The organism is Actinomyces oris, from assembly GCF_001937665.1.
GTDB classification, from domain to species: domain Bacteria; phylum Actinomycetota; class Actinomycetes; order Actinomycetales; family Actinomycetaceae; genus Actinomyces; species Actinomyces stomatis.
The window spans coordinates 57,672-100,074 of record NZ_MSKL01000009.1 but is presented as its reverse complement, the minus strand read 5'-3'; the positions used below and the strand labels follow the sequence as shown (position 1 = coordinate 100,074).

Below are 42,403 nucleotides of genomic sequence, written 5' to 3'. Positions count from 1 at the left end.
TTCCCAGACCACCTTTTTGCTGTAGGTGCAGTATCCGCCGAGACTCAGGCGATGGGGGAGACGGGGGAAAGGTGCTCCACGCTCTCCCCGCCGGAGATGGCGAGGTTGTTGTGGTTCTGCGCCACGTCGGTGCCGGCCTTGGCGAGCGCGTCCTCCAAAGCCTTCAGTGCCGGCTTGAACTTCGTCGTCCACTGCTCGCGGAACTCGGTGGCGTTCGTGCTCTCCCACACCGCGCTGTTCACCGATCCGTCAACCTGTGTCTGAATGGTGTTGGTGGTCTCCACGTTGGTCTTCAGGGTCCTGTACAGCTCTGAGAGCGTGTCGAGGTCTGCCTTAATTGCGGCCACGGTGATCTCCTTCTTCTGAATGGGTTTTGTCTCCGCATGGGTTGTGCGGATTCAGGTCGCCCGTGGTGGTGCGCCTGCCCACTACTTTCTGCGACGAGGGAGGGTGAGTCAAGAGGAAAACCCTCCTTTTTGTTGATGTGGGGATGGATCCCCATGGGCCTTTATTCAGGCATGGGGATGGATCCCCATCTTTATAGCATGTGGGGGTAGATCCCCATGGGCGGGGTGTTTGGGATTGCCTACGATGTGTCTATCCAATTCCGCAGATGTGCTCATGGCATGTTCTATTGAATTCCCTATGCACATTCTTGATTCGCGTGAGGTTTTCCCTGATGGCATCCCGTTTATCTGGACGCGCGTCCGAGCGTCACGATCGTCATTCCGGCAAGGAGAAGCATGTCCGCCCTCGTGAGGGTGTGGACAGTGCTCGCTTGCCATCGGCTCCGCGTGAGAGGCGTCCCCTGCTGGCCGCGCTTGCCGTGCTCCTGATCGTCGGGGGCGCCCTGCTTGCGGGCCTGCTGGCGATGCAGATGGACAAGCGGGTCCAGATGCTCGCTGCGGCGGACACGATCCAGGCCGGAGAGACCATCGCGAAGGAGGACCTGGTCTCCGCCTCGGTCTCCTCGGACCTGAGGACGTTGATCCCCGCGGACCAGATCGATCAGGTGATCGGGCGCACGGCACGGGTCGAGGTCGCCAAGGGTCAGCTCCTGGACGCCTCCCAGATCGCCACGGCCCCCGTGCCCGGAGGGGATCAGCAGGTTGTTGGCGTCTCAGTCGCCTCCGGCCGCTTCCCCGCGGGGGGCCTGGGTGCCGGGGACATGGTCGACGTCGTGGACGTCGGTAACCAGTCGGTCTCCATCGAAGGCGCACAGGTTCTCAAGGCCACTCCTTCCTCCGGCACGGACAACGACTGGACCTCCGGTGCCGTCATCTCCCTCGTTGTGAACCGGAATGACGCCGCCAAGCTGGCCAGCGCCTCAGCCAACGGAACCATCGCCGTCGTCCAGACCGCGACCAACCAGCCGATCAAGGACAGCTGATGCTCATCTCCATCGCCTCCGCCAAAGGTGCCCCTGGGGCCTCGACGAGCGCACACGTGCTCGCCGCCGTCTGGCCACGACCCGTTGTCCTGGCCGAGCTCGACCCGGTCGGCTCCGACCTGGTCTACCGCACTCGCAGTCGTGAGGGGACGCCCCTGGACAGCGACCGGGGCGTTGTCTCCCTGGCCGCCGCGACCCGCCGCGACCCGGCCGCACCGCTGCAGGACCATCTCACCGTCATCGAGGGGGACCTGTCGGTCCTCGTGGGCCTGTCCCGCCCCGACCAGGCCACGGCCATCGGATCGGGCTGGGCGGGACTGGCCGCCAGTCTCCGTCAGCGCAGGGACGTCGTCGCCGACGTCGGCCGTCTGTCTCCCGGCGCCCCGAGCCTGGGCGTGGCTCTGGCCTCCGATATCACGCTGGTCGCCGTGCGCCCCGGCGTCGAGAACTACGGCCACCTGCGTGAGCGCCTGTCCTGGATCACCGCGGAGATCTCCCGCCGTTCCGAGCAGGTCCGCCTCGGTGTTCTGCTCATCGCTCCCTGGAAGGCCCGCCACGAGGCCGGTGACCTCACCCGCCTGCTGCGCGGCAGCGGCCTGGAGATCCCCGTCGTCGGCGTCCTGGCCTTCGACCAGAGCGCCGCCGACTCCCTCGCGGGCCGCCGTGCCCGCCCACTGGGGCAGACCCTCCTCGTACGCTCCGCCCGAAGCGTGGCCACCGCCCTCGCCGGCGTCGGCGTCACCGGAGGTGTCGCATGAGCGTCGACCAGGGACTCGTCCGCGACATGCGCGAGGAGGTCGCCGACCTCCTGGCCCAGCAGCGCCGTGACGACGCCACCTCCGGCATCCCGCCGATGTCCGCCGAGGACGAGCGTCAGTTCGCCCGCGCCCTCATCGGGCGTGTGCTCGAGCGGCACGCCCGCGCTGAGATCGCCGCCGGCCGCAACCCGCTCAACGCCCAGGAGGAGGAAGAGATCTCCCAGGGCATCCATGCGGCGCTCTTCGGCGTCGGACGCCTCCAGCCCCTGCTGGACAACAAGGATGTCGAGAACGTCGACATCAACGGCTGCGACAACGTCTTCATCCAGTACGCCGACGGACGCGAGGAGCGCGGCGAACCCGTGGCCGAGACCGACGAGGAGCTCATCGAGCTCGTTCAGGTCCTCGGCTCATACTCCGGCCTGGCCTCGCGCCCCTTCGACTCGGCCAACCCCCAGCTGGACCTGCGCCTGCCGGACGGCTCGCGCCTGTCCGCCGTCATGGAGGTCTGCTCGCGTCCCTCGATCTCGGTGCGTCGCGCCCGCCTGGACCGGGTGGGCCTGGATGACCTGGTCAGGCTCGGATCCCTCACCCCGCGGCTGGCCGCCTTCTGCTCGGCGGCCGTGCGCGCCCGCAAGAACATCATGATCGCCGGCGCCACGAACGCAGGGAAGACCACCTTCCTGCGCGCCCTGGCCAACGAGATCCCGTCCGACGAGCGCCTCATCACGGTGGAGCGCGCCCTGGAGCTGGGGCTGGGCGAGTTCGCCGATCTGCACCCCAACGTCGTCGCCTTCGAGGAGCGCCTGCCCAACTCCGAGGGCTCCGGCGCGATCTCCATGGCGGACCTGGTGCGGCGCTCGCTGCGCATGAACCCCTCGCGCGTCATCGTCGGCGAGGTCCTGGGCGACGAGATCGTCACCATGCTCAACGCCATGAGCCAGGGCAACGACGGCTCGCTGTCCACCATCCACGCGAACTCCTCCTCCGAGGTGTTCAACCGCATCGCCACCTACGCCATCCAGTCCGCCGAGCACCTGCCCCAGGACGCCACCAACCTCCTCATCGCCGGAGCCGTCGACTTCGTCATCTTTCTGACCCGCGAGAACCGCTTCTCCCAGGGCGGGGGGCTGCGCCGCTACGTCGCCTCCGTTCGCGAGGTCAACGGCGTCGACGGACGAGTCCTGTCCAGTGAGGTCTTCGCCGACGACGGGACCGGGACCGCCCAGCCGGCCGCGCCGATCGCCTGCGTCAACGACCTCATGGCGGCCGGTTACGACCCCGCCGCCTCCTACAGGGGAGGCGTCGCATGAACCAGGGCACCGCCACTGTTGCCATCCTCGCCGGCGCGTTCGTCGGGGGAGGAGTCTTCCTCCTGGTCGGCTTCTTCATGGGGGTCGACATGATCCCCAAGCGCTCCGGCTCCTCGAGGGCCCTGCGCGACAGCCTCAAGGGGTTCTCCGGCCGGCTCGTCGCCGGCCTCGCCGTCGGGCTGGCCCTGCTGATCCTCACACGGTGGGTCGTGATGGCCGCCGCCGGCGGCGTGCTCGTCATCGTCTGGCCGATGCTGTTCGGTGGGGCCAAGGAGGAGAAGCACTCGTCGGCCAAGGTCGAGGCCCTGGCCACCTGGGCCGAGTCCCTGCGGGACACGATCGCCGGCGCGGTGGGTCTGGAGCAGGCGATCCCCGCCACCGTCCACGCCTCCGCCCCGGTGATCCGCGAGGATCTGGCCCTCCTGGCCGACCGCATGCGCGTACGCGTCCCCCTGTCGACGGCGCTGCGCCAGTTCGCCGACAGCCTGGGCGACCCCACGGCGGACCTCATCGTCTCCGCCCTCATCATGAATGCCCGCCTGCGCGGCCCCGGCCTGCGCCAGCTGCTCGGCGCCCTGGCGGACACCGCGCGCTCCGAGCTCGACATGCGCCAACGCGTCTCCGCCTCCCGCGCCGGCACCCGGCGCTCGGCCCAGATCGTCGTCGTCTTCTCGATCGTCATCATGTTGGGCCTGGCGGTCTTCAACCGCAGCTTCGTGGCCCCTTACTCCAGTGTGCAGGGCCAGCTGGTGCTGGTTGTCGTGGTCGCCCTCTTCGCGATGGGCATGCTCTGGATGCGGCGGCTGGCCGGCGTGCGCCTGCCCCGACGCTTCCTGACCGTTACCGCGCAGGTCGGGGGTGAGGAGGCATGATGGCCTTGATCCTGATCGGCGGGATGATCAGTGGCGTGGGCGTTCTGCTCCTCGGACTCATCCTCGCCCCGCCCGTCACCCAGCCCGCCGCGGCGCTGGCCGAGCTGGACACCCGCCGCAACGAGGGGCGCATGCGTGAGGACGTGCGGCGCCTCAACCCCTCAGAGGCCGTGATGCCCCCGTGGATGGACCTCTTCAGCCTCCGGATCACCTCCCTGGCCCGACGCACGGGGGCCGACCTCACCTTCCTGACCACTGACCTGTCCGTGGTGGGGCGCTCCCTCGAACGGCACCTGGTCACCTCCCTGTTCGCCGGACTGGGGGCCTTCATGGTCCCGATAGCCGTCGTCGGGCTGATGCAGGTCATGGGAGCGCCCTTGGGATGGTCGGTGCCCCTCCTGCTGAGCCTCGTTCTGGGGATGGTCGGCCTGCTGCTGCCCACGGCCCGTCTGCGCCGGGAGGCCGAGGAGGCCCGCCGGGACTTCCGCCACGTCGTCGGCTCCTACCTGGACCTTGTGGCCATGTCGCTGTCGGCCGGCCGGGGTGTTCCCGAGGCCCTCGACGCCGCCTCCAGCCTCTCCGACGACCCCGCCATGGTGCGTATCCGTAACGCCCTCGACGTCGCCCGGTTGCGCGGGGACACGCCCTGGGAGGCCCTGGGCCGGCTGGGCACCCAGCTGCGTATCGACGAGCTGCGCGACCTGTCCGCCGCCCTGGCCCTCGTCGCTGAGGACGGCGCCAAGATCCGCGAGTCCCTCGGCGCCCGGGCCTCCAGCATGCGCCGCCGCGACCTGTCCGACGCCGAGGGCAAGGCCGGGGAGAACTCCGAGTCCATGCTCGTGGCCCAGCTCGTCGTCGCCATGGGATTCATCGTCTTCCTCGTCTACCCGGCCCTGACCGGAATCATGGGCTCCTTTTAGGCCCTGCAGTCATCCGTATCCCGTTCAGATTTCACTCTCCCGAACAGAAAGAAGGAACACCATGCTGTCTTTCCTCATCACCCTTCAGACCATCGCCGGCGACGTGCGCGACAAGGTGGAGCGGCGCCTCCTCGCCGAGGAGAAGGGGGCCTCCACCGTTGAGTGGGTCATCATCACCGGCTTCCTCATCGTCCTGGCCGCGCTTGTCGGCCGCGCCATCTACAGCCTGGTGTCCAACGCCTCCAACGGTCTTCAGGTTCCCTCGATCGGCGGCAACTGATCAAGCAGGGTCGATGCCCCTATGAGGAATTGGAGAGAACGCGTGATGAGCCGCTTGAGTCAGGAGACGGGCGCCTCCAGCGTCGAGCTGATCATTTTCTTCCCGCTGCTTCTGCTGGTCGTTCTGATTACGGTGCAGGTGGCCCTGGTCTGGTACGGCAACGAGGTCGCCATCGCCACTGCCCGCGAGGTGGCTCGAGAGGCGCGCGTGAGCTCCGAGGCGGGCGACCGCACCTCGGTGGCCAAGGCCAACGGTGTCGCCTACGCCCGCAAGGTCGGCGGCCGTGCGCTCTCCGACATCACGATCGATGTGTCCACCACGTCAGACCAGGTCACGGTACGTGTCTCCGGGAAGGCCATGGACGTCGTCGCCGGAATGTCACCGCGGGTGAAGACCTCGGTGACCTCAGAGCGGGAGACCTTCCGGAGCGACCGATGAAACACGTCAGAAAGAAGCAGATCCGGCGTCGCACTATCGAGGCCGCCGGCTCGGAGAGGGGAACCATGTCCATCGAGGTGGTGGTCCTCGTCCCGGTGCTGCTGCTCATCACCATGGTGGCCGTCGCCGGGGGGCGCATCGTCTCCGCGCAGGGGATGGTCGAGGCCGCGTCCCGCGACGCCGCCCGAGCAGCCTCCATGGAGCGCTCCGTGGGCGCCGCCAGCGCGGCCGCCAACCGGAGCCTGGCCCAGGCGGACACGGCCCGTGCCAACTGCTCGGCCGGTGTCGACGTCGGAGGCTTCCGTCGGGGCGGGGCCGTCAGGGTCGCAGTCAGCTGCCGCGTCAAGCTCTCCGACCTGGGACTCGTCTTCCTGCCCGGGGCCACCGTGGTCAGGGCCGAGTCGAGCGCGCCGGTGGACCAGTGGAGGGGGACACGATGAGCAGGATCCTGATTGCCAGGGATCTCCGTCAGCACTCGGAGCGGGGATCGGTGTCCGTCTATGTCGTCATCATCGCCTCAGCCCTCATGCTGATGGCCGGACTGTGCGTCGAGGGGGGACGTGTTCTCAACACACGCGCCACGATGGCGGACCAGGCCGAGCAGGCGGCCCGTGTCGGAGTCCAGCAGCTGAGCATGGACAAGCTGCGCAGCTCCGGTGTGGCCTCGACTGACCCGTCAGCGGCCACGTCGGCGGCGCGCAGCTACCTGGCCCGCACTGGCGACGCCCAGACCTCGACGGTCAAGGCCTCCACCGACCGGGTCTCGGTCACGGTCGAACGCGACGTCCCCACCACGATGCTGCGACTGGTCGGCATCCCCTCCATCCACGTCTCCGTGACCGGAGAGGCCCGCAACGACTTCGGCCCCAAGGAACAGCCCAAGCCCGGCCTGCCGAAGACCGGCGACGACGGCGGCCCCAAGGAGCGGCCCAAGCCACAACGTCCCAAGCCGCAACAGCCCAAGCCGCAACGGCCCAAGCCCGCCCCGCCCAAGGTCGACGACGGCGGGCCCAAGGAGCAGCCCAAGCCCGAACCGCCCCAGGGGGGCGACGAGGAAAGCCCCAAGGAAAGACAGAAACCCGGACTGCCGAAGGCGGGCAACGCCATCGGCCTGGAGTGGAGGCAGAAGCCATGACCACCGCATCGAGACGGCGCCGTGCCCAGGCCGCCGGCCCCCAGCGGTTCCGGGCGCCCGCGCGCAGCACCCGGCCGCCGGTGTGGCGCTCCGTGGTCGCCGGCCTCACGCTCGCCGCCATCATCATCGGCCTGCCCGCGGTTCTGCTGACCACCGTCGGGCCCCCGCCGCTGCCAACCAGTCTGGACATGAGCGCCCTGCTCGTTCAGACCGTGTCCCTCGACGTCGTCGTGGGCGTCCTCATCTGGGTACTCGCTCTGGCCTGGCTGCAGTTCACGGTGTGCACTCTGGTGGAGCTCGTCTCCGCTCTCAAGGGCCACGGCGTGCCCGGGCACGTTCCGCTCTCGGGCGGAGTGCAGTCGCTGGTGCGCCGACTCGTCGCCTCCGTCCTGCTCCTGGGAGCCGTCAGCGGCCCGGTTGCCGCGGCCGCCGCCCCCCTCACCGAGGAACCGGCCCCGGCGGTCTCGGTGAGCCAGGGGGTCGTCTCGCAGGAGCCCGCCGGCGACGCCTCGTCGGCCGGCGGCACCGCTGCGGCGTCGCAGAGCGACGAGCACGGCCAGCAGTACACGCGCTACGTGGTGGACGGAGTCGAGCTCGATCCGCAGATCGGTTCCCAGCTCGTGGGAAAGCGCGTCTACATCGTCCAGCCGCCCGAGGGTCGCTACCACGACAACCTGTGGGACATCGCCGAGCGCAACCTGGGCGACGGGCGCGCCTACGCCCAGATCTACGACCTCAACGCGGGCCGTGTTCAGCCCGACGGCGGCTGCCTGGAACTGGCCCGGCTCATCCAGCCCGGCTGGCTCATGGTCATGCCGGAGGAGGCCGTCTCCGTGGCCCGGGTCGAGGCCATCCCCACCGATCCGGCTCCTCCCGCCCCGGCTCCGCAGACCCCGACGCCGCAGCAGGGCGGCACCCGGCTTCCGGTCGGGCTCGGGCACGAGCTGCGGGACGTCACCCCGGTCCAGCTGCCGGCGATCGGCTCCCTGCTGGCCGCCTCCCTCGTCTCGGTACTCGTCACCAGGCGTCGGCAGCTGATGGGCGCCTTCAACGAGGACTCCGCCGAGCTCGAGCGTCTCCTGCGAGTCGGGGCCGACGAGAGCCGTTCGCGGCGGCTGAACGCGGTCCTGCGTTCCCTTGATGACCTGCCCGGGAGTCCCCGCCCCTACGCCGTCGCCATCGACGACGATGCCTGCTACCTGCGCATGGCGCGTCCCCTGACCGATGCCCCCTCCCCATGGCGGTCCCAGGACGAGGGGATGATCTGGGCGCTGCCCGCGGGCCACGAGCCGCCGCTGAGCGACCGGCCCTGCCCCCTGCCCGGACTGGTCTCGGTGGGCCGCACGCCCACAGGCGCGGACATCCTCATCGACCTGGCCTTCGCCGATGGGGATGTGACCGTCACCGGGGACCCGGCCATGGCCGCCGAGGTTGTCTCCGCCTTCGCCCTGGAGCTGTGCACCAACCCCTGGTCGCGCGACGCCGTGGTCGTCGGGAGCGGCCTGTCCGCCACCCTGCACCGGGTCGCGGGCGAGCGCATGCATCCCCTGGACAGTCTCCGGGGACAGACTGCCCTGCCCGGCGTCGGCGGGGTCCTGACCGGCCGCCGCCCTGAGACGCAGACGACCTTCATGTTCGTCGGCGACGGGGCGACGCCCCCGTCCCTGCCGCCGGGACGCAGCTACGCCCTGGTGCGCACCGGAAGCGACCGGCCGGGGCGCTGGACGATCGAGATCGACGCCTCCGGCACCGCCCGGATCGCCCCTTTGGGCATCGTGGTCACGGCCTCGCGTGCCACCGAGGCGGAAATCGCCGCGTTGGAGGGCCTGTTCGCCCCGTCCGAGGAGACCGGCGTCGACGACGGCCGCCCGCCGGTGCCCGACCCGCCCACGCCGCCTCTGGCCACCGCCGCCCTGCGCGCCGCCTCCGTACGGATCCAGGTCCTGGGGACGACGCAGGTGGAGACGGCCGGTGCGGTGGACGAGGCGCGCCGTTCCATCCTCACCGAGGCCGCGATCTGCGTGGCCCTCCACCCCGAGGGGATCCGCCCCTCCGTCCTGGGCGCCATGCTCTGGCCCCTGGGGGCCACCGCGGACGTGGTGGGGGCGACCGTGGAGCGGCTGCGCAGCTGGCTCGGCGAGGACTCCCAGGGGGTTCCCTACCTGCGGGAGGACACCGAGGGACGGCTGCTGCTGGGGCTGGGGGTCGTCATGGACTGGGACGTGCTGCGCTCCCTGCTGGCCGCTTCCCGCCGCTGTTCGCCCCAGCAGGAGGTCGAGCTGTTGACCGAGGCCCTGCGCCTGGTGCGAGGGCCGATGGCGCTCGACGCCCCCGAGGGCCACTACTCCTGGCTGGCCCGGGTCCGCGCCGCACGGCAGTTCGAGGCCCTCGTCGTGGACGCCGCGCACCGCATGGTCGAGCTCATCGGAGACACCGATCCCGACGGCGCCGCCGCAGCGATCACCACGGGCCTGCAGGTGGTCGACCTCGACCAGGGGTTGTGGCGCGATCGCCTGCGCCTGGCCTCGCGCCGCGGCGTGGGTGAGCTGGAGCGGGAGATCCGCGTCCTGCTGAACTCCGCCGGCGCCGATGACCTCCACCAGATCGACCCCGCCACCGCGGCGCTCGTCGAGGACCTCTCCCCGGGGCTCTCGGTGGGGCGGCTGCCCGCCTGAGGAGACCACCATGCAGCTGTTCATCAGTGTCCTGCGTCCCCTGGAGGAGGCCCACGAGGCCCGCGACCTCATCGTCGTCGTCCCGGAGGACGCCACGGTCGGCGACCTCGCCGCCGCGCTGGACCGCACCGTGCCCACCACCGCGCCGGGGGAGTCCCTGCGCCTGGTGGTCAACGCCGGGGAGCCGGTCAGTGCTCCGCCGTCGTCGCTGTGGCACGGTTCGCGGCGCCTCGACCCGCGGGCGTCCCTGGGGTCGGGCTCCGTCCGCAACGGCATGCTGCTGGGGCTCGGTGCGGCCGTTCTCGACGACGTCGAACCGGTCGGGGTCGTCGAGGTGCGTGTTGTCGGCGGGCGCGGGGCCGGAGCGGTCCACCGCCTGAGCCTGGGCGAGTACACCCTGGGCGGGCCCGAGCAGGACATCACCCTGGAGGGCGAGGCGGGACAGGAGAAGGTCGCCGATCTGACGGTCTCCCAGGGCGGACGGGTGATGCTGAGCCCGGCTCCGGGCGTGGCCGAGCGCACGGTGCCGCTTGCGCTGCCTCGCCGCCGCCCCCTGCCGGGGCCACTCGTCCTGGCGGCGAAGGAGGATGAGGCGCCCTCCGAGCGCCGTCGTCGCCGGAAGAAGCGGCGCGCCAAGCGCAAGCGCAAGAACAAGGGCGCGGAGCGGATCCTCAGTGGGCGCGAGGTCCTGGAACCCGACGGTGAGCGCCACTTCCTGGAGCTGGACCGACGCCCGCTCAAGGGGGCGACCCCCTGGTCGGAGAAGGCGATTCTCACGGTGGGGGAGAGCCTGCTGGTGCTCGAGTACGTGCCCGCCGCCGACGCCGTGACCTCCCCGACCCCGGGGGCGCCGACGATCAACTTCAACCGGCCCCCGCGCCTGGCCCGCCCGATCCGGGTCACCAAGTTCACGCTGCCGCGCGAGCCCTCGCAGGCGCGCAAGCCGCCCTTCCCGTTCGCCATGATGCTCTCCCCGCTGGTCATGGGGGGTGGAATGTACCTGGTCACTGGGCGCGTCTACTCCCTCATGTTCATGCTGTTCTCCCCGGTCATGATGATCGCCAACCTGATCCAGGGACGCTCCAACAACCGGAAGCACTACCGGGAGGACCTGCGCAAGTACGAGGAGCAGCGCGACCAGACCGAGGACGCGGCCTTCAAGGCGCTGACCGAGGAGCGCGGGCTGCGGCGCACGGACGCCCCGGACCCGGCCGAGCTGCTGCTGCGCGCCACCGGGCCGCGGGCCCAGCTGTGGGAGCGGCGCCCCTCGGACCCGGACTGGCTGGACCTGCGGGTGGGGGTTGCGGACCTGCCCAGCGACGTCGAGGTGGACGACCCCGCGCGCGCCAAGCACGAGGAGCCGCTGCGCTGGACGGCCCCGGACGTTCCCGTGACCGTGCCCCTGGGTGGCATCGGCGTGGTCGGCGTGTGCGGGGAGCGGTGCCATGAGGTGGCGACCTGGCTGACGGCCCAGGCCGCGGTGCTGCACTCACCGGCCGAGCTGCAAATGGTGCTCCTGGTGGAGCCGGTGCGCGGCGAGCGGCCCGAGGAGCGCTGGTCCTGGGCGAGGTGGCTGCCCCACCTGCGCAACGCGGAGGGCATGGGGGCCCGGGCCCGGATCGGCGTCGACGATGAGACGGTGGGCCGGCGCATCAGCGAGCTGGCGGACCTGGTGCAGCGGCGCCTGGATGCCTCCGACAGCCGCGGCCGCGGGAGCACCGACGGCGAGCAGATCCTGGTGGTGCTCGACGGCGGGCACGCCCTGCGGCTGCGTCCGGGCCTCATCCCGGTGCTGCGCCGTGGCCCCGAGGTGGGGGTGCGCCTGATCTGCATCGACCGGGAGCGCACGGCCCTGCCCGAGGAGTGCCGGGCCGTGGTGTCCACCGGGCCGGGTGCGCCGTCGGTCTCCCAGACGGACAAGGATGAGGTTGAGCGGGTCACCCTGGACCTGGTGCTGGGCGGCTGGTGCGAGCGGGTGGCCCGGGCTCTGGCGCCGGTCCACGACGTCTCCGCCGCCGGGGCGGACTCCACGATCCCCACGGCCTCGCGGCTGCTGGACGTGCTGCCCCTGCCCGAGCCCGGTGCCGACGCCGTCCTGGAGGCCTGGGACCGGTGCAGCCGCACGACGAGGGCGGTTATCGGGGAGGATGCCGAGGGGCAGTTCTGGCTGGATGTGCGCGCCGACGGGCCGCACGCCCTGGTGGCCGGGACGACTGGTTCGGGTAAGTCCGAGCTGCTGCAGACCCTCATCGCCTCCTTGTGCATGGGCAACACGCCCGAGGCCATGACCTTCGTGCTCGTGGACTACAAGGGCGGGGCGGCCTTCAAGGACTGTGCGCGCCTGCCGCACACGGTGGGGATGGTCACCGACCTCGACGGGCACCTGACCTCCCGGGCCCTGGAGTCGCTGGGTGCCGAGCTGCGCCGTCGTGAGCACCAGCTGGCGGGGGCCGATGCGAAGGACATTGAGGACTATGTGGCCGCCATGGCCCCGGGGGACGAGCCGATGCCGCGGCTGATGATCATCATTGACGAGTTCGCGGCGCTGGTCTCCGAGCTGCCGGACTTCGTGACGGGCCTGGTGGATATCGCCCGGCGCGGGCGCTCGCTGGGGGTGCACCTGGTGCTGGCCACGCAGCGGCCGGCGGGCGTGGTGTCGGCGGAGATCAAGTCGAACACGAACCTGCGCATCGCCCTGCGGGTCACCGATGAGAACGACTCCCAGGACGTCATCGAGGCCGCCGCCTCCGCCTTCATCCCACCGTCGATCCCGGGGCGTGCTTACGCCCGTCTGGGGCACGCGAGCCTGCGCCAGTTCCAGTCCTCCCGGGTGGGGGGACGGCCGCGGGGCGCCCTGCCCCGGGCGGCGCTGCGCTCGGCGACCCTGACCCTGGATGAGCTCTCTCGGCCGGAGGAGGCGCCCCCGGAGGTGGAGGAGGACGCCACGATCCCCACGGACCTGGCCACGCTCGTGGACGCCATGGGGGACGCCTACCGGGCGATGGGCAAGGAGAAGCCGCACAGCCCGTGGCTGCCGCCGCTGCCCGAGCTGCTGACCCTGGACGCGGTGGAGCAGCGGATGGGGGAGCCCGGGGGAGGGGAGACCGGGGGAGGGGAGCGCGCCGAGGGCTTCCTGCCGGCCCTGCCCCTGGGGCTGGAGGACCTGCCGGCCCAGCAGGAGCAGCGGCCCATGACCTGGGACTTCACGCGCGCCGGGCACCTGGGGATTGCCGGGGCCCCCAGGACGGGGCGTTCCAGCGTGCTGAGGGGGATCGCGGTGGCGGTGGCCCGCTCGGCGTCGGCCGCGGAGGTCCACATGTACGGGATCGACGCCGGTAACGGGGCGCTGCTGCCGTGCCTGGCGCTGCCGCACGTGGGGGCGGTGGTGACCCGCGACCAGCCGGACCGGGTACGGCGCGTTCTGACCCTGTTGGGCCGGGAGGTGGCGCGACGTCAGCAGCTGCTGGCCACCGAGGGCTTCGCCTCACTGTCCGAGCAGCGGGCCAAGACGCCCGAGCCGGGGCGGCTGCCCTACCTGGTGCTGCTGATTGACAGGTGGGACAACTTCGTGGCCACCTTCGAGAACGTCGACGGCGGGGCCATCATCGAGAGCATCGAGAGCCTCATGCGCGAGGGGGCCGCTGTGGGCCTGCGCGTGGTGGTGGCCGGGGACCGGACGGTGTTCCGCAGCCGGTTCGGGATGCTGCTGGAGGACCGGCTGCTGCTGCGGATGCCGTCCCCGGACGACTTCGACCTGGTGGGTATGCGGGCGCGTGAGGTGCCGCTGACCATGCCGCAGGGACGGGCCTTCCGCAGCGGGCCCAAGCCGCGCGAGGTGCAGCTGGCGTTGCTGACGGACGACGTCGACGGCACCGCCCAGGTGGAGGCGATCCACGAGGCGGGCCGGCTCAGCCTCGAGAAGTGGGGGGAGATTCCCCGGGAGCTGTCCGCGGGCCACGTGGACGAGCTGCCGGTGGCGATCTCTGCGGAGAAGGCTCTTGAGCTGGGGCCGCCTCTGGCGCCGGGGAGCATCGCCCTGGCCGTGGGCGGGGACGACCTGGGGCTCATCCCGGTGTCGATGGATGAGATCGGTAACGGGGTGCTGGTGGCCGGGCCTCGGCGCTCCGGGCGGTCGACGGCGCTCCTGTTCGGGGCGCAGCGGGCGCTGGACGGTGGGACGCGCGTGGTGCTGGTGCTGCCGCGGCGCTCGCCGCTGATCGCCCTGGAGGGATGTGACGGAGTTCTGGGACGGCTGGGCCTGGAGTCCAAGCCCGATGACCTCAGAGAGCTTTTGCGGCAGGAGCCTGAGAACACACTCATTGTTATTGACGATTTCGAGATTATGGGAGGCGATCATGCGCTTGGGCCCGTGATTGAAGAGCACTTGAGGACGTGCCGGGACGCGAATGGTGGCGTCCTGGTGGGATGCGGGATCGATGAAGTACCGGGCATGTACAGGGGCGTGGTGGCCCAGGTGCGTAAGACCCGCACGGGTCTGGTCCTGGCGCCCAGGTCCTCCGAGGACGGGACGCATTTGTCGGCGAGGCTGCCGCGCTCCATTGGAGGCCCGGTCCCCAAGGGACGAGGCGTCATGGTGACGACCGCCGGCTGGTCCTGGGTGCAGGTCCCGAAGGTCGACTGAAGGAGGAGAAGATAGGAATAGGTGTGAAGAGATGTTGATGTGCAATGGTCAATGGACGTGAAAGGAAAACGTGTAGTGAGGAGATGAGATGACTGACGAAGAAGCGCGTCAGGATGAGAAGCCTGGGGTAGCGAATCCTCGATTGGAGTTTCTGGAATGACTTCGGGGGATCGTGTCATAACATCCACAGTCAATCCCGCAGTGCTGGCAAAAATGCCCGTCAATCTCAGTTGACTGGCTGGCGAAAGAGAGAGTTGGATGCAGAGAAAACAATAGGGTCTGAAATTAGAGCACAGCGCTCATGTCGACATTCCGACGGTCATCTCTCGCAAATGTGACTATGATTCGGGTAATCAAGAACTGATCTTGATGACTATTTAAGTAAGGAGTGAAACAGCATGACTCCCAGTCGGAGACCATTTGTACAACCGGTTCCTCGCATAGGAGATCCTTCACAAGCCCTCAACATGAAAAAAAAAGCGTTAGAGAATGTTCTCGGTTCGATTGCAGAAGCTAGGCGTGATCTAGGTGCAGATTCCGCGGAAATGGGAACAACGCCTCCATCCGACAGTCTCGTAAATGGTCTCGGTGGCGATGGGAGTGTATGGAAATCATCTTTGGCTGACAAAATACGCGCCGACCTCTCAGGAATAATAAAAAGGATTACGTCATGTTTTTCTTCCCAACATGAGAAGGTATCCGCCGAATGGAATAATGAACCCGAATACGTTGACATAAACGACCCTAGAGCACGTTGGAGAGTGCAATGACCTACGTTTCCCTCGATCCTGAAGGTTTGCAGAACATAATCACCAGTCTTTCAAACTACAGCGCTAGAGTACAGACATGTCGTGAATCCGTATGGAACACCAACGATCTCAACGACTCTCCCACTGATTTGGCATCCTCGTTAGAAATTATTGCGGGCTCAGCTGCCGCTTTAGAAGACAAAGTCAAGGATCTTCAGGCGCGTTTAGATTCCGCAAAGGCCGCTAATGAAAGTGGAGTTACACCGATGGGGGCAGACGGGACGATCTCGTATGTCATCCCGGATGGATTAAAAGACACCGCTGAAAATGCACTCGCAAACAACAACGTTGAAATTGCCAATCAGGCCCGAGCAGATGCCGAAGAACTGAAGAAGTATTATGCTGGCAGCGGCTCGTCTCTCGAGGCCGAGGGAATGCAGGCATTCATAGAAAGAATGAAAGCCAAACAATCAAACCCAGTTTATGCGAACGTTGTTATTTCTAATATTGACCCCAAAACTCTGCGCAATATGGCTGCTACTCTTGGCGGAGACCCAGATGTACCGGGGTCAACACCAAAGGGAGCGGTGACGCTTGAGGAGCAAGCTGAAGCTTTGAATACGTTGTCAAATATTCTTGCTACTGCATCAAATACCTGGTCAAAGGAAAAAGCAGAAAAGTATGGACGTCAACTTACTGAAGATATGGATTATGTAGGGGAGGAGGGCGTGAACAAATTATTCTCAGCCTCACGGGATGTTGATATTGATGGAGATCATCAGAATGAGAGTGTTGGTTTAGACTACAATGATTCTATGCTGGTGACTGCTGCACGTGAAATTGAAGAGCACGGATCGGCGCGCCCTCCGAACACGCCTGGTTATAATGAGGTGGGAGGTCGTTTTTCGGGTATCGTTCATGCGATGACCGGGAATGTCGATGCTTTTACGGAATGGCTCACAGTCAATAAAGATAAGAATACGGTAGACCAACAGGCGACGGCGGAGCGTGTAGAAAAACTAATGAAGCAAGGAGATGTTGGCAAGTCTGACAAATCTCAATGGACTGATGACTGGATGCTAATTTCGGCACAGAGCGCCGTATCAAATTCGGTTGATGAACCTTCCCGCGGTGCTGGTAAAGCGGCGATTGTTTCGGGCATTCTGAACACTGCGGGAAAGTCGGGACAGACTATTAAGTTATCTAATGCTTCTATAAATGCTGCATCTATCGCCCTGGCAGCTACCCCTTATGGGGTACAATATTCTGCCGATCTGGGAGATCCGTCAGAGGTGACGTTGCGGATTAAGGATCCTAAGGATAAGGGTCCTGAATGGGCGAAAGATATTCCCGAGCAACCGGTTTTCACGAATGCTGCCCTCACTAATCTTACGGGGCAAATAGGTAAGAATAACCTCGCTAAGGCTCGGCTAGCTGGTTCTCAGGAGGCCTTCAATAGGAATCAGGACGAATTTGAAACCGGTGGTGATGAAGCCGTTCTTAAGAACTATAGGAATCAGAGCAGAACGAGAGGATTCATAGCGGGAGCGATCGGCAGGCAGGCTGAGGTCGACGGAGCAGATGTTGATAAGATGGTTGGCTCGTGGGCGGAAGCGGGCGCGATCGCAGCCAGTTCCGTACCGATTCCTATTCCTGGGGCGAGTCAGCTCGGAGGAGGATTCGGTAAGGCTGCTGCCGAGTTCATTATTAACGCGGGTAGCAGTTATGTAGTGGACGGGGCGAAAGTTCAAATAACGAAAGATTTTGCAAACAATGAAGAGGAAAAAAAGGCTGAAAATGAGCCTATCCGGGATTCTGGAATTACCGCTTGTCAGCAAACTGTCGCGTGGAATCTCCTTGGTAGAGGATTCTACTCGCAAGACGAATTGAAACAGGCTGCCGATAGAGGAGGTCCGTCAACTGAAGATATTATGGATTCCGAAGGTAACTTTAGTGAGCCCACCAACAGATCTATAACCGACATTGAAGGGAGGAAGCGTCAACAAATGGTGGATGTGGTGAGGGCGGCACCTACGAAGGGTCCAGTAGATAACGAATTTATGGACAAAATAGGGGAGGAATATAAGTCCGGTTATGAAACCGCTCATGAGAAACAAAAGTAGCTTCGATTCCAATCTTTCGCTAGATAATTTGGGGTGGGATTGGTGAGGTTTCTCGTCTTTGAGGCAGGGTTTATTGTAAAAGAATGCTGAGTGTTTTTAAAATAGCCCTATCGCCTCGCCTAACCCCAGCAGATGTCGTCTTCGGGTTTTGACCGGACCGTCATGTCGGTCGGTGGGAGGAAGGAGTCTTTGATGTACCTGGAGGCTAGTTCGAGAGACCGGCGCGTGCCGGTATCTGCGCAACCAAGTGTTTTCGGCAGAACGCTGAGAATAAGCCTTCAGGTTTCAGGTGCACCTGAGTTGCTCAGTTTTAGTGCTCTGTTGGGATGCTGAGGGCGGTGAGGATGTCTTCGGCCTTGGGGGTTTCAAGGGTGGCGGCGGCTGTGAGGTGGTGGCTGTTGAGGTCGATGGTGACATCCTGGAGGGGTTTGAGGGCGCGGATGAAGCGTTTGACGCTGATCCCGGTGGCGTCCTGGATGTAGCGGGGTTACAGCCAGGGCGGCCATCACCACCACCAGCGTGAGCCCAGGTGGGCTCACGCTGGTGGTGGAAGACCGGGCGGGCTCGCAGGTCGTGCTTGCTCATCCGCATATGACGGACCGGGCGTGCCACAGCTCGTGATACGAGGAGATGACCTCGGCGGCGTCCATGAGACACGATGGGACGAAAGGTGACGTAGCCCTTGACGCCCACCAGGGACCTGCCCATTTGCCAGAGATGCCTCATCCAGGCTCGTGTCACCAGCGTGGACGGTGACAAAACGCGTGCCCTGAGGACGCTTCTCGCCGGCAGCGACGGCCCGGCCCCGGTTGGCCTGAGCGGTCAGGGCCTGGCTACCCCGGACCGCGCGCTTCTTGGAGTAGGCCCACACCGCTCTCTACGAGCTCGGATGAGTGTCCGGTCCCACGCCGGTTCACGACGACTGCTGATGTCGCGCTGGCTCCTGGAGCCCCTCTTGGGGGTGATGGTGTCGATCAGCTGCCCATCGGTGAAGGCGTCCCCGTGCCAGTGGAAGTAGGCCTCCAGGTCGCCTGGGGCGCGGACCTGTCGGGCTCCGATGATGAACCTCATCCTCACCTCATCCAGCGCTGTCAGGTTAGCGGCCGAGAGCATGCCGGCGCCCGGCGACGATCACGATCTCCTCGATGCCATGAGCGGCCTGCAAGGCCTCCACCACGAGGATGATCGTGGCGGTCTCAGCCCGGTTGCCCTCGAAAGCACCCGATTCTCAGGGGAAAGAACCATGACAGTCAACCAGCAGGCCCACGATGATCTGGGGAGCAATCCTCCGATCCTTGGAGTAGCCGACCCGCCGTAGGTTTGGACTGCTGGGTGTTTTTCGGACAGTGCTTGTTTGTGTTTCAGGCTGCCTTCGTTAAGTCCAGGAAATCGCGTTCGACCTCGTTCGGGGCGCGGTATCCCAGGGCTGAGTGAAGGCGGACATGATTGTATCTCAGCTCGATCCATGAGGCAATATCACTGACCGCCTTATCCTTCGTGGGATACACCATCCGATGGACCCTCTCATTCTTGAGCGTGGCATTGAATGACTCCGCCCACACATTGTCCCAGCACACCCCCGCACGTCCCACCGAGGGACGAATCCCATAACCCTTGAGGTGATCCAAGAACCTCTGAGACGTGTACTGACTACCTCGGTCTGAATGAAAGACTGTCACACCCCTCTCAACCGGGCACCTGCGTACCGCCATGTCAATGGCCTGGCACACCAGGGACGTGCGCATGCGGTCGCCCATCGCGTAACCCACGACCTTCTTGGTGCAGCAGTCCAGAACGGTCGCAAGATAGATAAACCCGGCCCACGTCCTGACATAGGTGATATCCCCGCACAACTTCTTGCCGGGCTCATCTGCGGTGAAGTCCCGCCCGAGCAGGTCCGGCCGTTCACCCAGGTCCTGGGCCGGCACCGTGGTTCGGACTTTCGTCCGTGGTCGTGCGGCCTTCAGCCCCAGGTCACGCATGATGGCGCGGATCGTGGAACCGTCGGCCCGCACACCGCGCCGCTCCAGGAGAACCTGAATTCTTCGGTACCCGTAGGTACCATCGGAGTCCTCAAATACATCCCTCACCATCACAGCCAGTTTTTTTCTCCTGACCATGGTCTGCGACTGGGGACGGTCGCGCCAGGAGTAGTACCCTGATTTTGATACCCTGGACCACCGGCACATCGAGAGATGGGATAATGGCCTTCTTCGCGGTTGATCAGTTCGTAGCGCTCGGTCACGGTCGTTCCTTGGCGAAGAAGGCAGCTGCTTTTTTCAGGAACTCGTTCTCCTGACGCAGCTCACGGACCTCCGCTCTCAGTTTCGCTATCTCGGCTGACTCGGAGGCTTTCTTGCGGTCCTGGTCGGTGGCGTGCTCTTTCCTGTACCTGGCGACCCAGTTACCTACCGTCTGGGGGACAAGGTCATACGACGAGGCGACCGAGGAGATGGTGCGTTCCTTCTCGATGACTTCTCGCACCACCTGCTCCTTGAACTCCTCGGAGTATCTCGCTGCTGGTATGGTATCCATCCTATCGACTCACGGGAAGAAAAACTCCCCCAGTCCGAGAAACACCACGCACCCCACTTTGCCCACGTGGTTCAACCGTGGTCCTGACGGGCTCTGCGGCAGGTGGCAGGCCTTCACGCCTGCACATCGCAAGCAATGCAGCAACGCCGGCGGCTGCGCCGACCAACCGCCCAACCGGAAAGCAGGGAAGATAATTGCGAGAGATATCGTTGTCAAGGGGGAACGTTGGCTCTGGAAAACTCGGCTGACCGACACCTACTCTTTTTGTATCGGTCATCGAATGACGCAACCGAAGCGAAGGTGTAAGCGGTGTAGACGGAGATGTGCCGGAAATACTCACTCAATCTCATACATCTCGTCAACAGGAGCCGATCAGATTCAACCCAGAAAGGATTACTCTCATGACCGTCAAGCTTCTTAAAAGCATCGTCGGGGCTTCATCGATTCCTTGTTATCGCGTTAGGGGCTCTGAGCACTCCAGCCGCCGCCGCTCCGCTCGACTGGAATGATCTGATGTGTACGGGTGAGCCTGACGAGCTCTGCACATACAACCCTGCTCTGGAGCGAAATGGTGTCTGTGATGAGGGAGAAGTATGCCTCTACTACGGCAGTGACCTGCAAGGGTCGGTGTCTGACTTCAGGGAGAGTCCTAAGGACTATGGGGCGTATCAACCCAGTTGCTTCGAGTTCAAGGGTGAAGGTGCCGGCCAGGGTGAGTGTGTGAAGAACAACGCGGCGTCCGTGTGGAACCGTATGCACCGTAACATGACCGTTTACTACAACTCCAACTATAGTGGGGCCAGTCAGGTCATCCCAGGGCAGTCGACCGCGAATCTCAATTCCAGCTTGATCAAGCAGAACGCCTCGCACGACATCGATTGGTCCATTCAGGACGCGTACATTCCCGGATGATCGATCGCGAGTCACCCACCCTTATCTCCTCCAGTCGCCCAGGGCTCCTTCCAGGCAGCCCAGAGCCGCGTCAACCAGGCTGTTGCGCTGCTCGTCGGGGCAGCCGGCGTGCACCCAGCGCAGGCAGGCGTCGTCGAGGAAGCCGAGGTAGCCCCACAGGGCGAAGTCGTCGCGGTGGCCCCGGCTGCCGCCGATCACCTCGGCCAGGGCCGCCACCGCCGCCTCTCGCGCCTGCCGTCTCACCCGGGCGGCCTCGTCGCCCGGGTCGTGCCCGGCCAGTGCCTGGTAGGTCACCCAACCGGGGGAGCGCTCAGCGATGAACTCCAGGTAGGTCAGCACCGAGGTCCGCACCCGGTCTCGGGCCGACGACCCCTCCGGCAGGGCGTCGTCGGCCCGCCGGGTGCGCTCGGCCAGGTCGTCGGCAGCGCACCGGAGCACCTCGGCGTAAAGGCCGGCCTTCCCTGCGAAGTACTTATGCACCAGCGCCTCAGAGGCCTGCGCCTCCGACGCGACCTCGACCAGCGAGACCTCCTCATACGGGCGGCTCGCGAAGGCCCGCCTCGCCGCGGACAGGATCAGCTCGCGGCGCTCGGCAGGATCCATGCGCAGGCGGGGGCGCTTGTCAGTACGGGACGGCACCTTGACATGCTAACGGGCGCGGCGCACCCTGGAAGACATGACTAGTGAGTCGTCTGGAATAAGCCGTCCTGCAGCCCCCGCCTGGATCGACCACGCCATCTGGTGGCAGGTCTACCCCCTTGGCGCCACCGGCGCCCCCATCCGCCCCGAACCGGGCACGCCCCTGACCGAGCCCGGCGCCCCCGCGCGCCTGGACCGCCTGGAGCCCTGGCTCGACTACGCCGTCGAGCTCGGCGCTAACGGCCTGTCGCTCGGCCCCATCTTCGCCTCCTCCACCCACGGCTACGACACCACCGACCACTTGCGCATCGACCCCCGCCTGGGTGACGACGCCGCCTTCGACCGCCTCGCCGAGGCCTGTCGCACCCGGGGCCTGGCCCTCATGCTCGACGGCGTCCTCGGGCACGTCGGCACCGAGCACCCCCTCTTCCGGGCCGCCCGCGCCGGGGGAGAGGAACGCGGCCTCTTCCGCTTCGACACCGCCACCCGCGGGAACGATGCCGGACCGACCGGCCCCGGCTACGCCACCTTCGAGGGGCACGAGTCCCTGGCAGCCCTCAACCACGACTCCACCGAAGTGCGCGATCTGGCCGTGCGGGTGCTCACCCACTGGCTCGACCGCGGTGCCAGCGCCTGGCGCCTGGACGCCGCCTACGCCGTCGACCCCGCCTTCTGGGCGAGCGTCCTGCCCGCCGTGCGCGAGCGCCACCCCGACGCCTGGTTCATGGGAGAGGTCATCCACGGCGACTACGCCGGCTTCGTGGAGGCCTCCACCGTGGACACCGTCACCCAGTACGAGCTGTGGAAGGCCACCTGGAGCTCGCTGGCCGACGTCAACTTCTACGAGCTCGACTGGTGCCTCAAGCGCCACAACGAGCTGCTGGACCGGTTCGTCCCAGCCACCTTCGTCGGCAACCACGACGTCACCCGCATCGCCAGCAAAGTCGGGGCCGGCGGGGCGGCGCTCGCCGTCGTCCTGCTCATGACCGTGGGCGGCGTGCCCAGTGTCTACTACGGGGACGAGCAGGCCTTCCGCGGGGTGAAGACCGAGACCCTCGGCGGCGACGACGAGGTCCGCCCCGCCCTGCCGGCCACGCCGTCCGGGCTCGCGCCGCAAGGCACCTGGATGCTGCGGCTCCACCAGGACCTCATCGGCCTGCGACGCCGCCACCCCTGGCTCGTGCGCGCCCGCACCGAGGTCACCGAGCTGGACAACCCGCGACTGTCCTACGACGCCGTCGGCCAGGAGGGCCAGCGGCTGCACGTGAGCCTGGCCCTGGAACCGGCACCCCGCGCCGAGGTGAGTGCACCCGGCGAGGCGCCGCTCGTCGTTGAGCCGCCCGCGGAGTGACGTTTCCTCGCGCTGGCGGGTGCGGCCGCGCCGGCGTCCTGGCCGGTCGAGGAGCAGGCGGCCCCTCGCACTGATGGGGGCGTTCGACGCCGTCGGGGACACTGTGCCCCCGACGGGTGCCATCGACGCGTACGGGGACAGCAATCCTGTTCCCGTACGCGCAGGATGTCCCCGGCCGAAAGAGACGGCACCCCGCCGCGCAGAATGTTCCCGTCGATGTCGCCGGCCAGGATGTGCGACGCTCGTCTAGACCGTGATGAGTGGGAGGCCGGGGTAGACGGCGCTCAAGTCTTCAGGGTCGGAGGTCACCACGGTGTGCCCCTGCTCCTCCGCCAGCAGGGCGACGTGAACGTCGACAATGTCCCGATGGCCGCTGCGTCCGCAAAGCAGTCCGACGGCTCGCGCAGTCGTGTCGTCCAGCGGCGCCACGTGCACGCTGGGATCCGCCAGCAGTCGTGCGACTCGGGCCTGCCGAGGGCCACCCCGCCAGGCCTGCGCCACGACTCCAGCCGGCACGCTCAGGGGCAGGCCCGTCTCCAGAGCCCGGCGAAGAAGCGCGCGGACCCGCGAGTCCCCGCGCTCAAGTGCGAGTAGCGCGCCGGTGTCGAGGGTCAGGCCCTTGACGTCCCTCCTGCCGGTGGCGGTCACGCCAGTCCCAGCGCCTTGTCCGCCCAAGCCAGGTCCGCGTCGTCGACGGGGCCGAGTTCGCGATCAAGGTCGTCCAACAGCTGGGCGAGGTTGTCCTCCCGTTGCGCGCGAGCGACCGCTGCGCTGATGAATCCCGACACCGACGGTGCCCTGCCCTGTGCGACCGCGCGGCGAATTGAGACGACCTGCTCGTCCGGGAGGCTTACCGCGATCTTCTGAGTCATACCCGAATCATACCAAGGGTGGCGCAGACGCCCTGAGCCGAGGTGAGTGCACCCGGTGAGGCGCCGCTCGTCGTTGAGTCGCCCGCGGAGTGACGTTTCCTCGCGCTGGCGGGGGCGGCCGCGCCGGCGTCCTGGCCGGTCGAGGAGCAGGCGGCCCCTCGTAGTGATGGGGGCATTCGACGCCGTCGGGGACACTGTGCCTCCGACGGGTGCCATCGACGCGTACGGGGACGGAATTCCCGTTCCCGTACGCGCAGGATGTCCCCGGCCGGAAGAGACAGCACCCCGCCGCGCAGAATGTCCCCGGCCACGGGGCCAGAAGCCACGCGGATCACCTTGACCCTCACGTAGCGTGAGGGACGAGGCTGCCCGCATGAGCACCTTCAACGCATTCGAGATGAGCCCTGTGCCCGCGCCCGGCGAGGACGCCCAACCGCCCGAGCCCTTCCGCGGCATCTACGGCATGCCGATGTTCGTCACCGTCCCGACGTCGGATCTGGATGCCTCGGTCGACTTCTGGACTGAGGCGCTGGGCTTCTTCACTCTGTTCAGTATTCCTGGCCAGCTGGTGCACCTGCGCCGCTGGGCCTTCCAGGACGTCCTCCTGGTGCCGACGCCGCAGGAGCCCTCCCCGGCCGCCGGCCCCTCGATGAGCGTCAGCTTCTCCTGCGTCCTGTCCCAGATCGACGAGATCGCCAAGGCCTGCGAACAGCACCGGCCGGGCAGTGTCACCGGCCCACGCATCACCCCGTGGAACTCCTGCGAGGTCGAGGTCATCACCCCCGAGGGCGTGCGCGTCGTCCTCACCGCCGCCAGGCCCCTCGACCCGAACGGCGAGCAGGCCGACAGCCTTCGGCGTATCGGCATCGAGGTTCCCGAGGCCTGACCGCTCCGGTCTCGTCCCTCCACGAGTGGTGCATCCACCACCAGGCCCCACCGACTGCCTCACCCCTCCTGCGGCCGGGGACATTCGACGCCGTCGGGGACACTTTGCCGCGGGTGGGGGCAGTCCGCGCGTGCGGGGACAGAATTCCTGTTCCCGTACGCGCAGGTTGTCCCCGGCCGGAAGAGACGGCACCCCGCCGCTCAGAATGTCCCCGTCGTTGTCCCCGTCCGGATGGCGTCGGCCGGCGTCAGGACGCCGGGTGGAAGCGCGCGCCCGACGTCGGGTCGGCCAGCCAGGCCAGGGCCGCCTCGATGCGCCCGGGCGTCGAGCTCAGCAGCGGCTCGGGCAGCGCGTCCGGCGCGAACCAGCCCACCTGCGTGGACTCGTCGTCGGCCACATGGGCGCGATCCGCGCTGCCGGGCCGCGGCCGCCCCACGAAGTTGATGTCCATGAACACGCAGTTGTCCCCGTTGGGGAAGGCGAAGGGCTCACCCGCGGTCACGCTCGTGAGTGCCAGCACCTCCACGTCGACGCCGGTCTCCTCCAGGCACTCGCGCCTGATCGCCACCGCAGGCTGCTCGCCGGGCTCGGGGATGCCGGAGACCACCGCCCACCGTCCGTTGTCGGCGCGCCGCCCCAGCAGGAGCCTGCCGGCCTCGTCGACGACGACGATGCTCACCCCCGGCAGCCACAGCATGTCGTGCCCGATCTTCCGCCGCAGGGAGACGATGAACTCCGGAGTCGCCATGCCGCGAGCCTAGACGATTGCTTGCCGCGGAGGTGAAGGCGGAGGCGAAGGCAAGAGACAGAGGTGCAAGCAGCGGCCAGGTGCTGGCACTCGCTCAACACTTCGACCGAATCTTCATAAACGACCCGGAGCCGCGTCGTTTATGAAGATTCGGTCGAAGTGTGTGGGGGTGAGTGGTGTGGGGGCGGGGGTGCGTGAGTGTGCGCCGGGGTCGGTGGGAGTGTGCGCCCCCGGCGCACACCTACATGAGCATGGCGACGACGCCCCTCGTGAGAGCCGCCATGACCCACGCCGTGACGAACATGTAGGTGTAGGCGATGATCGGCCACTTCCAGGTGCCGGTCTCGCGTCGCATCGCCGCAGCCGTGGCCATGCACTGCAGGGCGTAGACGAAGAACACGAGGATCGCGATGACGGTGGCCGGGTTGAACAGCTGGTCGCCGGCCTTGTTGGTGAGCGTGTCCTTCTGATATGTCATCGTGGCCAGGTGGGCGCTGGGCTCCTCAGGGTCCTCGGCGGCAGCGATCTGCCCGAGGGTCGCCACGAAGGTCTCACGCGCCGCCAGCGATGACAGGATCGCCACGTTGATGCGCCACTCGAAGCCCAGCGGCTCGAACACCGGCTGAACCGTCTTGCCGACGGCGGCCGCCCAGGAGTTGTCCATCGTGTAGGAGGTCTTCTGAGCCTCCAGCAGCTTGCCGAGCTCCTCGGGATCGGTGATGACCTCGCCGTCATCCCCCTTGACGGTCGACGACGCCGGGTCCTCCACCGCCGCGGACACGGCCGCGCACTCGGTGCTGGCGGAGCAGTGGGCGTTGAACTGCTCATCGGAGCGCATCGGCATATTGAGCAGCACCCACAGGATGAGCGTGGTCAGGGCGATGACGGTCCCAGCCTTCTTCACGAAGCCCTTGCAGGCGTCCCACACCATGATGAGGACCGTGCGCGGCCGCGGCAGCCGGTAGGGCGGCATCTCCATGTAGAAGGGCAGCAGCACCCCGCCACGGTCAGTGAGGCGCTTGACCACCCAGGCGGCCACCATCGCGGAGACCGCCCCCAGCAGGTAGAGGGCGAACATGACGGTTCCGCGTGCGTTCAGTGGCCCGATCTTCGCGTCGGCGGGCACCATGATGGAGGTGAGCAGGACGTAGACGGGCAGACGCGCCGAGCAGGTCATGAGCGGGGCGGCCAGCATCGTGGCCACCCGGTCCTTGGCGCTGGGCAGCGTGCGGGTGGCCATGATCCCGGGGATCGCGCAGGCGAAGGACGACAGCAGTGCCACGAAGGCCCGCCCCTCCAGTCCGGCCCGACTCATGATCCGGTCCATGAGGAAGGCGGCGCGCGACATGTACCCCACGCCTTCGAGGAAGGCGATGATGAGGAACATGATGATGATCTGGGGGACGAAGGTGAGTACCGAGCCCACGCCCCCGATGAGCCCGTCACCCAGGAGCCCTGCCAGCAGCGGGTGGGACTCGTCGAGCCAGCCGTGCACCAGTTCCCCCAGGGCACTGAACCCGCCCTCGACGGCGTCCTGGAAGGGTGCCGCCCAGGTGAAGATCGCCTGGAAGAAGATGTACATGATGGCGAAGAACACCAGGGACCCCAGGACGGGGTTGAGCAGGACCCGGTCGACGGCGGTCGTGATGCGGTCCTGCTGGGGCGCCTGGTAGTCGGCGGCTTTCAGGATGGAGTCGGCCCAGGAGGCCACCTCGGTGGGCTCCGTCGGTGCGGGCAGCGGTGGGCGCTGCCAGTCGGAGATCTCGGTGAGGCGCTCGCGCAGCTCGGGGATCCCGATGCCGCGGTTGCCGACCACCCGCACGGCGGGGATCCCCAGGGCCTGCCCGAGGGCCGCCACGTCCAGGCGCCCGGCGCGCCGTGTGAGCTCGTCGGTCATGGTGACCACCAGGCAGGTGGGCAGCTCCAGGGCGAGGGCCTCGGCGACGAAGTTCAGCCCCCGTCGTAGCGTCGTGGCGTCGACGACGACCACGAGGGCGTCGGGGACGGAGACGCTCTGCGAGGCGTCGGTCAGGACATCGCGCACCACCTGCTCGTCGGGACTGATCGGGTTCAGGGAGTAGGCACCCGGCAGGTCCTCGATCGTCAGGTTGGTCTCGCCGATCCGGCAGGTCCCTAGTGAGCGGGCCACGGTGACGCCGGGGTAGTTGCCGGTCTTGGCGTGCAGGCCGGTCAGGGCGTTGTAGATGGAGGTCTTGCCCGCGTTGGGGGCGCCCGCCAGGGCGACGCGGGCGGCGCCGACCACCAGGGTCTTGCTGCTGGAGGACCCGCAGTGGCAGTCGGGGGCGCCGGCGACCTCGGAGGCTGCGCAGTGGTCACTCATGGGCGCTGCTCCTGACGCACGGGTGCGTCGGCCTGCTCCTCGGTGAGGGGCTCGACGATGTCGGCCTCGGTGAGGACCTCGACCTGGACCATGCGGGCCTCCTGGCGTCGCAGGCACAGCTCGTAGTCGGCGACGCGGTAGACCACCGGGTCGCCCAGCGGGGCGCGGCGCAACGGCGTCACGGTCCGGCCGGGCACGAAGCCCAGGTTGCTCAGCCGATTGACGATGGGGTCGTCGGCCGTGTTCTCCTGCAGGCCGATGACTCGTCCGCTGGTGCCCGGGCGTAGATCGGACAGGGACGTGTGGGTGGAAGGCGGGGTGTCGCCGGTGCCGGCCGGCGTCGTCGTGCCGTGGTGTGAGACTGCAGTCGCCATGTTGCCCTCGGAGCTCCTCGGATCCTTAAGTCTGTGCTCGGTCGTGATGCGGGCTCGCGCACCGACCATGACAGTCTAAGGTGAGGCTTAGTTATCGTCAGGTTTTTGGGGTGTCACCGACACAGATCAGGGGTGGGATGCCCACGCCGCACAACGCGCCGAGCCGGGCACTTCTCGCGCAGCCGGGCGGAAAAAGGTGGGGCTGCGCGACAATTACCCGGCTCGGTGACGGATTGCTCGGAGAAGGACTACTCGTCGACCCGGCGGACCTCGACCAGCCAGGGGCAACGGCGCCGCAGCAGGTGCTCGAAGCGCGCGTGCATCGTGATCTCCGCGGCCGGGCAGTGGTCGCAGGCGCCCTCCATGGCGATCTCGACGACGCCGTCGCGCACCGACTGCACCACGAGTGCGCCGCCGTGGCTGTTGACGAAGGTCCCCAGTGAGCCGCCGGCGATCTGTCGGGCGGCGGCCTCCAGGGCGTCGTCGGGGCCGGAGGCATGGGCGCTGGAGGCGCCCTTCCACGACTTCGGGGCGCCCAGGGCGTCTACCAGCGCGGATCGCACCCGGGCCCCCTCCGTGCGCCAGTCGTGGCCGGCCCCCAGGAGGGTGAGCACCCCACCGCCGTCGACCCTCACGGAGCGCAGGGTGCCGTCGTCCATGAGCTTCTGGAGAAGCGTCGGGGCCTGGGCGACCTCCCCGGTGAAGGGCAGCAGGCCGTCGGGAATGACCCACCGCAGCACGTCGGGGTCCGGCGTGGTTGTCGGGTGCGTGGGGACGACGGGCACTACTGCCTCACCTCTCCTGCTGTCCTGGGCGCCCCCGCCACCGACGGGGGCGCCGTGCTGGTCATTGGTCCGTGCTGCTCTCCACCTACATGAAGGCGGCCACGAGTGCGCGGCTGATTGCCGCCATGACCCAGGCCATGACGAACATGTAGGTGAAGGCGATGATCGGCCACTTCCAGGTGCCGGTCTCGCGGCGCATCGCACCGGCCGTGGCCATGCACTGCAGGGCGTAGACGAAGAACACGAGGACCGCGATGACGGTGGCCGGGTTGAACAACTGGTCGCCTGCCTTGTTGGTCAGGGTGTCCTTCTGGTAGGTCATCGTGGCCAGGTGGGCGCCGGGGTCCTCGGGGTCCTCGGCGGCGGCGATCTGCCCGAGGGTGGCCACGAAGGTCTCGCGCGCCGCCAGCGAGGACAGGGTGGCGACGTTGATGCGCCAGTCGAAGCCCAGCGGCTCGAAGACCGGCTGGACCACCTTGCCTCCCTTGGCCGCCCAGGAGTTGTCCATCGTGTAGGAGGTCTTCTGAGCCTCCAGCAGCTTGCCGAGCTCCTCGGGGTCGGTGATGACCTCGCCGTCATCCCCCTTGACGGTGGACGACTCCGGGTTCTCCACGGCCGCCGAGATGGCGGCGCACTGGGTGTCGGAGGCGCAGAAGGCCTCGAACTGGGCGTCCGAGCGCATGGGGACGTTGAGCAGCACCCACAGGATGACGGTGGTCAGGGTGATGATCGTGCCGGCCTTCTTCAGGAAGCCCTTGCAGGCGTCCCACACCATGATGAGGACCGTGCGCACGCGGGGCATGCGGTAGGGCGGCATCTCCATGTAGAAGGGCAGCAGGACGCTGCCGCGGTCGGTGAGCTGCTTGACCACCCAGGCGGCCGCCATCGCGGAGACCGCGCCCAGCAGGTAGAGGGCGAACATGACCACGCCGCGGGTTCCGAAGGGGCCGACCTTGGCGTTGCCGTCGACCGTCAAGGAGATCATGATGACGTAGACGGGCAGGCGGGCCGAGCAGGTCATGAGTGGTGCGGCCAGCATCGTGGCCACCCGGTCCTTCGTGGACGGCAGCGTGCGGGTGGCCATGATCCCGGGGATCGCGCAGGCCAGTGAGGACAGCAGCGCCACGAAGGCCCGTCCCTCCAGCCCGGCGATACTCATGACCTTGTCCATGAGGAAGGCGGCTCGGGACATGTACCCCACGCCCTCCAGGACGGCGATGATGAGGAACATGATGATGATCTGGGGGATGAAGGTGAGCACCGAGCCCACACCCCCGATGATTCCGTCTCCCAGGAGCCCGGCGATGAGCGGGTGGGACTCGTCGAGCCAGCCGTGCACCAGCCCGCCCAGATACCCGAAGCCGCCCTCGACGGCGTCCTGGAAGGGCGCCGCCCAGGTGAAGATCGCCTGGAAGAAGAGGAACATGATCGTGAAGAACACGATGGTGCCGGGGACGGGCCGCAGCAGGACCTTGTCGACCGCGGAGGTGATCTGGTCGCTCTGGGGCGCCTGGTAGTCCGCGGCGGCCAGCACCGAGTCGGCCCAGGAGGTGATCTCGTCGGGGTCGGTGGGCGGCGGCAGCGGGGTGCGCTGCCAGTTCTCGACCTGGGCCAGCTGGGCGCGCAGGTCGGGCATGCCGACGCCGCGGTGACCGATGACTCGCACGGCGGGGATGCCCAGGGCGTGTCCGAGGGCCGCGACGTTGAGTCGGCCCGTGCGGCGGCTGAGCTCGTCGGTCATGGTGACCACCAGGCAGGTGGGCAGCTCCAGGGCGAGGGCCTCGGCGATGAAGTTCATGCCGCGCTGCAGCGTCGTGGCGTCGACGACGATGACCAGGGCATCCGGGGCACTGACCGTGGTCGAGGTCCCGGTGAGGACGTCGTGGACGATCTGCTCGTCGGGGCTGATCGGGTCCAGGGAGTAAGCGCCCGGCAGGTCCTCGATGGTCAGGGTCTTACCACCGACCTTGCAGGTACCCAGCGATCGCTGGACGGTGACGCCGGGGTAGTTGCCGGTCTTGGCGTGCAGGCCGGTCAGGGCGTTGTAGATGGAGGTCTTGCCGGCATTGGGGGCACCCGCCAGGGCGACGCGCGGGGCGCCGGTCACCAGGGTCTTGGAGCTTCCCGAGCCGCAGTGACAGTCGGCGCCGTCGTAGGGCTGCTCGCAACTCTGCGAATGCCCGGGGGCGTGCTGCGTGGTGTCGTGGGTGCTCACAGAGTCTCTCCCGTGTTCGGTGCTGCGGGGTCATCGGCCGCGTGCCGTCCGGCCGGCCTGGGTTGGAGGATGATGCGGTTCTCGGCCTCCACTGCGGTGACCTGGATGAGTCGGGCCTCCTGGCGACGCAGGCACAGCTCGTAGTCGGAGACGCGGTAGACCACTGGATCCCCCATGGGGGCGCGGCGCAGCGGCGTGGCGATCCGACCGGGGACGAAGCCCAGGTTGCGCAGGCGCTTGACGAGGACCCCGCCGACGCCGTCGTCAAGCAGGCCGGTGATGCGCCCGCTGGTGCCGGGGCTCAGGTCCGACAGTGCGAAGGTGGCGGCGCCTGGTTCGGGAAGGTAGGCGGTGCCGTCGGGGGCGCGGTGTCGTGGAACAGCAAAATCCATGGTGTCCTCGGGTCGACATTGAAGGAGGCTTCGTCGATGTGAGTCTAAGGCAGCGCTTCTCTATCCCGCAGCAGGTCAGGAGGCGTTCTGCTTCAGCGTAGTGCGTCTATCCGGAGGCGTGGCGGGGAAGGGGTTCGATTCCTTGGTGAAGCCTGAGAGCGGGGGCCTGCGCGTGTTCCGGGCAAGAGATGACAACGGTGTCGATCCGTAAAAATATAGTGAGATCACTTCCTACTTCCGCAAGGTTCTTCTCGCGGAAGTAGGAAGTGGGTGGTTGGCAATATGTCGGGATGGTTGTTCGGGGATGTTTCTACCTGAGGCCGGGAACTGCTTCCCCGCATTATGCGACCCTCAAGGGCTGTGAGGGCGCTCAGGCTGTCTGGCGAGGTGGTGGTGGGTTAGCGGGCGGAGGGGGCGGGCATGTTCTGGGCGCCCAGGTAGTAGACGTAGCCGAGCGGCACGACGAAGAGGAAGAAGGCGATGCGAACCACCCAGGCGTTGACGTTCCATTTGTTGGCGAGGCCTCCGCAGACGCCGAGCCAGATCTTGTCGGCGGAACGGGCGGGCCAATCGAAACCGGAAGAATTCTGTGCTGTCATGGCAGATATTCTGCAATGCCCGACGCACTGATGTCACGCCGTGGTCTCGGCCGGAATAAATCAGTGTCCAACAGCGGGTGACCGGATGGTGAATATATCTAATACGAGACTTCAATGCCTTTTAGGGGCATGGTGTTGGTCGGTTTCCTTCCGGTTCCATGGGACGAACCTTGGAAAATACTTGGTATCCAATAAGAGTGACATGAATCTCTTCACTCTTCTCGTCTATTAGATCCGAAATGAGTTGTGAAAATAAGGGGGTGTGACGACGGACCTGTGTGATGGAAGGGCGCGCCGCCCTCTGCCGGCCCCGCCTCGGTGCCGAGGTCAGCGGGGCCGGGACATGGCCACGGCGCGGGCGCGCTCGGCCCATGCGTCGTCGAGCGGCTCGGGCTCCCAGGCGGCGCCGGCGTGCTCGGCGGCGCGGGCCAGCAGCCAGTCGGCCACGGTCGGGTTCTTGGGCAGCAGGGAACCGTGCAGGTAGGTGCCGATGACGTGGTGGACGCGGCCGCCCTCGGTGGAGTCCTTGCCGTTGTTGCCGTCGCCCATGCGCACGGTGCCGAAGGGACGCGCGCCCGGCCCCAAGGTGGTCAGGCCGGAGTGGTTCTCGTAGCCGACCACCGCGCCGAAGTCCTCGGTATCCAGGGTGATGTTGCCGATGAGGCGGGTGTCGCCGGCCACCGTGTGGGCGTCCATGAGGCTGATGCCGGGGATCTCCTGGCCCTTGGCGGTGGTGAAGCCGTGCCCGAAGAGCTGGTAGAGGCCGCAGATCGCCAGCATCGGGACGCCGTCGCCCGCCCACGCCTTGAGGGTGGGGCCGACCTTGACCAGATCCTCCTTGATGCGGTCCTGACCGGAGTCCTGGCCGCCGCCGCCCACGAGGATGTCGATGTCGCCTGGCAGCTCGTCGCCCGGGTCGTAGGAGAGGAGCTCGACGTCGTAGCCCTGCCACTGGGCGCGCCGCGCCAGCACGAGCGTATTGCCCCAGTCGCCGTAGATGTTCATGTCCCGCGGGTAGAGCTGGAGCAGGCGCAGGCTGCCACGGGCGGGGCCGTCGGTGGTGTGCTCGTAACGCGCGGTCATGACATGACCTCCTCAACGTCCGTCATCTCGCCCAGGATCGAGCGCAGGGCCAGCATCGCGGTGTAGGTGGTGAAGATTCGCATGGGGCGGTCGGTGTCGGCGGCAGCCCTGCGCATGAGGGCCACGGCCCGGCGCAGGTCGGGTTCGACGTCGGCGACATCGACGTCGTCGTAGTGCAGCCGCAGCGCCATGTCCCAGGCCCGCACCCCGGTGACGACGGTGACCCCGCCGGCGCGCAGGGCCGAGAAGTCGACGTCCCACAGCCAGGACATGTCCCGGCCGTCGGCGTACTCGTCGTTGATGGCCACGACCACGACCTCGCCGTCCTGCGCCTGGGAGGCCGCCGAGAGCAGCCCCATGCGGAAGCCGGCCGGGTTCTTGACCAGGGAGAGCTGGACGGGGCGGCCGTCCAGGGTGAGGACCTCGCCGCGGCCGAAGGCGGCCTGCACGGAGCCCAGGGTGGTGAGCAGCCCGGGCAGGTCGGCGTCCTCGCCCAGCACCTCCAGGACCACCCCGAGGGCGGCGCAGGCATTGAGCAGGTTGTGGACGCCCGGGATGGCGAAGTCGACCTCGTGGGAGGTCCCGTCGACGCTCACGGTGGCGCGCTGGCCGTTAATGGCCTCCAGGGTGACGCGTGGGCCGGGGGCCTGGCCGTCCTCCCGGGGGCTCACCAGGCCGGTGCGCAGGTCGTCGTCGGACAGGAACAGGGAGCGCAGGTCCTCGCCGGCGCCGAAAGAGACGACGCGGGCGCTGACTCCCTCCAGGAAGGCGGGGGCGGCCAGGCGCGGGTCGTCGCCGTTGAGGACGACGACGTCGCTGGTGGCCTTGGCGATGGAGTGCAGGAGGGAGGCGGTGTAGTCGATCTCGCCGAAGCGGTCGAGCTGGTCGCGCATGACGTTGAGCAGGAGGCAGGCGCGCGGGCGGACCCGGGCCACGAAGTGCACGGCGTGCGCCTCGTCGAGCTCGAGGACCGCGATGTCGGCGTCCAGGTTGCCGGCGGCGTCGACCTCGGTGAGCAGGGCGGCGAGCACGCCGCGCACGAAGTTCGAGCCGGTCCGGTTGGTGAAGACCTTGAGGCCCTGCTCGCGCAGGAGCTGGACGACCATCTTGGTGGTCGTGGTCTTGCCGTTGGTGCCCGAGACCACGATGACGCCGCGGGGCAGGCGGCTGAGGGTGCGCTCCAGGAAACCGGGGTCGGTGCGCTCCATGACCAGGCCGGGGAAGGCGGTGCCGCCGCTGCCGCCGCCGCGCATGCGGGCGGCCAGGCGCGCTGTGCGGCCGAGGGCGACCGTAAGACGAGAACGCATGGAACTCCTGCTGGCTAAAGAGAGGGTCGCACCGACGATGCGATCGGGGCGCGGATACCCATATGGGGGATGTAGTCACCCATATGGGCGACAACTGGGCGTCAGTCTAGGGCAGCGGGGGCGGTCACGGATGCGTCACGATGCTCACGTGAGAGGTATGGGTCGTGGGGTGGGACAGGGGGCTCGTCGGGGGTGGTGGCTCACTGGGGGACGACGACGTGCAGGGCGCCGTCCTCGACCTCGGCGTGCAGGGTGCGGGTGGAGCCGGCCGTGTCGCCGTCGAGCTCGAAGGGGACGGGGCGGTCGGCCTCGATGAGGACCTTCCGGGCGCGGGTGAGGGTGAAGCCTTCCATCTCCTGGCCGGTGAGGATCTGCGCCCCCAGGCGGGCCCAGTCCACGACCTTGCCGGGGCTGGCCAGGAGCAGGTCGACCAGGCCGTCGGAGGGGGTGGCCCGCGGGAAGAGCGTCATACCGCCGGTGATGGTGCCGACGTTGCCCATGAGGGCCATGACCATCTGGCGGCGCACCGGGGGCTCGTCGTCGAGCGTGATGGTGGCGGTGAAGGGGTCGGGGACCGCGTTCTGCACGGCGGCCACCGCGTAGGCGCCCGAGCGGATGACCTTCTTCAGGCCCGAGTCGGTGGACTCCATGATCTGGGCGTCCAAGCCCATGCCGGCCATGACGACGAAACGCTCCTGGCCGTCGTCGAAGGTGCAGGTGACCATGTCGATGGCCTTGAGGTGGCCGCGCAGAGCCAGGCGGATGGCGGCGTCGGTGTCCAAGGGGATGGAGAGGTTGCGGGCCAGCAGGTTGCCGGTGCCGGCGGGGATGAGGGCCATGGGCATCTCGGTGCCGGCCAGCTGGGAGGAGACGGCGCGCACGGTGCCGTCCCCGCCAGCCACCATGACCAGGTCGACGCCGGCCTCCAGGGCGCGATCGGCCATGGAGCGGCCGGGGTCGTCGGGGGTGGTCTCCAGCCAGACGGTGGGCAGCCAGCCGGCGGCACGCACCTCGGCGGCGACCCGACGGCGCAGGAGTGAGAGGTCGTCGAACTTGGTGGGGTTGTAGATGACGGCGGCGCGCTTCTCGCTGCTGGCGCGCGAGAGGCGACGGTTGACCCAGCTGGTGAGGATCGCGTCGATGCCGCCGACCCACAGGGCCAGGTTCGCGAAGGCGGCGCCCAGGAGGAAGCCGCCGATGAGGTCGCTGAGTGAGGCCAGGCCCATGTACCACTGTCCGACGGCGGTCACGGCGACGGCCGCGTAGCCCAGGACGGTGCCGGCGGCGACCATGGTGCTGCGATGGTGGGCGCGCGCGAGGGTCACCAGGACCCAGGAGGCCAGGGTCATCGCTGTGATGTGCGCATTGGGGTAGGAGTAGGTGAAGGCGGCGATGGAGTCGGAGAAGGCGGAGCCCGGGTCGGGGTGAGCCAGGTACAGGGCGATGAGGAACTGGGTGGGGATGCCGGCGGCGGCGATGGCCAGCGAGACGCTCAGGCGGCGCATGCGGGCCGTGTAAGCGTAGACGACCCAGGTCGCGATGAGCCCGAGGATGAGGGCGGGGTGGGTGAAGGTGGCGAAGGCCTCGGCGAGCTGTCCGGCGACTGACCTGGGCTGGGTGTCGGGGGTCGGCAGGAGGGCGTCGATGGCCGGAGGGTGCTGCTTGGTGTGTGGGGCGAGAGGGCCCGGGGCGCTCAGGTAGGTCCAGACGATGAAGGCCAGGGCGAAGCCGATGCACAGGAGCGCCTCGACGTACTTCAGACGCCGTGGGGCTCGAGGAGAGGGAGAGGCGGCGGAGTCGCGTGGGGACTTGTTCACGCTCGCTCGTCCTTTCCTCCGGCTGGGTGACCGGGAGCCAGCCTAACCGGTGCGCCTGTGGGTGGCATATGTCCCGGCTGTGGGGCGGGCCGGGACCGGCCGGTCCCGCCGGCGGTGCAGGGGAGTGGCCGTACGGGGTGAGAGACCGGGTGGGATGAGAGGGGCACCGTGCCCGGAGACCGCTATCGGGTCCTGTCTGCTCCTGTGAGTGGACAGGACCCGCGTCACGGACGCGTCCATGACGCGGGGGAGCGACGGTCGGGCGCCTGAGGGCTACGGGATGACGGTCATGACACGGCAGAAGGCCCACGAGCGAACTCGTGGGCCTTCTCATCGTCGGGGTATTCGGCCTGACGGCCTCCTACCCCCTCCTCTTCGAAGACCTCATGAGCAAGCTCATGGGTCTTCTCATCGTCGGGGTGCTCAGGCCTTCGGCCTGTCGACCCCTTCCTCCTCGGACGTCTCACGAGCAAGCTCGCGGACGTCCTCGTCGTCGGGGTGGCGGGATTTGAACCCACGACCTCTTCGTCCCGAACGAAGCGCGCTACCAAACTGCGCCACACCCCGTGTGCAGCAGGCGACAGCATAGCCTCCACCCACCGCAGGGAGGAAATCAGAGCCACTGAGTCCTCCGTCACGTCGGTGTTCGCTCCCTGTCGGAACCCGGTTGGCCCGAGGTGCCCACCGTGACAGGGTGCTGACGACCGGTCCTCCTACTGACTCACCCCGGAGGGCCCTCACCAGTCCAGGACCCGTCATCCTCGGGTCCATGGGTCCACCCGAAGAGACGCGCGGGTCGAGCAGGGCTTGAGAAGGCGCCCGCAGAGCCACCCGCTGCAGACAAGGAGCCCCTATGCGCATTGAGGCCGTCGTCGGCGACATCACCACCGAGAAGGTCGACGCCATCGTCAACGCCGCCAACAGCACCCTCCTGGGCGGAGGGGGAGTCGACGGCGCCATTCACCGCGCCGCCGGCCCCCGCCTGCTTGACGCCTGCCAGAAGGTGCGCGACACCGAGCTGCCCGACGGCCTGCCGGTCGGCCGCGCCGTGGCCACCCCCGGCTTCGACCTGCCCGCCACCTGGGTCATCCACACCGTGGGCCCCAACCGCCACGCCGGAGAGGACGATCCCGCCCTGCTGCGCGCCTGCTTCGACAACTCCCTGGAGCTCGCCATCCAGCTCGGCTGCACCGGCATCGCCCTGCCGGCCGTCTCCGCCGGCGTCTACGGCTGGCCGATCGCCAAGGTCGCCGAGATCGCCGTGGCCCGGGCCTGCGCCGTCGAACAGCGCTCCCACACCGATCCCGAGGCCGTCGGCCGCCTTGAGCTCATCCGCTTCGTCCTGTCCTCGCAGACCAACCACGAGGCCTTCGCCCGCGAGCTCGCGCACGTCGAGGACTGACGCGGCCCCCACCAGCCTCCTCTCGCTCCCTCGCCGCTCGAACCGGTGGGGGCAATCGACGCCGTCGGGGACATTTCATCGCGGCCGGGGACGTCTCGCGCGTGCGGGGACAGGAAGACGGTCCCCGCACGCGCAGAATGCCCCCGGCGGAAAGAAAACGCCCCCGTACGCGCGGAAGGCCCCTCTACGCTTGCCGGTATGACCACTGATGCTCACCGCGGAGATCCCGCCGCCGCTCCTGCCCGCCCCGGCGGCACCGCCGGTTCCACCGGCCCCGGCGGACGCGATCCCCTGCCTTTGGCGGGGCGCACCGTCCTGGTCACGGGGGTCAGCCGCCGCGTCGGCATCGGCCACGCCATCGCCTGCCGCGCCGCCGACTACGGGGCGAGCGTCGTCGCCCACCACTACCGCCCGCACGACGCCTCCCAGCCCTGGGGCGCTGACGACATCGACGCCGTCATGGCCTCCATCCGCACCCACCTGGTCGGCTCGGCCCGGCTCATCGACATCCCCGCCGACCTGGCCGCCCCCGGGGAGCCGGTCCGCGTCGTCGAGCAGGCCGCAGCCACCGCCGGCCACCTCGACGCCCTCGTGTGCAACCAGGCCATGAGCAGCCCCGACGGTCCGCTCAGCGAGATGACCGAGGCTGTCCTGGACGCCCACTGGGCCGTCGACGCCCGCGCCTCCATCCTCCTGGCGCAGGCCTTCGCCGCCCAGAAGGGTTTCGCCTCGCCCGCTCCCGCCCGCTCCGGAGGTCCGGGCAGTCGATCGGTCGACAACCACCGCGGCGCCATCGTCTTCCTCACTTCGGGCCAGGGCCTGGGCCCTCTGCCCGGGGAGATCGCCTATGCCGCCGCCAAGGCCGCTATCGCCGGCCTCACCCCGACGATCTCCGAGGAGCTCATTGACGCCGGCATCACCGTCAACACGGTCAACCCCGGCCCCGTCGACACCGGCTACGTCACCGACGCGGACCGCGAGGCGATCGCCGCCATGTTCCCGCAGGGGCGTTGGGGCGAGCCCGACGACGCCGCGCGCCTCATCACCTGGCTGCTCACCGATGAGGCCCGCTGGATCACCGGGCAGGTCATCAACTCCGAGGGCGGCTTCGCTCGCTGGCGTCACTGACCGCCACGCCCAGGCCCCCTGAGTGCCCAGGCCCCACAAATCGACCAAAACTTCATAGAAGACACGGCTCCGCGTCATTTATGAAGATTCTGTCGAAGTGATGCGGCGATGGTGGGGAGGGGGCGGTGAGGAAGCCGCGGGGGAGTGCTGCTCAGCGGGGGCGTGCTGGACGATGTGCTGGGGCGGCGCGCCGCCCCTCAGGCCGGCAGCAGCCGCAGCAGCGTGGCCTCGGGCCGGCAGGCCAGGCGCACGGGCGTGTAGGGGCTTGTGCCCAGCCCGGCGGAGACGTGCAGGTACATGTGGTCGGCGGCCCGCGGGTCCCCGAGACGGCCCGGCCACTGCGACAGGCCCGAGGCGCGCCCCCGGTCCAGGTCGCAGTTGGTCACCAGTGCCCCTACCCCGGGCACGCACAGCTGCCCGCCGTGGGTGTGTCCGGCCAGGACCAGGTCGACGTCGTCGGCCGACATCGCCTCCAGGACCCGCCGGTAGGGGGCGTGGGTGAGCCCCAGTCGCAGAGCCCGGCCCTCGTGGTCACGGATCGTCGGCAGGGAAGTGGCCGACTCCGCTGAGCCGGCGGCCTCGGGGACGGGGAGGACGTCACGGTTGGCGTGCGGGTCGTCGACGCCGACCAGCTCGATGCGCCGCCCGCGCACGGTCAGTGAGCCGCGCCGGTTGGTCAGGTCCACCCAGCCACCGGCGGCCTGCAGGTCGCGGATCTCCTCCCAGGGCAGGGCCTCAATGTCCTCGTCGCGCACGCGGCTGGAGGCCTTGCGCGGGTCCCGGTGCAGGTAGCGCGTCGGTAGGCGGAAGACGGTGGAGCGGTAGTCGTGGTCGCCCATGACGAAGGCCCCGGGCAGACCCGTCAGCGGTTCGAGCGCCCGCCGCAGCGGCTCCAGCCCGGATTCCAGGGAGAGGTTGTCGCCGGTGTTGACGACGACGTCGGGCTGCAGCTGCGCCAGCTGCCGCACCCAGGCGACCCGCGCCTCGGTGTGACCCGTCAGGTGAAGGTCGGCCAGGTGCAGCACCGTGAGGGGCTCCTCGTCGGCGGCGAGCACCGGCACGTCGATGCGCCGCAGTACGGGGCACCTGGCCTCGATGAGGCTGTAGGCCAGCGTGGCCGCCCCCAGGGCGGCGGTGGCGCCGATGACGGACAGGGCGGCGCGGCCGACAGTGCAGGGCGTCATGGGGAGTCGGGTCCTCTTCTGTGCAGTTGTCATTCTCGCGGGGAGCGGTGCTCACCCGTGGGAGGGAATGGGCAGGGCAGGGTCGTTCGCCACGGCCTGGGACATGTAGTCGCGCCACATCGGCACGGCCAGGTCACTGCCGTAAATCTTCGGGAAGTACACTCCTCCGATCGTCCTGCCTACAAGGCTCCTGCCGCTCTCCGTGGCGTCACCGATCCAGACCGCGGTGGACAGCTGCGGGGTGAATCCCACGAACCAGGTGTTCTCGGCCTCGTCCGTGGTTCCGGTCTTGCCCGCGATCGGTCGGCCGAAGACGGCGTCCTTAGCGGTACCTCCTGGTTCGGATGTGGCCCGGAGCGTTCTTGCTGTCTCGTCTGCGGCACCCTGGTCCATGGCCTGGGTGCAGTCGGCGCCGGGCACGGCCATGGAGGTCCCGCTGGCGTCCAGGATCTGGTCGATGGCGATGGGTTTGCAGTACTTGCCGCCGGAGGCGAAGGTTGCATAGGCGTTGGCCATGCTGATCGGTGGTACGGGTGTGCCTCCCAAGGCGATGGAGGGGTCAGGATCCAGTGGGCTCCCGTCCGCTTTGGTGATGCCTATGGAGGCGGCGAGCTTCGTGACCTCACAGACATCGAGGTCCCTGAGCATCTCGGTGAAGCCCGCATTGATGGACTGCTTCGTGGCTTCTCTGACGGTCATGACGCCGGCGTTGGTCCCGGCGACGTTGTTGACGGGCCAGGAACCGGCCGCGCGCGCGGGATCACAGGAAACTGTGAACGTATTGGGCGAGTAGTTCTTCGGTGCGGACGCGTTCACCATTTGACCGGCTGTGTGGCCAGTCTTGAGCCATTCGGCCAGGACGATTGCCTTGAACGTCGAACCGGGCTGGAAGCCGACGTTTCCGTCGGGGAGCTCGATTCCACCGTGCTTGGCGTCCGCTGCGAAGACGAGCTGGGAATCCTCATAGTTGGTGTTCTGAGCCAGAGCCTGGATTCTTCCTGTGCCGGGCTCGATCGACACGATGGTGGAATTGGCTCCGTCGGAGTCCCCGATCGGAGTTCTGGCCTGAATGACGGAATCGGCGGCACTCTGGCGCGCGCGGTCCAGGGTGGTGGTGATCTTCAGGCCGCCGCGCGTCAGGAGCTGACGGCGTGCGGAGACATTAGGTCCGAAGTTCTCCGAGCCGAGGATCTCGTTGACCACATAGGTGCAGAAGTAGGCGTAGCTGCCCGCAGCCCCACAACCTGCAGGCGAGTCCCGAACATTGAGCTTGATCTCGGAGTTGACGGCCTCATCGTACTGCTGCTTGGTGATGAACTTCTCCTCCAGCATCTTGGAGAGCACCCAGTTCCTGCGGCTCTTGGCCAGCTCCGGATGGGTGACGGGATCGTAGGCGCTGGGGGCGTTGGTGGCACCGGCCATGAGAGCGGCCTCGGCCACTGTCAGGTCCTTGGCTGACTTGCTGAAGTAGTGCTGGGCGGAGGCCTCGACCCCGTAGGTGGAGGGGCTGAAGGCGGCGATGTTGAGGTAGCCCTCGAGGATCTGCTGCTTGGAGTACTTCTGCTCCAGGCTGAGGGCGAACTTCATCTCCCGCAGCTTGCGGGCCACGGTGCTCTCGGTGGCGTCGCGGATGATCTTGTGGTCATCGTTCTTCAGGCCGGTCTCGATGAGTGTGTTGCGCACGTACTGCTGAGTCAGGGTCGAGGCACCCTGACGCGAGCCGCCGGCGTTGTTGGACACCAGGGCTCGCACCATGCCGGTGGGGTCGACGCCCTGGTGCTGGTAGAAGCGCTGGTCCTCCACGGCCACGATGGCGTTCTGCATGTTGACCGAGATCGAGTTCAGGGGCACCACGATGCGGTTCTCCGCGTAGAACTTGGTGATCTCGGAGCCGTCGGACGCCAGGAGGGTGGAGATCTGGCTGGGCTGCTGGACGTTGAAGTCACTGGGGAGCTCCTCGAAGAGCTCTGCGGATGCCTTGGTCAGCGCTGCCGTGACACCCACGAAGGGAGTGGCGAAGCCTGCGGACAGGACCCCGCCGACGCACGAGAGAGTCAGGAAGACCACGAGCATCGAGACGACCTGGGGTGGTGTCAGTGAGCGCCCGCGCGCAGAGGATTTCGCCATGGCGCCAGCCTACGTGGAATCGCTTGGAGGATGCAGTGGCGTAGACCCTCTTCGCGCTGGGAAGACCCTAGGAGGTCAGCCCCAATGCCTTCTGGTTGGTGGGGAGGCGAGGTGATTCGACGGCGTTGACGGGCGCAGGGAACGGGACGGTGCGGCCACATAGCGAGACAGTGTCGCCATACAGGTAATTCCTAAGAAATATTCAGGTGAGGGTCACGGTGACATCACGATCCATGCTGGGAGGCTGCGGTTCGGGTGCACCCTTCCGGCCGTGAGAACTGGAATCCTCGGCCGTGTGAAAGGCGAGGGGGTGATGGGGGACCGATGCCCGGCAATTGGCTCGCTATCAGAGAACTCTCCTTGAACGCGCTGGTCCGCCGCGCGCTGTCGGGGATTTGCGGCGGTCGGATT

At 67.5% G+C, this 42,403-nt stretch carries 35 protein-coding genes, 1 tRNA gene and 1 pseudogene; 17 read left to right on the top strand and 20 right to left on the bottom strand.

Translation table 11 applies throughout. The annotated features are described in order from the left end of the window. Positions 1-44: 44 nt before the first annotated feature. Positions 45-347 (bottom strand): hypothetical protein, encoded by a 303-nt coding sequence (locus BKH28_RS04720; protein ID WP_075417710.1) that lies wholly within the window; start codon positions 345-347, stop codon positions 45-47. 431 nt (positions 348-778) lie between these two features. Here BKH28_RS04720 and BKH28_RS04715 point away from each other — a divergent pair, with 431 nt between their 5' ends. The 12 genes from BKH28_RS04715 (at position 779) to BKH28_RS13300 (ending at position 17,295) form a co-directional block, all read left to right on the top strand. Next, on the top strand, positions 779-1,390 hold the full coding sequence (locus BKH28_RS04715) for an SAF domain-containing protein (RefSeq protein WP_256695486.1): 612 nt from the start codon (positions 779-781) through the stop codon (positions 1,388-1,390). Then, positions 1,390-2,148: a hypothetical protein gene (locus tag BKH28_RS04710; RefSeq protein ID WP_075417708.1), complete on the top strand. Its 759-nt coding sequence runs from the start codon at positions 1,390-1,392 to the stop codon at positions 2,146-2,148. The genes BKH28_RS04715 and BKH28_RS04710 overlap by 1 nt, the downstream gene beginning before the upstream one ends. Next, on the top strand, positions 2,145-3,461 hold the full coding sequence (locus tag BKH28_RS04705; protein ID WP_075417707.1) for a CpaF family protein: 1,317 nt from the start codon (positions 2,145-2,147) through the stop codon (positions 3,459-3,461). The genes BKH28_RS04710 and BKH28_RS04705 overlap by 4 nt, the downstream gene beginning before the upstream one ends. After that, positions 3,458-4,333 (top strand): type II secretion system F family protein, encoded by an 876-nt coding sequence (locus BKH28_RS04700; RefSeq protein ID WP_075417706.1) that lies wholly within the window; start codon positions 3,458-3,460, stop codon positions 4,331-4,333. Before BKH28_RS04705 ends, BKH28_RS04700 begins: the two co-directional genes overlap by 4 nt. Then, positions 4,333-5,253 (top strand): type II secretion system F family protein, encoded by a 921-nt coding sequence (locus BKH28_RS04695; RefSeq protein ID WP_256695485.1) that lies wholly within the window; start codon positions 4,333-4,335, stop codon positions 5,251-5,253. The genes BKH28_RS04700 and BKH28_RS04695 overlap by 1 nt, the downstream gene beginning before the upstream one ends. A 61-nt stretch (positions 5,254-5,314) precedes the next feature. Continuing rightward, entirely contained in the window at positions 5,315-5,533 is a 219-nt protein-coding gene (locus BKH28_RS04690) for a hypothetical protein (RefSeq protein ID WP_075417704.1), read from the top strand. Between the two features lie 45 nt (positions 5,534-5,578). Continuing rightward, positions 5,579-5,971 (top strand): TadE/TadG family type IV pilus assembly protein, encoded by a 393-nt coding sequence (locus BKH28_RS04685; protein WP_081380039.1) that lies wholly within the window; start codon positions 5,579-5,581, stop codon positions 5,969-5,971. Continuing rightward, on the top strand, positions 5,968-6,411 hold the full coding sequence (locus tag BKH28_RS04680) for a TadE/TadG family type IV pilus assembly protein (protein ID WP_075417702.1): 444 nt from the start codon (positions 5,968-5,970) through the stop codon (positions 6,409-6,411). Before BKH28_RS04685 ends, BKH28_RS04680 begins: the two co-directional genes overlap by 4 nt. Beyond that, entirely contained in the window at positions 6,408-7,106 is a 699-nt protein-coding gene (locus tag BKH28_RS04675) for a TadE/TadG family type IV pilus assembly protein (RefSeq protein WP_256695484.1), read from the top strand. The genes BKH28_RS04680 and BKH28_RS04675 overlap by 4 nt, the downstream gene beginning before the upstream one ends. Continuing rightward, a complete protein-coding gene (locus BKH28_RS04670) occupies positions 7,103-9,781 on the top strand; it encodes a bacterial transcriptional activator domain-containing protein (RefSeq protein ID WP_075417701.1) in 2,679 nt (892 codons plus the stop codon). Before BKH28_RS04675 ends, BKH28_RS04670 begins: the two co-directional genes overlap by 4 nt. Before the next feature lie 10 nt (positions 9,782-9,791). Then, positions 9,792-14,423, top strand: a complete 4,632-nt coding sequence (locus BKH28_RS04665) for an FtsK/SpoIIIE domain-containing protein (RefSeq protein WP_075417700.1) — start codon at positions 9,792-9,794, stop codon at positions 14,421-14,423. 766 nt (positions 14,424-15,189) lie between these two features. Further along, on the top strand, positions 15,190-17,295 hold the full coding sequence (locus BKH28_RS13300) for a DUF6571 family protein (protein ID WP_143224065.1): 2,106 nt from the start codon (positions 15,190-15,192) through the stop codon (positions 17,293-17,295). A gap of 310 nt (positions 17,296-17,605) precedes the next feature. Here BKH28_RS13300 and BKH28_RS14005 read toward each other — a convergent pair. From BKH28_RS14005 to BKH28_RS04645, 3 genes and pseudogenes are all read right to left on the bottom strand, one after another. After that, a pseudogene (locus BKH28_RS14005) lies at positions 17,606-18,616 on the bottom strand (IS1634 family transposase); the annotation flags it as partial. Positions 18,617-18,656: 40 nt separating this feature from the next. Next, positions 18,657-19,484: an IS3 family transposase gene (locus BKH28_RS04650; RefSeq protein ID WP_081380038.1), complete on the bottom strand. Its 828-nt coding sequence runs from the start codon at positions 19,482-19,484 to the stop codon at positions 18,657-18,659. Between the two features lie 52 nt (positions 19,485-19,536). Beyond that, positions 19,537-19,830 carry a transposase gene (locus BKH28_RS04645; protein WP_075417698.1) on the bottom strand — a complete coding sequence of 98 codons (294 nt, stop codon included), beginning with the start codon at positions 19,828-19,830 and terminating at the stop codon, positions 19,537-19,539. A gap of 513 nt (positions 19,831-20,343) precedes the next feature. Between BKH28_RS04645 and BKH28_RS04640 the strand changes: the two genes are divergently transcribed. Then, entirely contained in the window at positions 20,344-20,742 is a 399-nt protein-coding gene (locus BKH28_RS04640; protein WP_081380037.1) for a peptidase inhibitor family I36 protein, read from the top strand. A gap of 21 nt (positions 20,743-20,763) precedes the next feature. On the opposite strand, the gene BKH28_RS04635 is transcribed toward BKH28_RS04640, so the two are convergent. Then, positions 20,764-21,381, bottom strand: a complete 618-nt coding sequence (locus BKH28_RS04635) for a TetR/AcrR family transcriptional regulator (protein WP_075417697.1) — start codon at positions 21,379-21,381, stop codon at positions 20,764-20,766. 37 nt (positions 21,382-21,418) lie between these two features. Here BKH28_RS04635 and BKH28_RS04630 point away from each other — a divergent pair, with 37 nt between their 5' ends. Further along, a complete protein-coding gene (locus tag BKH28_RS04630) occupies positions 21,419-22,732 on the top strand; it encodes an alpha-amylase family protein (RefSeq protein WP_075417696.1) in 1,314 nt (437 codons plus the stop codon). A gap of 246 nt (positions 22,733-22,978) precedes the next feature. Here the strand turns inward: BKH28_RS04630 and BKH28_RS04625 are convergent, their stop codons facing one another. Both BKH28_RS04625 and BKH28_RS04620 read right to left on the bottom strand, forming a co-directional pair. Beyond that, complete coding sequence (locus BKH28_RS04625; RefSeq protein WP_075417695.1) at positions 22,979-23,380, bottom strand: type II toxin-antitoxin system VapC family toxin; 402 nt, start codon at positions 23,378-23,380, stop codon at positions 22,979-22,981. Beyond that, entirely contained in the window at positions 23,377-23,604 is a 228-nt protein-coding gene (locus tag BKH28_RS04620; RefSeq protein ID WP_075417694.1) for a toxin-antitoxin system antitoxin subunit, read from the bottom strand. Before BKH28_RS04620 ends, BKH28_RS04625 begins: the two co-directional genes overlap by 4 nt. 373 nt (positions 23,605-23,977) lie before the next feature. Between BKH28_RS04620 and BKH28_RS04615 the strand changes: the two genes are divergently transcribed. Further along, positions 23,978-24,490 (top strand): VOC family protein, encoded by a 513-nt coding sequence (locus tag BKH28_RS04615; RefSeq protein WP_075417693.1) that lies wholly within the window; start codon positions 23,978-23,980, stop codon positions 24,488-24,490. Positions 24,491-24,737: 247 nt separating this feature from the next. Here the strand turns inward: BKH28_RS04615 and BKH28_RS04610 are convergent, their stop codons facing one another. The 11 genes from BKH28_RS04610 to BKH28_RS04560 form a co-directional block, all read right to left on the bottom strand. Further along, complete coding sequence (locus BKH28_RS04610) at positions 24,738-25,238, bottom strand: NUDIX hydrolase (protein WP_075417692.1); 501 nt, start codon at positions 25,236-25,238, stop codon at positions 24,738-24,740. Positions 25,239-25,479: 241 nt separating this feature from the next. After that, the gene (gene feoB, locus BKH28_RS04605; RefSeq protein ID WP_075417691.1) at positions 25,480-27,579 is read right to left on the bottom strand and encodes a ferrous iron transporter B; all 2,100 of its coding nucleotides are present in this window, start codon (positions 27,577-27,579) and stop codon (positions 25,480-25,482) included. After that, entirely contained in the window at positions 27,576-27,953 is a 378-nt protein-coding gene (locus BKH28_RS04600) for a FeoA family protein (protein WP_075417690.1), read from the bottom strand. The genes feoB (BKH28_RS04605) and BKH28_RS04600 overlap by 4 nt, the downstream gene beginning before the upstream one ends. 248 nt (positions 27,954-28,201) lie before the next feature. After that, positions 28,202-28,738, bottom strand: coding sequence for a NifU family protein (locus tag BKH28_RS04595; protein ID WP_075417689.1), 537 nt, complete (start codon positions 28,736-28,738; stop codon positions 28,202-28,204). An 85-nt stretch (positions 28,739-28,823) separates the two neighbouring features. Beyond that, positions 28,824-30,953 (bottom strand): ferrous iron transporter B, encoded by a 2,130-nt coding sequence (feoB, locus tag BKH28_RS04590; RefSeq protein ID WP_075417688.1) that lies wholly within the window; start codon positions 30,951-30,953, stop codon positions 28,824-28,826. Beyond that, positions 30,950-31,345 (bottom strand): FeoA family protein, encoded by a 396-nt coding sequence (locus BKH28_RS04585; protein ID WP_075417687.1) that lies wholly within the window; start codon positions 31,343-31,345, stop codon positions 30,950-30,952. Before BKH28_RS04585 ends, feoB (BKH28_RS04590) begins: the two co-directional genes overlap by 4 nt. Positions 31,346-31,743: 398 nt before the next feature. Beyond that, a complete protein-coding gene (locus tag BKH28_RS04580) occupies positions 31,744-31,944 on the bottom strand; it encodes a PspC domain-containing protein (protein ID WP_075417686.1) in 201 nt (66 codons plus the stop codon). Positions 31,945-32,271: 327 nt separating this feature from the next. Further along, positions 32,272-33,027, bottom strand: coding sequence for a type 1 glutamine amidotransferase (locus tag BKH28_RS04575; protein ID WP_075417685.1), 756 nt, complete (start codon positions 33,025-33,027; stop codon positions 32,272-32,274). Further along, positions 33,024-34,334, bottom strand: coding sequence for a Mur ligase family protein (locus BKH28_RS04570; RefSeq protein ID WP_075417684.1), 1,311 nt, complete (start codon positions 34,332-34,334; stop codon positions 33,024-33,026). The genes BKH28_RS04575 and BKH28_RS04570 overlap by 4 nt, the downstream gene beginning before the upstream one ends. A 200-nt stretch (positions 34,335-34,534) precedes the next feature. Beyond that, the gene (locus BKH28_RS04565; protein ID WP_075417683.1) at positions 34,535-36,151 is read right to left on the bottom strand and encodes a diacylglycerol kinase family protein; all 1,617 of its coding nucleotides are present in this window, start codon (positions 36,149-36,151) and stop codon (positions 34,535-34,537) included. A 493-nt stretch (positions 36,152-36,644) separates the two neighbouring features. After that, positions 36,645-36,718, bottom strand: a tRNA-Pro gene (locus tag BKH28_RS04560). A gap of 286 nt (positions 36,719-37,004) precedes the next feature. Between BKH28_RS04560 and BKH28_RS04555 the strand changes: the two genes are divergently transcribed. After that, a complete protein-coding gene (locus BKH28_RS04555) occupies positions 37,005-37,553 on the top strand; it encodes an O-acetyl-ADP-ribose deacetylase (RefSeq protein ID WP_075417682.1) in 549 nt (182 codons plus the stop codon). 198 nt (positions 37,554-37,751) lie between these two features. After that, positions 37,752-38,681 (top strand): SDR family oxidoreductase, encoded by a 930-nt coding sequence (locus BKH28_RS04550; RefSeq protein ID WP_075417681.1) that lies wholly within the window; start codon positions 37,752-37,754, stop codon positions 38,679-38,681. Between the two features lie 197 nt (positions 38,682-38,878). On the opposite strand, the gene BKH28_RS04545 is transcribed toward BKH28_RS04550, so the two are convergent. Both BKH28_RS04545 and BKH28_RS04540 read right to left on the bottom strand, forming a co-directional pair. Continuing rightward, the gene (locus tag BKH28_RS04545) at positions 38,879-39,865 is read right to left on the bottom strand and encodes a metallophosphoesterase (protein WP_075417680.1); all 987 of its coding nucleotides are present in this window, start codon (positions 39,863-39,865) and stop codon (positions 38,879-38,881) included. A gap of 51 nt (positions 39,866-39,916) precedes the next feature. Then, entirely contained in the window at positions 39,917-41,992 is a 2,076-nt protein-coding gene (locus BKH28_RS04540; protein ID WP_075417679.1) for a transglycosylase domain-containing protein, read from the bottom strand. Between the last annotated feature and the right edge of the window lie 411 nt (positions 41,993-42,403).

Bases quoted from the DNA above. Each gene is read 5' to 3' on its own strand.
- BKH28_RS04710 (WP_075417708.1), top strand. From the start codon at position 1,390: ATGCTCATCTCCATCGCCTCCGCCAAAGGTGCCCCTGGGGCCTCGACG.
- BKH28_RS04705 (WP_075417707.1), top strand. From the start codon at position 2,145: ATGAGCGTCGACCAGGGACTCGTCCGCGACATGCGCGAGGAGGTCGCC.
- BKH28_RS04700 (WP_075417706.1), top strand. From the start codon at position 3,458: ATGAACCAGGGCACCGCCACTGTTGCCATCCTCGCCGGCGCGTTCGTC.
- BKH28_RS04695 (WP_256695485.1), top strand. From the start codon at position 4,333: ATGGCCTTGATCCTGATCGGCGGGATGATCAGTGGCGTGGGCGTTCTG.
- BKH28_RS04690 (WP_075417704.1), top strand. From the start codon at position 5,315: ATGCTGTCTTTCCTCATCACCCTTCAGACCATCGCCGGCGACGTGCGC.
- BKH28_RS04685 (WP_081380039.1), top strand. From the start codon at position 5,579: ATGAGCCGCTTGAGTCAGGAGACGGGCGCCTCCAGCGTCGAGCTGATC.
- BKH28_RS04680 (WP_075417702.1), top strand. From the start codon at position 5,968: ATGAAACACGTCAGAAAGAAGCAGATCCGGCGTCGCACTATCGAGGCC.
- BKH28_RS04675 (WP_256695484.1), top strand. From the start codon at position 6,408: ATGAGCAGGATCCTGATTGCCAGGGATCTCCGTCAGCACTCGGAGCGG.
- BKH28_RS04670 (WP_075417701.1), top strand. From the start codon at position 7,103: ATGACCACCGCATCGAGACGGCGCCGTGCCCAGGCCGCCGGCCCCCAG.
- BKH28_RS04665 (WP_075417700.1), top strand. From the start codon at position 9,792: ATGCAGCTGTTCATCAGTGTCCTGCGTCCCCTGGAGGAGGCCCACGAG.
- BKH28_RS13300 (WP_143224065.1), top strand. From the start codon at position 15,190: ATGACCTACGTTTCCCTCGATCCTGAAGGTTTGCAGAACATAATCACC.
- BKH28_RS04650 (WP_081380038.1), bottom strand. From the start codon at position 19,484: ATGTGCCGGTGGTCCAGGGTATCAAAATCAGGGTACTACTCCTGGCGC.
- BKH28_RS04645 (WP_075417698.1), bottom strand. From the start codon at position 19,830: ATGGATACCATACCAGCAGCGAGATACTCCGAGGAGTTCAAGGAGCAG.
- BKH28_RS04640 (WP_081380037.1), top strand. From the start codon at position 20,344: ATGTGTACGGGTGAGCCTGACGAGCTCTGCACATACAACCCTGCTCTG.
- BKH28_RS04630 (WP_075417696.1), top strand. From the start codon at position 21,419: ATGACTAGTGAGTCGTCTGGAATAAGCCGTCCTGCAGCCCCCGCCTGG.
- BKH28_RS04620 (WP_075417694.1), bottom strand. From the start codon at position 23,604: ATGACTCAGAAGATCGCGGTAAGCCTCCCGGACGAGCAGGTCGTCTCA.
- BKH28_RS04615 (WP_075417693.1), top strand. From the start codon at position 23,978: ATGAGCACCTTCAACGCATTCGAGATGAGCCCTGTGCCCGCGCCCGGC.
- BKH28_RS04610 (WP_075417692.1), bottom strand. From the start codon at position 25,238: ATGGCGACTCCGGAGTTCATCGTCTCCCTGCGGCGGAAGATCGGGCAC.
- feoB (WP_075417691.1), bottom strand. From the start codon at position 27,579: ATGAGTGACCACTGCGCAGCCTCCGAGGTCGCCGGCGCCCCCGACTGC.
- BKH28_RS04600 (WP_075417690.1), bottom strand. From the start codon at position 27,953: ATGGCGACTGCAGTCTCACACCACGGCACGACGACGCCGGCCGGCACC.
- BKH28_RS04585 (WP_075417687.1), bottom strand. From the start codon at position 31,345: ATGGATTTTGCTGTTCCACGACACCGCGCCCCCGACGGCACCGCCTAC.
- BKH28_RS04580 (WP_075417686.1), bottom strand. From the start codon at position 31,944: ATGACAGCACAGAATTCTTCCGGTTTCGATTGGCCCGCCCGTTCCGCC.
- BKH28_RS04575 (WP_075417685.1), bottom strand. From the start codon at position 33,027: ATGACCGCGCGTTACGAGCACACCACCGACGGCCCCGCCCGTGGCAGC.
- BKH28_RS04570 (WP_075417684.1), bottom strand. From the start codon at position 34,334: ATGCGTTCTCGTCTTACGGTCGCCCTCGGCCGCACAGCGCGCCTGGCC.
- BKH28_RS04555 (WP_075417682.1), top strand. From the start codon at position 37,005: ATGCGCATTGAGGCCGTCGTCGGCGACATCACCACCGAGAAGGTCGAC.
- BKH28_RS04550 (WP_075417681.1), top strand. From the start codon at position 37,752: ATGACCACTGATGCTCACCGCGGAGATCCCGCCGCCGCTCCTGCCCGC.
- BKH28_RS04545 (WP_075417680.1), bottom strand. From the start codon at position 39,865: ATGACGCCCTGCACTGTCGGCCGCGCCGCCCTGTCCGTCATCGGCGCC.
- BKH28_RS04540 (WP_075417679.1), bottom strand. From the start codon at position 41,992: ATGGCGAAATCCTCTGCGCGCGGGCGCTCACTGACACCACCCCAGGTC.